A 51,205-nucleotide genomic window follows, 5' to 3' on the forward strand; every position below is an offset into this window, starting at 1 on the left:
CCGGGCGCGCAACCTGCTGGCCGGGCACGACGACCCGGTGCTGGCCGCCTGGATCCCCGTCGTCGCGGCCCGGCTCGTCTTCGGCAACCCGACCCGGGGCCGCTATCCGGCCGCCGAGCGGCTGGCCGCCGGGGCCCTGGCGGCGGCCCGGGCGAGCGGCCGGCCGGAGGTGGCCTGCCAGGCCCTCGAGGTGCTCGGGCGGTGCGCCCGGCTGCGCGACCTCGCCGAGGCCGACGCGCTCTACGAGCAGGGTTTGGCCATCGCCGAGGAGCACCACCTGGTCAGCGAGCGCATCAGCCTGCTCTACCACCTGGGCGCGCACGACGGGATCCGGTGCGCGGACCCGCACCGGCTGCGGGCGGCCCTGGACCAGGCCGTCGAGGCCGGCGCGGTGGTCTCGGCCCTGAACATCGAGCTGGAGCTGGCCGTCGTGCAGGTCTGCCGCGGCGAGTACGAGGCGGCCCGGGCGGCCACCGAGCGGTGCGAGGAGACCGCCCGCCGGCTCAGGCTGACCCACACCCGGCTGATCGCCGTCGGCGAGCGGGTCATCGTGGCCGCGCACCAGGGCCGCCCGGCAGAGGTCGGCGTGCTGCTGGAGCGGTTCCGGGAGCTCGGCGGCGAGGAGGACGACTTCGCGGCCGCGGTGCGTGGCTTCGGCCTGACCATCGGCCACCTGCTGGGCGAGGACCGGGAGCAGGCACTCGCCGAGGTGCGCCTGGCGGCGGCCTACGAGGCCGAGCGGCCCGCCTCGTACCTGTCGTTCGTGGCCGGGCCGGCGCTGTTCCTCAACGTCCTGGCGGGTACGGCCGGCGAGCCGGAGTGCGCCGCGATGGCCGCCTCGGCGCACGCCCAGGCCGGCTGGAACCGCCAGTTCCTGCGGCTCGCCCAGGCGGTGCTGGCCGGCCGGGCCGGCCGGGTGGTCGAGGCGGAGGCGGCGTTCGCCCGCTTCCTGCGGGTTTCCCGGCCCTACCCACTGGTCCGCCACCTGGGCCCGTACCTGGCCGCGCCGGCGGCCGCCGCGGCCGGCTGGGGTGACCCGGACGGCTGGCAGCGGGCCGCCGCGGAGTACTTCCGGCAGTCCGCGCCGGCGGTGGCCGATACCTGCTGCGAGCCGTCCATCTGACCGCACCCGCCATCGGAGGAACGGAAATGTCCCTGCGAACCCGATCACTCGCCACGCTCGCCATGGCCGCGCCAGCCATCTTGCTGGCCGCCCTGCTCCCGGCCCTGCCCGCGGCGGCCCGGATGGGCCCCAGCTGGGTCACCGGCCCGAACTACTCGTCGCCGCCCGGCACGACCGGCGCGGAATGGCGCGACGTGACCGCCACCGGCCCGGCCGACATCTGGGCGGTGGGCGTCCGGCGCACCCCGGCGGAGAGCCCGCTGACCGCGCGCTGGAACGGCAAGGGCTGGACGGCCGCGCCGACCCCCGCCGCGCCGGCCGGCCAGCGGTACGACCTCACCGCGGTGGACGCCGTCGCGCCCGCGGACGTGTGGGCCGTCGGCAGCGCCGCATCCGCCACCCGGAGCGCGGCGGCGCTGCACTACGACGGGGCCTGGACGGCCGTGGCGCTGCCGACGCCGCCGATCGGCCAGTCCAGCGAACTGTCCGACGTGGACATGACGGCCACCGGCGGCTGGGCGGTCGGCTACGCGACATCCGGCGGCAAGCCGCCGCGGGCGCTGGTCCTGCGGCGCCAGGGCACGACCTGGACGCGGGTCACCGTGCCCGACGGCGACGCCACGTCGACCGAGCTCTCCGCCGTCTTCACCCGCGCCGCCGACGACGCCTGGGCGGTCGGCTCCCAGGTGCGCCTGGACGGCCGCCGGGTCGGCATGATCATGCATTGGGACGGTGTGAGCTGGCAGGAGCAGGCGGCCCCGGTGGTCGGCGACGCCGACGAGGAGACCTTCCTCGCGAGCGTGTCCGCGTCCACCCCGGAAGATGTGTGGGCGGTCGGCCGGCGCTGCCGCGCGGGGAACGGCGTGGAGTGGTGCCGCCCGCTGGCGCTGCACCTGACCGGCGGCGCCTGGACCGTCGTGCCGACCAACGGCGAGGAGTCGGAGCTGACCGAGGTGATCGCGTTCTCGCCCGCCGACGCCTGGGTGATCGGCTACGCCGGCGACTCGCCGCTGAACGAGACCGACTACGCCGAACATTGGGACGGCAAGGTGTTCACCCCGGACGCCACGGTGCCGGCGGACCCGGAAGGCCCGATCGTCTTCAACGGTGAGCCGGCCTCAGCCCTCTCCGCCGCCACGGCGATCCCCGGCACCGGCGCGATCTGGGCGGTCGGCTGGACCCGGGACCCGGTCCGCGGCGGAACCCACGTCGTGCACCGCGACTGACCAACGCGCGTCCGGCGCTGACGGAGCGTTTCAGCTCCCCTTCAGCGCCGGATGAGTTCCCGCTCGACGACCGGCGGTGGGTGTCGTGCGCGACGCTTGGCATCGACGGGGGCCTGATCGGATCGCGGTGAGCCGGCCGTGCCGGTCGCACGTATGACGATGCTGGTATGGAACTTTCGGCGGCCCGTTCACCCATACTTCTGATTGTCGTCGATATGGCCTGGTGAACGGAGTGTTACATGTCCGGACTGACGTCGCATCGGCGCGTTGTCGCGCTGACGATGCCCGCGCTGCTCAGCGTGCTCGCCCTGGCCATCACGTTGTTCAGGGTGCCGGCGGGGGCGCCGCCGCAGATGCACCCGGCGGCCGCCGCCACCATGACGGTCGCGCAGGCGATCAGCAGCCAGAGCGGCACCGGTACGGTCGCCGGCTACATCGTCGGCGAGCCCACGGCCACCAACACGGTGCTGTTCAGCGGCTTCACCGGCGACACCGCGCTGGCGATCGCCGACAGCAGCAGCGAGACCGACACCGCCGACATGCTGTACGTGCAGATCACCAGCGCGTACCGGTCGAGCTTCGGGCTGCGCAGCAACCCGGGCCTGATCGGTGACGCGCTCACCGTGACCGGCACGCTGACCGCCTACTTCACGCACGCGGGCCTCAAGTCCCCGTCCGCGATGACGCTCGGCGGGAGCACCCCCACGCCGACGCCGACCGGCACCGCCACCCCGACACCGACCGGGTCCACCAGTGCCTACTACGCCGCCGCGGCCGGCAAATCCGGCGAGAGCCTGAAGGACGCGCTGCACGGCATCATCTCCAGCGGCGTCACCACCCTGTCGTACGACGCGGTGTGGAACGCGCTCAAGGCCACCGACCAGGACCCGTCGAACTCGGCGAACGTCATCCTGCTCTACTCCGGGACCAGCCGGTCGAAGTCGCTCAACGGCGGTGACGCCGGGGACTGGAACCGCGAGCACGTCTGGGCGCAGTCGCACGGCGATTTCGGCACCAGCGCCGGCCCCGGCACCGATCTGCACCACCTGCGCCCCGAGGACGTACAGGTCAACTCCGTGCGGGGCAACAAGGACTTCGACAACGGTGGCACCGCCGTCAGCACCGCTCCCGGCAACCGCACCGACGCCGACTCCTGGGAGCCGCGGGCCGCGGTCAGGGGCGACGTGGCGCGAATGATCTTCTACATGGCGGTGCGCTACGAGGGCGGGTCCTATCCCGACCTCGAAGTCGACGATGTCACCGGCAGCGGCACCGCGCCCCGGATGGGCCGGCTCTCCGCGCTGCGGCAGTGGAACCAGCAGGACCCGCCGGACGCCTTCGAGAAGCGCCGGAACGAACTCATCTACAGCAGCTACCAGCGAAACCGTAACCCGTTCATCGACCACCCCGAGTGGGTAACCGCCATCTTCGGCTGAGCGGCCGGGCAGCGCGGGACGGTCCCGTTCCTGACGGGATCGTCCCGCGCCGCGGCGGGCCCTAACAGTTGGTCGGCGCGCTCGTGTTGTAGTTGCGCCAGTATGCCCAGTCATCGCCTGCGACATCGCCGTGATCGGCGTCGTAGATGTAGATGTGGAACTGGAAGCAGTGCCCCTCGGCCAGGTCGTACTTCGCGGCGGTGGAGCCCCGCACCTGGGTGCAGTCGTCCTCGCCGCCGGCCGCCTGAATGGTGTACTTGACCTTGTCGGCCGTCTGGTCGTAAACGTTGACGATGGCTCGATATCCGTCGGAGTCGATGTCGCAGACGCGGACGACGTCGCCGTCCGGCCAGAAATACACGACCCCGCCGGACTCCGAATCGTCGGTGAACATCTTGTGCATCGGGTTGTCATAGGCCTGTGCGGGGCTGGAAACCGCCAACATCACCGCGGTGGCCGCCACGAATGTGGAAAGTCCGAAGACCAATCTGCGAAGCATGGCGAACAGATCTACCCAGTCGGGTAAGCCCATGTCAAGACTTGTTTGACGCCGGCCGCGGCCCGGCGGGAAAGGGGAGGAAATGGTGGCCGTTTCGACACCTGCCCCGCCGGATTGTCGGTGTGATTGATTGTTACGGCACGGGCTTGACCGAATCGCATCGCGATCCGGCCGGCGCGTTCAATTCAGCCCCGGGGTGGAGTGCTACCGCGGAGGACGACCTCGGCCGGGATCGGCAGGACGCCGGGCGGGGTGCCGTCGAGCGCGGCCCGCAGCGCCCGGCGACCGAGCTCGTGGAGCGGGACGGCCACCGAGGTGAGGGGCGGGGTGACGTCGACGGCCGCGCCGATGTCGTCGAAGCCGGCGACCGCGAGGTCGCGGCCGGGCGTCAGGCCGGCGTCCCGCAGGCCGGTCATGACGCCGATCGCCATCACGTCGTTGACGGCGAAGACCACCTCCAGCGCGCCGGCGCCGCGGCCGGGCAGGGCGCCACGATCGGCGAGAACGCCGGCGGCGGCATACCCGCCCTCGCGGGTGAAGTCGACCTCGACGAGGTGGGCGCCGAGGCCGGACTCGGCCAGGCCGGCCAGGAAGCCGGTGCGGCGGTCGTGGGAGGTGCGGATCGTGTCGGGGGCGTGGACGACGCCGAAGTGGCGGTAGCCGAGGCCCACCAGGGCCCGCGCCAGCCGGCGGGCGCCGCCGGCGTTGTCGATGGCGAGGGTGGGGAAGGGCAGGCCGGGCTGGCTGACGATGGCGACCCGGCCGCCGGCGGTGCGGTAGGCCTCGAGCTCGTCGAGCAGCGAGGCGCCGGTGTCGGTGCCGTCGATGCGGCTGCCGGCGATGACGATGGCGCGGGGCCGCTGTCCGCGCAGCGTGCGGACGATCCGCAGCTCGAGGTCGGGGGAGCGGTCCGCCACGGCCATCGTGACGATCAGCCCCTCGGCCTCGGCGGCCTCGGTGACGCCGGCCGCGATGGAGGAGAAGTAGGGGTCGTCGACGTCGCTGACCACCAGCGCCACGGTGCTGGTGGAGCCGCGGGCGATGGCCTGCGCGGACAGGTGCGGGGCGTACCCGAGCTTCTCGGCGGCGATATGCACCCGGGCGACGTTCTCGGCGCGGACGTTGCGGTCGCTGCCGTTGAGCGCCCGGGAGGCGGTGGCGTAGGAGACGCCGGCCTCGCGCGCCACGTCGTGCAGCGTCGCGGCGCGGCGGGGGGCAGCTTCCACGGGGTGATTGTGTCATCGCCGGATGATCCCTTGAGCTGTCCGCCGCGCGTGTGATGGAATACGTTTTCCCGAGGAGCGTGACACATGTCGAAGACTCCCCACCTGCTTGCCCTGCTCGGCCTGATAGCGGCGGTGGCCGTTCAGGTGCCGGCCCGCCAGGCGCAGGCAGCGCAGGCGGCACCCGGCGCCACCTACTACGTCGACGCCGCCGGCGGCGACGACACCGCGTCGGGCCGGACGGCGGACCAGCCCTGGCGCAGCCTGGCGAAGGTCAGCGCGACCACCTTCCAGCCGGGCGACGCCATCCTGCTCAAGGCGGGGCAGCGCTGGACCGGCCAGCTCTGGCCGAAAGGCTCCGGCACCGCCGGCCTGCCGATCACCGTCGACCGGTACGGCGCCGGCGCCAAGCCGAGGCTGGACGGCGCCGGCGGGGTCGGCGACGTGGTGCGCCTGAACAACCAGGAACACTGGACGGTCCGGAACCTGGAGATCACCAACACCGTCCCGGCCACCGGCACCCCCGGGGAGAACCTGCGCGACCTGCGCGGGGTCCACGTCACCGGCGACAACAGCCAGACCCTCGACGGGTTCGTCATCGACGGCGTCGACGTGCACGACGTGACCGGCGAGGTCAACTGGATCGGCGGCAGCGTGAGCGGCAACGCGCCGGGCGTGCGCTTCCAGACCGGCTGGGACGGTTCGAAGCGGACCGGCGGCATCGTCTTCGACACCACGGTGCCGGACATCCACGCGCCGCCCGCGACCCCGACCGTCCTCAACGACGTGGTCGTGCAGAACTCGACGGTGAGCAACACCTCGTTCGCCGGCATCGTCGTCAAGCAGTACACCGGCGACGGCAGGAACGCGGCAGGCGAGACGATCGCGACGGCGACCGGCTGGGGGACCCGGACCGGCGCGTCGGACCCGAGGTTCGCGCCGCACACCAACATCGTGATCCGGGGCAACTTCATCACCCAGGCCGCGACCGACTACGGCTGCAACGGCATCTACCTGACGAACGTGCGCGGGGCGGTCGTCGAGCGCAACGTCGTCTACCGGACCGGCACCTCCGGGATCGAGACCTACTATGCCGACGACGTGACGATCCAGTTCAACGAGGTGTACGAGACCACGCAGAAGGCCGGCGGGGCGGACTCCAACGGCATCGACCCGGACAAGGGGACCACCGGGCAGGTCGTGCAGTACAACTACGTGCACCACAACGGCGACGGCATCCTGCTCTGCCAGTTCGCCTTCGGCGACGCGATCGTGCGGGAGAACGTCATCGCCGGCAACAGCCGATACCAGATCTACCTGCACTCGGACCGGGCCGCGGCCGCGAAGATCTACCACAACACGATCTACAACGATCGCAGCGACTATCTGATCTACGGGTACGGCAGCTACCTCGCCGCCGCCTACGACCTGACGAACAACGTCCTGTATTCCACCCGGGCCGGCGCGGCGCTGACCACCAGCACCACCATCCGCTACGACAGCAACCTCTACGGCGGCGCGACGCTCGACACCCCGGACGACGACCTCCGCGCGATCATCGCCGACCCGCTCCTCACCAATGCCACGGTCAGCGGCCCCTACGGCACCGCCGCGACCGGCCCGCAGCTGGCCACCGCGCACGCCTTCCGGCTCCGGGCCGCCTCGCCCGCGATCGACGCCGGCGCGGTGATCCCCGGCAACGGCGGCCGCGACTTCGCCGGGACCGCGCTCTACAACGGCGCACCCGACCTGGGCGCGTTCGAGTACACCACCGCGGCGGGGGCGACCACCGAGACCGTCGCCGGCAGCGTCGCGGCCACCGGCGGCGCCCCGATCGCGGGCGCCACGGTGACCGTCGGTTCGGCGACGACCACCTCCGGCCCGGACGGCCGGTTCGCCGTACCGGGCGTGCCGTTCGCCGAGGGCGTCACCGTCACCGCCGCCCGCGACGGCTACCGGACGGCCTCGCAGACGGTCGACGTGCGCACCGGCAACCGCACCACCGTGCACCTCGCGCTCGCCTCGACCAGCGTCGTCGGCGCGATCTCCGGCCGCGTCCTGGACCAGACCGGTGGACCGCTGGCCGCCGCGACCGTGACCGTCCGCGACGGCGACCGGGTCATCGGCACCGGCACCAGCGCGGCCGACGGCACCTTCACCGTCGCCGGCGTCCCGGTCGGCGAGGGCTACACGCTCACCGCGACCTTCCCGGGCCTCAACCCGGCCTCCCAGCCCGGTCTGTCGGTGACGCCCGCGACGACCACCGTGGCGCGGGCGTTGCTGCTGAGCAGCCCGGTTCCCGACTATCGCGACGTGCAGAACTTCGATGCCGTGCCCGCCGGCACGCTGCCGAACGGCACCAACGGGCTGGTCGTCAGCCCCGCCGGCGGCCGCGTCGACGTGGTCGAGGTGCCGTCCGCGGCCGACCACAGCGCCAAGCTGACCCGCACCGCGAACAGCGGCAGCACCAGCCTCCAGCGCCATCTCACGCCGGCGCTGACCGGCCTGGTCACCGTCGAGGCGAAGGTGATGCGCGACGACCCCTACGTCTCCGGCAACAACTGGTACGGCGTGCCGTACATCCGGGGCACGAACGGGGTCAACGCGATCAGCGTGGCCTTCACCAGGAACACCATCGTCGCCTACTCCGGCGCGAGCACCGTCACCGTCGGCGCCTACGAACTGGGCCGCTGGTACCGCCTGCGCACGGTGATCGACGTGGTCAACCAGCGCTTCGACCTCTACCTCGACGGGACGGCCGTGCTCAGCGGTGCGGCGTTCCGCGCGCCGATGGACGGTGTCGCCCAGATCGACTTCTACGCCAACAGCTCCAACTACGGCAGCGTGCACCTCGACGACCTGCGCGTCTCGCAGGGCGCCGGCCTGCTGCCGGACGACGCCGGCCTGCTGCCGGACGACGCCGGCCTGCTGCCGGACGACGCCGGCCTGCTGCCGGACGACGCCGGCCTGCTGCCGGACGACGCCGGCCTGCTGCCGGACGACGCCGGCCTGCTGCCGGACGACGCCGGCCTGCTCACCCCGGCCACCGACCACGGCACGCCCACCGCCGGGCCCGGCGGCGGATACCTCCTGGCGGTGCCGGCCGCCGTCACCGAGGTCGAGGTCTGGCCGACGCGCAGCGAGCCGCTGGCGGTGGTCGTGAGCTGACCCCGCGGCGCCGCGCCCGGCTATCCTGAGCGCGGCGCCGCGGCCGGCGGTCCAGGACCGCGGGGAGGGAAGTCAGGCGTGCCGCATCCCGCGAGGCCGACCGTCACCCTGCACGACGTGGCGGCCGCCGCCGGGGTCTCGCTGGCGACCGCCTCCCGGGTGCTGGGCGGCAGCTCCCGCACCGTCGCGCCCGAATACGCGCGCAAGGTCCTCGCCGCCGCCTCGGAACTGCGCTACACCGCCGACGTGTCCGCCCGGGCGATGCGCCGCCGCAGCGACGCCATCGCACTGGTCGCCGACGACCTCACCACGCCCTCGATCGGCATCGTCGTCGCGGCGATGGAGCGGCAGGCCCGCACGGTCGACGCGTTCGTCAGCGTCTCGTCGACCCGGGGCACACCCGAGCGGCAGCTGGAGACGGTGCGGACGCTCTGCGCCTTCCGGCCGCGCGCGCTGGTGCTCACCTCCAGCCGGATCGAGGCGGCGGCGCTCGGCGGGCGGCTGCTGGCGGAACTGCTCGACTACGAACGACAGGGCGGCCGGGTGGTGATCTTCGGCGACACGGACCTGCCGTTCGACGCGATCAGCATCGACAATCACGCGTCCGCCCGGTTCATGGGCGCCCACGTGGCCGGGACCGGCCATCGCCGGGTGGTGATCCTGGCCGGATCCCGCGACCGGGCGAACGTCTCCGCCCGCGCCACCGGCTTCGCCGAGGGGCTGGCCGCCGGCGGGGTGGCCGAGTCTGCCGTGCGCATCGTCAACTGCGAGGTCAGCCGCCAGGGCGGCTACGACGCGGCCGCCCGGCTGATCGCCGCCGGGCTGGGGGAGACCGACGCGATCGTCTGCGCCAACGACGTGATCGCGATCGGCGCGCTCTCGGCGTGCCGGGCGCTGGGGATCGACGTGCCCGGCCGGGTGTCGGTGACCGGCTTCGACGACATCCAGCTCGCGATCGACGTGACGCCGCGGCTGACCACAGTGGCGCTGCCACTCGCCGAGATCGGCGCGGAGTCGATCCGGCTGGCGCTGGCGGCGGGCGCACCCGGGCAGAGCGACCCTGCGCTGCCGGTGGGCACGGTCTCCGCCGCGCCCACGGGTGGCGGCGCCATTCGCGAGCTGGTGCGGGGCACCCTGGTCGTCCGGGACAGCTGCGCCTCGCACGCGCGCTGAGCGCCGGGACTACCACCGGCGATCCGGGACCGGCGCCCACCACCCGGCCACCCGCGTCCCCTGACCGGGTGCGGCGCTGCGCGAGGATGACGACCGTCGGTGTCGGCTGAGCAGCGTCGCGCGTTCCACCCGGTTCCGGCCGGCGGACTCGGCCCGGTCGGCCCGGTCGGCCGGTCGAGCAGGTGGGTGAGGTCGTCGAGCGGTCCGCGCGCGATCCCGGCGCTGACCGTGATCGGCGCCCGTCGCCGGCCCGACTCCGCCGCGACTGCCGCGCGCACCTGCTCGGCCCGGGCCGCGGTCGCGCCGGCCGTCGCGCCGGCCGTCGCGCCGGCGGGCCGCACCGGGGCCCGCGGTGGAGCTCACCCGCCGACCCGGAGGACGTCGCTCAGCCGCTGCCGGCGGCGCACGGCCGACTCGTGGCCGACCAGCACCGGGACCGTCGCCAGCACCACGGCGCTGACCAGACCGAGCGCCCACCAGGGCAGCACCAGGGCCGGGTCGGTCGCCTGCCCGGTGAGCAGCCGCAGTTCGAGCGGGCCGAGCGTCAGGCGGGCGAGCAGTATCCCGAGCAGCGGGCCACCCACGGCGGCGACCGTGACCGGGGGCAGCAGCTCACCCGCGGCCACCCAGCGGGCGTCGCGCGGCCGCAAGCCGAGGGTGCGCAGCCGGGTCAGGGTCTGCCACCGGTCGGGGGCTTCCGCCGTGGCGGCGAGGGCGAAGCCGAGCAGCCCCAACGCCAGCAACGCGGCGGCGGAGGCCCAGGCCAGCCGCAGCAGCGCCGAGCTCAGCGGCGCACCACGACGTTCGCGGAGGACGTCGGAACGGAGTACGGGGTGCGCGGCGAGGGCGTTCGTGGCGACGGCGCGTTCCGCCCCCGGACCGGTGACCCACATCGTGTTCCGCACCGCGGGCAGGCCGGCCGTGGCGGCGCCGGCGGCGTCGACGAGGACGACGTCGTCCGCGTCGCCGACCACGGGCGCCACACCGACCGCGGTGAGGTGGACTGCCGGGGCGTTCTCCCGGAGCAGCTGCAGGCGCATTCCGGGCCGGAGGCTGCCGTCGCGGGAACGCACCAGCGCGGGGAGGTCGCCGTTCCGGCTCGCCGCGAGCCGGCCGAGTGCCGGCTCGTCCGGCAGCGGGGTGGCGGCCAGCAGCCGCTGCAGGGCGGCGGCGTCCACGACGACCAGCCGCGAGGGGGTGACCGTCGAGTCGGCGACGATGCGCGAGCTGTCGGTGATCTCCGCGGTGACCACCTGCCGGACCCCCGGGGCGGCGGCGACGCGGGCGGCGACCGCGGGCGTGGAGGCGGCGGATTCGGCGGGGATGTCGAGGCGGGCGTCGGCGCCGACGGTGCGCCACGCCCCGTCGGCGAGACCCTCGGCGCCGGTCGTGTGCAGGGTGAGCGCGAACGATGCCAGCGCGGCCGACGTCACCAGGACCAGCAGCGGCAGCATCCGCGCCGATGTCGCGGCCGCCCGGGCGGCGCCGAACACCGCCAGCGGGCGGCGCGAGCGCAGGGCCCGGCGCAGCACCAGGCGGTTGCCGGCGGGCAGCAGCCGCAGCAGGATCAGCGTCCCGGCGAGGACGCCGAGGGTGGGTGCGCTCGCCGGCAGCGCCGACCCGCCATCCTGGCCCGGCCCCACGCCGGGGGCGTCGACGGGGAGGATGCCGCGCTGGTGCAGCGCGACGAGGGCCCCGGCCGCGGCGACCAGGACCGCCGACTCCACGGTGGCGCGCCGGAGCCGCCCGGTGCGGCTGGCCAGGCGGCGGGCGCTCCGGTTGGCGGGGATGCGCCGGGCCCGGGTGGCCCGGGCGGCGGTGAGCGTACCCAAGAACGGCCCCGCCGCGGCCCCGGCCAGGACCACGGGCAGCGCCCACCGCCAGGAGACGCCCGGCGTGATCGCCGCGGCCAGGGCGAACCCGGCCGCGGCGGATGCCAGCGCCACCGCCGTCGATTCGAGCAGCAGCTCGGCGCCGAGGTCGGGCAGGGCCGCTCCCCGTTGCCGGGCGGCGATCAGCGCCGGGGTGCGGCGGCGGACCAGCAGGTCCGCGGCGAGCAGCAGGGTCAGGACCGCGGTGACCAGCACGCCGGCGAGCAGGACCGACGCCTGCCCGGACGCGGCGCCGACCTGCGCCCGGACGTCGCGCAGCACGGTGTCGAGCTGGGTCTCCCACTTCAGGGAGGTGTCCCGGCTGCCGGAGGAGCCGGACGAGGCCTTGCGGGCGACGACGGCGGCGGTGAGGCTCAGGGCCGACTCCCCGGTGAGCACCTCGGGGTCGGGACTGAACCAGACCACGCGCTGGAGCTGGTCCTGCTCGAAGGCGAGCCGGGCGTCGGGCAGGGACTCCGCCGACAGCAGGCCGCCGAGCCGGGTGGTGCCCGCGCCGTCCGCCCCGGAGACCGGCCGCAGCAGCCAGGGCGCGCGCCGCCAGCCGGGATCGGCGCTGTCGGCGGCCCGGAAGACGCCGCTGACCTGGATGTTCTTGACATTTCCCCGATCGTCCGCGACCGGTATGCGGGCGCCGGGGCGCACCCGCAGGGCGCTAGCGTCCGCCTCGGACAGTCCGACCTGCACCGGCCACGGCGACCGGTTGTCGACCACCTCGATGGCGCTGTCCGCCTCGGGCACCGCGGACCGTGGGGGGCCACCCGCGAGCCACGTCACCTGCGGCCCGCCGGGGACGTCGCCGGCGAGGTAGGTGAGCTGAAAGGTGCGGAGCACGCTGCCGTCAGTGATCTTGAGGACGGGGCTGCTGACCTCGGCGACCGCCGGAAGCAGCGACGCCCGCAGCTCCGGGCCGAGATCGTCGCCGGCCCGGTCGCGGAAGTCCCGGACGTCCTCGGCGAGGTAGGGGGCGCGGACGCGGCCGCCCATGGGCCCGTTGTCGTACTCCCAGTCGGCCCGGGCCCGGAGGTCGGCGTCGTCGCCGGCGTGGCGCACCGCGGCCCGTACCGCGTCGGCGGCCGTCGCGCTCAGCAGCGGCGGCACGACACCCGTCAGCAGCGTGACGAACGCGACGACGGCGCCACCCAGCAGCAGGGGCAGGGCGTCGGCGCGGGCCCGGCCGCGGACGCTGGGCCAGTGCAGGGCCGGCAGCCGTGGCCGGGGCACCCTCACGAGTTCACCCGCAGGTGCGCGGCGTCCGCCCGGCGGGCCTGGACGGTGACGACGGCGGCGATCGTGAGCACGCAGCCGGCCAGCAGCACGAACAGCAGGCCGCCCTCGGCGGCCCACGGCCAGCGGGGCAGGGCAGCCGGCACGGGCAGGGCGCCGGTCTCGGAGCGCACGAGCAGCGGCGCGACGAACCAGGTGGCGAGCGCGCCGACGATCGCACCCGCGGTGAGCAGCGGCAGCAGGACGCCGACGTGCTGGCCGAGCAGCACGGCGCGGATCTCGCGCCGGGTCATCCCCAGGCCCCGCAGCCGCGCCACCTCGACGGCCCGCGCCCGCAGATCGCAGGCCACGTGCAGGACGATGCCGGCGATCAGCAACAGCACGGCGGCCGGGACCAGCAGGCGGAGCGCGGCCGGCAGACCGGCCCGCAGCGGCCCTGCGGTCAGCCGGGCGGCCTCGGCCGTACGGGTGGAGACGGTGCCGAGGCGCAGGCCGGTGGCGCGAGCCGCGGCGTCGGCCCGGGCGGGGTGGCCGACCCACCAGGCGTCCACCGGGGACTCCAGGCCGCCGTTGACGACGAGGGCGCGCGAGAGCGTGTCGAGGTCGGCCAGGGCGGCCACCGCGCCCGGGGCCGACGGGACGGCCGGCACCACCTCCGCGACGGTGACCGGTACGGGGGTGTTGCCGACCGTGAGAGTGAGCCGCGACCCCCGGCCGGCGCCGAGCTCGTCGGCGAACCGGGCGGAGACGGCGACGGGAACCGGCCCGGGAGCGGGGAAGGCGGTGGCGATGAGCGTGCGGACGGTGTCCTGAGAGCCGACGAGCTGGACGTCTGTCGTCATGCTCAGCCGCACGCCGGCCGGGCTGTCGGCGACGGCGACCGCCGGTCCGAGCAAGCCGGATCCGAGCAGCGGGGGAGGGGCGGTCCAGGTCGTCGCGGGGGCCGGGCCGCCCGGTGCCCGGGGCACGGTGAGCGTGACAGCGACCCGGCTGGGCGGTCCGGGCTCCGCGTAGCCGGATCCGGCGCCGCCCGGGTCGGCCCCGATCGGGAGCGACACGGCGACAAGTCGCTGCCCCGCCGCCGTCGCGCAGCCGGGGAGGCGGTGCGCCTTGCCGTCGAGCGGGACGGGCACCCCCGTACAGGTCGTCCGCAGTCCGGTGGTGTCCTCCATCAGCAGCCGGGGGGTCACGGTGAGCGGGTCCGCGCCGGTCGCCGTCCCGGTCAGGACCACCGCGGCGCCCGCCGGCACGGCGACGCCGGTGGTACGGGCCGGCGGCGCGAGCGCGGCGCCCACGCCCGCCCAGCTCCGGCCGCCGTCCAGCCGGCCCCGCAGCAACGCCGCGGCGCGGGTGGTGTCCACGGCGACCAGGCGGGGCGCCTCGCCGGCGGCACCGAGCCACTGCCCGACCACGACGGCCCGGTCGGTCGCCGGGCTCACCGTTCCCCCGGTGGCTGCGGCGACCGAGGCGCCCTGCCCGGCGACTGCGGGGACGGTGAGGGTCAGCGCCAGATCGCTGCCGACGGACAGCGTGGACTGGTCGTGCTGCGAGCGCTCCCAGGTGGCGTCGAAGGCCACCCCGAACGTGCCGGCCGCACCCGCCAGCACGACGAGCAACCCGGTGGCGACCGCCTGGGGGCGGCGGGCGGCCTCGAACGCGGCGAGCGGAAGCGCGAGCCCCCGGGCGCGGCGGGCCAGCCGGTCGGCTCCGCGCAGCGCGGGCGGGACCAGGCGCAGCGCCAGCGCCGCGCCCGCGGTGAGCAGCAGCGCGGGGGCGAGCACCCGGACGGCGTCGGCGCGCACGTCGGAGCCGGTGGCCTGGGTCCGCAGCTGCCACCAGCCGACGCCGGCGAACGCCACCAGCAGCAGGTCGGCGCCGGAGCGGGCCAGCAGCTCGCGCCGGTGCCGGCTGCCGCCGGCCGGCGCACCGGACTGCACCGCGAGGACGGCGAGCAGCGTCGCGAGGGCCAGCGCGCTGACCGCCACGGCGCACACCTGGAGCCCGGTCACGACCGGGCCGGTGGTGAGCCCGGCCCCCGCCAGCGGCGGCAGCCCGGTCAGCCCGGAGTGCAGCAAGGACGATGCGGGAACCGCGAGCGCGGCGGCGACGACCGTGATGACGCCGGCCTCCAGCGCCGCGGCGGCGGCGCGCTGGCGGCGCCCGGCGCCCAGCGCGGACAGCAGGGCGGTCTCGACGGCGCGCGTACCGGCGATGAGCCGGCCGCCCAGGGCCAGGGCCGTCGCGGTCAGGATGACGCCGAGCACGGCGACGGCGAGCACGGTGGCGGCGGTGACCTGTTGCTGGTCGCGAGCGGACCGGAAGGTCTGCGGCAGCCGGGAGGCGACGCGTTCGCTGGACACCCGCTCGCCCAGGGTGGCCGCCAGCCGGCGATCGGCGCCGCGCACGGCCGCGGCGACGGTGTCGAGGTCGCGGCGCCCGGGGCGGGACAGGTCGGGACGGGCGGTGACCTCCAGCCGGCTGATCGCGGATCCGCCGCCGAGCAGGTCGGTGAGGTCGACGAGGAACGGCCCGTAGGCGTGGACGGGCCGCGAGGTGCGGTCGTCGCGGTAGCCGAGGTCGTAGCCGGCGCCGCCGAGCGGGTCGCGCTCCCAGCCGGCGCCGGGCAGCGGGCGCACGATGCCCACCACGGTCACGTCGACCGGCGCGGTGGCGCCGGCCGGGTCCGGCTCGGCACCGAGCCGGACCCGGGCGCCGAGCCGCAGGTCGAGCAGCCGGGCGGTCGGCTCCAGCACGACGCCTTCCAACGGCGGTGCTGCCGGTGACGGTGCTGTAGGTGATGGTGCTGCCGGTGACGGGGCGCCGCCGGCCCGCGGCCACCGTCCGGCCGTCAGCTCGGCGCGGGTGGACAACTCCTCCACCCCCGACAGATAGCTCACCGCGGGAACCTCGTCGCCGCCGGCCCGCGGCACCGGCAGCGGCCGCATGGCGGAGGACGCCCGCGCGGCCGTGGTCGCGGCGAACGGGGCGAGCACCGAGCTCAGCAGGCGGCGGGTGTCGTCGGCGACCGGCCGCGCGTCCGGGCCGCGCACGGCGACGGTGTACGCGGTGACCTCGACGTCGCCGGGGGCAGCACGCGTGGCGGCGGCCTCCAGGGACTGCCCGGCGGTGCGGGTGACGAGCAGGGCGCAGGTGCCGAGCAGGGTGGCGCCGAGCATGACGACCGCCAGCAGCGCGGTCAGCAGCGGCCACTGCGCGCGCCCGCGGCGGGCCAGGAACATCAGCACGGGCGGCTCCGGACGGTCACGCGGCTTCCGGCCCGTCCAGCCGTCCGTCATTGATCCGGATCACCCGGTCGGCCAGCGCCATCATCACCGGGTCGTGCGTGGACACCAGCGCCGTCACGCCCTCGGACTCCACCACCGCGCGCAGCAGCGCCATCACCGACAGGCCCGTCTCGGCGTCCAGCTGCCCGGTCGGCTCGTCGGCGATCAGCAGGCGGGGGGAGGCGGCCAGCGCCCGGGCGATCGCCACCCGCTGCTGCTGGCCGCCGGACAGCTCGCCCGGCCGCTGCTCGGCGTGCCCGGCCAGGCCCACCTGGTCGAGCAGCAGCGCGACCCGGCGCTCGCGCTCCCGGGCCGCGACGCGGGCCAGCCGGAGCGGGGCACCGACGTTCTCCGCGGCCGACAGCACCGGGATCAACCCGAACGTCTGGAACACGTAGGCGACCTTCTCGCGCCGCAGCCGGGACAGGCCGTCCTCGTCGAGCGCGCTCACCTCGGTGCCGTCGACCACGACGCCGCCGGCGTCCGGGCGGTCCAGGCCGCCGATGATGTTGAGCAGCGTGGTCTTGCCGGAGCCCGACCGGCCGACCAGGGCGACCATGGTGCCGGCGGCGACGTCGAACGACACGTCCCGCAGCGCGTGCACCGCGGTCGGCCCGGCGCCGAAGCTCCGGTGGACACCCCGCACCGCGAGCAGCGGCCCGGCGCTCACCGGCGTTCCCCGAGGTCGGGGCGGATCGCCACGTGGCCGTCCTCCAGCGCCAGCCGCACCCGCCTGGTCAGCGCGAGGGCCTCGCGGTAGTCGCGGGGTATCTGGACCCGGCCGGCCCGGTCCATCACGGCGTACTCCTCGGCGATCACGTGCGTGCCGCCGTCGGCGCCGGTGGCGGTGCGGCGCAGCACCTCGGTGCTGGTGCGGCCGTCCCGGATCGCCACGGTCCGCGCCACCTGGCCGCTGACGCCGGGATCGTGGGTGACCACGACGATGGTCACCCCCAGCCGCTGGTTGAGATCGCGCAGGGCGGCGAAGACCTCGGCGGAGGTGGTGGTGTCCAGCTCGCCGGTCGGCTCGTCGGCCAGCAGGACGCGGGGCTGGTTGGCCAGGGCCACCGCGATCGCCACCCGCATCTGCTGCCCGCCGGAGAGCTGCGCGGGACGCCGGTCGGCGCAGTCGGCGATGCCGAGGGCGCCCAGCAGCTCGGTGGTGCGGGCCCGGCGGGCGCGGGCCGGCGTGCGGGCCATCGTCATCGGCAGGTCGATCATCTGCCGCGCGGTCAGATACGGTACGAGGTTGCTGGCCGTCTGCTGGCGCAGAAATCCCACCGTGTGCCGGCGGTAGTGCACGTGGTCGGCGCGCGACATCGCCAGCAGGTCCCACCGGTCGACGCGGGCCCGCCCAGCGGTCGGCACGTCGATGCCGGCCAGGATGGACAGCAGCGTCGACTTGCCCGACCCGGAGGCCCCGACGACGGCGACCATCTCGCCGCGGTCGACGATCAGGTCCAGCCCCTGCAGCGCCTGCACCTCGACCGACCCGGTCTGGTAGATCCGCACCAGGCTCTCGCAGGCGATCAGCGCGTCCCTGGTGGGCTCCGGTGCGCCCGTGGCCGGCTGCGGCGGGGCGAGCGGTGTCAGCGGGCCGATCGGAATCGCCTCCTCGCCGCGACGGGCTCGTTCATCGTCGGGCGGAAAAGTATCACTATCATGATCGTCAAAGCTCAATGGTCAAGACATAGATGATGTACGATTCTGGGAGCGCTCCCATGCTGACCTGAGGAGAACCGGATTGAAGCCCATCGGCCTGCTGACCGCCGTGTCCGCGCTGACCCTGTGCCTGCTCGCCGGTGGCGGTGCCGCCGTCGCGGCGGGCGGTGCGAGCGCCCGGGAGTGCGCGAGGCCCGGCGTGCTGTTCTGCGAGAACTTCGACCGGCTGCCCCTCGGCGGCGCCAGCAGCCTCGACTGGGGTATCGACACCCGCAACGGCACGCTCACCGTCGAACGCCCAGCGGCGGGCCGGGGCGGCAAGGTCCTGCACGTACGCACCCTCGACAACGGGCGTGCCTTCCTGCGCGTCGACGATCTCGCCGTACCCCCGGGCGGTTTCTACGGCCGGATGCGGCTGCGCGTCGCCGCCTTCCCGACGGCGCCCGACTGGGCGCACTTCACCCTCGTCGAGGCGACGGGCGCCGGCAGCGCCGAAGTGGTGCGCCCGGTGGGCGGCCAGTACGTCCCGACCGTGCGCCGGGCACTCTGGGGCATCGGCGCCGACGGCGGCCCCACCGGCGACTGGACCGCCTGGACGGAGTCGGCCCCGGCCACCGCGGGCGCCTGGCAGTGTGTCGAATGGCGGCTCGATCCGGTGACGAACTCCGTGACCACCTGGTTCGACGGCGATGTCACCCTGACGGCGAGCGAGCAGGCGCACGGCGGCAACCAGGTCCCGTTCATCCTGCCCGCGGTCGACACCGTCAAGATCGGTTGGCAGCTCTACCAGGGCGGCACCGCGCCCGCGGGCTTCGACCTCTGGATCGACGACATCGCGTTGTCATCCCGGCGGGTCGGCTGCTGATCCTCGGCGCGGCCGGGCGCTCCGCAACCGATCCCGGCCTGGTGGGGCCGCACCGGGCTGTGGCGGGCGGTCAGCGCGGCGTGGTGGATTCCGGTGCGTCCATGGGCGTCCAGGCCGTCCGGCGCATGGCAACGCCCCGTCCGGTGCGGACGGGGCGTTGGCCGAGCTGCGCCGGGGCGGCGCGGTGACGATCAGTAGCGGACCGTGATCACCACCCGGCGGTTGTACTTCTGCTTCCTGCCCTTGATCGGGTTCACCCCGCCGGCGCCCACGACGGTGATTCGTCCGCGCACTCCCTGCAGGCGCAGGTAGGTGCGTACCGCGATCGCCCGCCGCATCGCGAGCAGCTTGTTCGCCCGCACCGCGGCCTTCGACTTCCGCTCCGTCTGCGTGTAGCCCGTGATCTGGATGGACTTCGCGTCGTTGAGCGACTTCGTCAGGCCCCGAAGAACGCGCTTGGACCTCGGCTCCAGCCTCGCCGACTGGTACGGGAAGATGAACGTCCGCAGCGTCAGCGAGTTCTTCACCGGCTTCTTCCCGGCGACGGTCTTCACCGAACACGTGTCGTCCAGCACGATCCAGTTCGAGTCCTGCACCGTCGCGCCGCTCGGCGTGACGCCGGTCAGGATGAGCTGGTGCAGGCCACCCCGCACGCACGCCTTACCCGGCATCGTGATCGTGGCGCTGAAGTTGCCCAGGCTGTTCGTCTTGCCGCTCGCGACGACGACCGGGTCCGACCTCATCGTCAGCACGTAGTCCGAGGCCGGCCGCAGGCCGCCGCCGGACAGCTTCGCCGTCGCACCCACCAGCGGCGCGTCCACCGCGAGCTGGAGGTTCAGGTTCAGCCGCACCGGTGCCGTCGGGACCGTCGGCTTGCTGGGCGACGGGGTCGGGGCCGGGGTCGGGGTGGGCGCCGGGGTGGACGACGGCGCCGGGGTAGGCGACGGCGAGACCGGTACCGACGGCGACGCGGACGGCGACGCGGAGGGCGACGCGGACGGTGACGCGGTCGGCGACGACGACGCGCTCGGCAACGGCAACGGCACCACCGGCGCGGAGGACGACGCGCTCGGCGAGGGCGACGGCGACGGTGACGGCGAGGATGACGACGGCGACGGCGACGGCGACGGAGACGGCGACGGCGGGTTCGGATCCTCGACGTAGCTGTACGACTCGACGGCCTCGACGTTGCCGGCGGTGAGCGCGATCGTCACGATCATCGGCTCGGCGACGGCGGGCGTCCCGAAGGTCAGCCGGGTGCCGGCGTCGTTGACGTCGAAGTCCGGCGTCCGCAGCGTGTTGTCGCCGATGCGCACCGACCGGACCGTGTCCAGCCGCTCGCCGGTGATCGTGATCGGGGTGCCGCCGGTGACGTAGCCGGACGACGGCGAGATGCTGATGATGACCGGCGGTTCCTGCGTGATCACCAGCGTGCCCTCGACGTACCGGAACGCCGACGGGTTCTCGTAGAAGCCGGGATCCTCCGCGGTGAGCGTGCCCTGCTTCGGCACCATGCGGTAGGTCCCGGGGTCGGTCGGCGAGGCGACGGTGACGCCGTCCTGCACGTACTCGAACTGCACCTCGGTCACGGTGTCCTCGCCGAGCAGGCCGGTGACCTGGATCGTCGGTTCGAGGCTGTCGCCGCTGACGATGGTCAGGTCGTCGGCGATCACCGTGATCGTCGGCTCGCTGCCGAGGACGTCGAACCGGACGTGCTCCACCAGGCTCTCCGGGTCGGAGACGGCGCGCGCCGCGTGGTAGTTCACCGACTCCGGCACCTCGCCGCTGATCACGCAGACACCGCCGGAGACCGGGGTGGCCGTCCCGCTGGCGAACGTGCAGACGCCGTCGTTCTCGGAGTCCAGGGTCGGGAGTGGCACGCCGGCCGCCATGCCCGGTGCGTGGCCTGTGCGCGCGTCCAGCACCGTCGCGGTGATCGTGACCGGCATGCTCGGTGACAGCAGGGCCGACTTCCGGCTGGCGGACAGTTCGAGCGTCAGGTCCGCCCTGCTGACCGTGCCGACGATGGCCGGCCGCGGATCGGTGAGCGTGTAGTTCATCGAGTGCGCGCCCCTGAGCTCGACATCGGAGCCGAGGGTGACCTCCTTGTCGACGCCGACCACGGCGGTGGCGAACGTGCCGCCGGCGGACTCCGCGTCCACGAACACGTCATCGCCGTCGAGTACGCCGGTGAAGGTGGGGTCACCGAGCACGGCGGTGGTCGTACCGTCATAGACCCGGTCGGCGCGGAGCGACGAGATCGTGGCTTCCCGCGGCGTGATCTCGACGCGTACGGCCGGGAGGGTGGCCGTGTAGTAGATCGACCGGTCCGTGCCGGTGGTCTTCATCTCGAACGACTTCACCCGCACGTCCCAGCTCGCCGGCTCCGCGGGGTTGCCACCGCATTCGAGCTCGCCCATCGCCACGTCCCCCGGCAGGCCCTCGGTCCATTCCGGATGCGTGAGGCTGTCCTCGCACGTGGAGTTCCGGTACTCCCAGTACACCTTCGTGATCGGGTCCGGGACGGACGGCGTCGGCTCGTACGTGAAATCGGTCGTCTCGGCCAGCGGGCCCTTGTAGGTGAAGCTGGCACCGCCGACGGACGTCGGTGTGACGGTGATCGGAGTGCCGGTGAGTGTCACCCGCACCGGCACGGCGGGCTCGCTCCACCGGTACCGGGTGGTGTCGTAGCCGGCGCGCTCCTGCGAGACCCGGATCCAGTAGTCGCCCGCGGCTTCCGGCAGGCCGGCCGTCGCTTCGTCGAACCCGGAACCCGTGTAGTCCGCGTGCGTCACGTACTCGTAGCCGCCGGGCGTCTCGACGTCGATCACGTCGCCGCTGACGAGCCCGGTCGCGGTGAAGCCCGCCTCGTACGGCGTACCGGCCGTCACCGTCAGGTGGTTGTTGCTGCCGTCGGCCGTGGTCGTGACCGTCGGCTGGACCAGGCAGTCGAAGACGATCTCCTGGGCCGGCAGCGTGCCGCCGGTCGGAGTGATCACGATCGGCGTGCTGCCCCACAGCGACGGCAGGTCGGCGGAGAGATCCGCCAGGTCGAGGACGACCTCGTTGTCCGCGTAACTGACCGGGGTGATCGCGACCCCGCCCACGGTCACCGTGCCCGAGGCGCCGAACGCCTCACCGGAGCCGGAGATCGAGATCTGGGCGGGGGAGTACGTGACGCCGCCGGTCGTCAGGTCCTGCCGCCCGCAGTATCCGATCGAGGGCGTCGTGGTCAGGTTGACGCCCGCGACGAGATACTTGATGCCCCTCGTCGAGAAGGCGCTGCCGAGGTCGGTGACGACCGTGACCTTCTTCCAGTCGCCGGCGGCGAAGGTGCGCGGTGCCTTGAACGTCAGCGACGTCGCGGTCACGTTCGTCGGCACCAGGGTGATCGGGGCGTCCTCCTCGTGCGCGACGAGGACCCGGGTGGCGCCCGCGGTCGTGCCGATCAGGTTCGTGCCGGTGAGCAGGAACGTGTTGTCCAGGTCGGCGTTCGGGTCGAACTCGTTGCGGTTGTCGTGCCCGAGGTCGGTGCTGGAGACGATCTGGGTGATGGTCGGCCGGACGATCGCCGTGCCGATGTAGCGCAGGGCCGACGCCCGGGTCGCGGCCACCGTACCGCCGGGCGAGACGGTCAGGGTGGCGAGACCCGCGGACCCCTCCGGGGTGACGAACGTGATCGCGGTGGGCGAGTAGGACGTGGTCGGCACCACGGTGGAATCGATCTCGACGGTGCCGGACGAGCCGAACCCGGTGCCCTGCACGAGCATCGGCACGCCGCCGGCCGTCGGTGACTCCAGGATCACCCCGCTCGGGTCCTCCTCCGGGTCGAGGTCGATGTAGTCCTCGTTGTACGGGTCCGGGCCGACGTAGGTGAGCGTCGGGCCGGTGACCCGCACGGCGCCCCTGATCGTCTGGCTCGACCCGTTCGGTTTGAGCACGATCGGCAGCAGGCCGGCGACGCCGGTCGGCACGGTCACGTCGCTGATGACGGTGCCGTTCCCGGACGCCGAATACCCGACCGTGGAGCCGGCACCGACCTTGACCGTGCCGGTGCTGCCGAAGCCGGAGCCGTTGATGGTGATCTGGGCGGCGCTGCCGGTCGCGTAGGACGGGACCGACACCGGCTCCACGCTCGTGATGGCGTCGTCGGGCAGCACCGTGAGCCCGGCGGCCTGGGCGGCCCGGCCGCCGACGGCGCCGACGACGACCTCCTTGGCGCCGGGCGGGTCGACGACCGGCACGTCGAACGTCACGGAGCTCGCGGTCGAGCCGGTGACCCGGGCCCAGACCCCGCCCACGCTGACGCCGACCGTACCGGCGGCGCCGAAGTCACTGCCGGAGAGCGTGACCGATTCGCCGGCCCGGGCCGACGCCGGGGCCGCGGTGCCGATGGCCGGCACCGCGTTCGGCGCGATGAGCGTCAGCGCGGCCGGGGCCGAGGTGCCGGCGCCCTGGGACGACGAGACCTGCACGTCGACGGCACCGACCGTGGAAAGCCCCTCGGGAACGACGGCGGTCAGCTCCGTGCCGCTGATCCGCGTCACGAAGGGCGACTTCACGCCGTCGATGATCACCGCGGGCTGGCCGGCCGTGCCGAACCCGGTCCCGGTCACCGTGAGCACCGAACCGCCGCTGTTCGCGACCGAGGACGGGCTCACGGCGGTGATCGTGGGCCGGCTCAGGTAGGTGTACGTGCCCCGGGCGATCGTGGAGCCGTACTCGCTGCTGACCGTGATCTCCACCGGGCCGGGCGCGCTCGCCGGCGGGGCCTCGACCTCGATGACGTCGTTGCCCGTCGTCCAGATCTCACGGTCGTCGTCGTGCTCCATCGCGTCGGAGATCGTCTTCGGCCAGCCGGTCAGCGTCTTGTCGCCGACCTTGATCTTGGTTTTGGGGTAGTTGGAGTACAGGAACCGGCCGCGCAGCCGGATCTTGGTGCCACCGGTGAGCGGGCCCGCGGAGGGCGTGAACGACACGTCCGCCGGCGCCGGCGCGACCCAGTCGACCTGCTGTTGCCAGTAGACCCGGCACTCGCCCTCCTCCCATTCGCGCTCCTTGGGGCAGGCGCCGACGACGAGCGTCCGCTCGTCGGACCCGATGTGCTCGTCGTCGTGCGGCTCGTACGCGACGTAGGTCCGCGCCGTGTCCTCGCCGGCCCAGTACTCGGCGCCCTCCAGCTCGATGATCTTGGAGTGGTCGTCGTTCATGATCCAGTACTGCATGGCGGACACGTTCGTCAGGTCCGGGCCGTGGAAGGTGATGATCGAGCCGGCGGTGAGCTTCTCGGGCGCGTCCACGCTGGTGACCGAGACCTCGTCGACATAGGTGAACGCGCCGGCGGACGTGGCGCGGCCCTTGCCGCTGCCGCCGCAGTCGTTCTCCACCGCGAGATCGAAGACGCCCGCGTCGAAGCTCTTGCGCTCCGGTACCTCGACGACGAGGCTCGTCAGGCCGCTGTTCGGGTCGAGGATCTCGGTGACGTCACCCGCGGACTCCCCGTCGATGAAGACGGTGGCGCCGTAGCAGTACGGCCACTCGGGAAGCGTGCCGTCCCGGACGGTCACCGTGGTCCGGCTGCCGCCGTGCACCGTGCTGTCCGGATTCGTGATGTTCACGATCGTCGGCACCGGGGCCATGCCGAGCCACATCGCCACGTGGTAGGAGAGCGTGGCCGTGAGGTGGGTGACGGTGACCACGACCTCGTTGCGGCCACGGGCGAGCACGAGGTCCGCGGACTCGTCGAGGTTCAGCGTCTGGGTGACACCGTTGAGCGTGATCGTCGGCGTCGCGGCGGGTTTGGTCGTCGTCGGCGCCAGGTTCACCTCAGGGGCGCCGGCGACGAGCTGGTAGTACCGGATCTTCTTGTCGAACGCCGGGCCGAGCGGCGAGACCGAGCCGGTGGCGACCAGGTCGCTGAGGGTCGCGTCGGGGGTTCCCCCGTTCAGCAGCCCCAGGGCGGTCGGGGGTTTCGGGACGGACGCCGCCGCACCGCCGGGTGCTACCAGTGATCCCGCAGCCATCGCCAGCAGAACGACACCGGCCAGGACTCTACTAATCTTGATCATGAACTTCCTCGCCGCGCGAGAGCCGACTAGACGATCAGAATCCTGCCCGGCGATGGATCACTCTGTTGCGGTTTGTGGCGAAATAACGCAAAAAATCCTCAGCCTTAGCCGAGCTCAGGGCCCTGTGCCGCGTCGTGCTCGTAGAGCCAGTCGAGGGCGTTGAACGACCACGCCTCGGAGCCGGCCGCCATCTGGCTGTCGCGCTGCCGCTGGGCCGGACCGTCCGGCAGGTGGAAGCGGGTCTTGTTGCCCGCCGACATCGCCTGCAGGCGCGAGGTGCGGGGCAGGCGCGCCCGCTCGTACCGGCGCAGGGCGGCGGTCACGTCCGAGGCGGGGGCGGCGTCTCCGACCTGCCGCAGGCACGCGCCGAGGGTGGCGCCGTCCTCGATGGCCTGCGCGGCGCCCTGCGCCATGAACGGCAGCATCGCGTGGCCGGCGTCGCCCAGCAGCGTCACCCGCCCGGCCGACCACCGGGGCAGCGGGGGCCGGTCGAACAGCGCCCAGACGAACGTCTCGTCGGCCGCGCCGATGATCTCGCGGACCTGGGGGTGCCAGCCGGCGAACGCGGCCAGCGCGTCGGCGATCTCGCCCCGGTCGGTCCACGACTCGCGGGTCCACCGGTCGTGCTCGACCACCGCGACGAAGTTGACCAGTTTCCGGCCACGGATGAAGTAGTGCACGAAGTGCCGGCCCGGGCCCAGCCAGAGCTGGGCGGTCACCTCGAGGTCCAGGTGCCGCAGCCGTTCCGCCGGCACCACCGCCCGGTAGGCGACGCACCCGGTGAAGCGGGCGTCCTCGGCGCCGAACAGCGACTGCCGCACCGCCGAGTGGATCCCGTCCGCGCCCACCAGCACGTCGAACCGGGCCTGGTGGCCGTCGGCGAACCGGGCCCGTACCCCGTCATCACCGTCGGTGAGGCCCACCAGCCGGTGCCCGAGGTGGATCCGCCCGGCGGGCACCGCCGCGGTCAGCGCGGACAGCAGATCGGCGCGGTGCATCTGGTAGTGCGGGAAGCCGAAGGTCGCCTCCAGCGCCTCGGCCAACGGCGCGCGCAGCAGCGTCCGGCCGTCGTCCCAGCGGCGCTGGTGCCAGGCCAGCGGTTTCACCCCGGTCGCGGCCAGCGGCCCGGCCAGCCCCAGCCGGTGCAGGACCCGCGACGCGTTCGGGCTGACCTGCACGCCGGCGCCGATCTCCGCCAACCGCGTCGCCTGCTCGTAGAGCTGAACGTCGAACCCGGCCCGCAGCAGGCACAGCGCGGCGGTCAGGCCCCCGATGCCGGCACCGACCACCCCGACCGACAACTGGCTCGCCACCATCGCACCGCCTCTCGCCGTCGATGGTCCATCGGCGCGCGCCGGGCCGCTGCCGGGTCGCGGACACCCGGACCGCGCCGGTCACTCCACCTGGGTCCGGCGGGGTAGGAGCCATAGTGGATCACTCTTGGAGTCCACTGTGGCGCATCCGTGTCCGCACGATCACGCGGAAGTGTCTTGTCGAATCGCGTCAGTCCTCGACCAGGTAGGTGTCGTCGCTGACCTGCCGCGCCGCCCGATACTCGACCATGACGGCCTGCGCCCGCTTGCGCTGCACGGCGTAGGTGCCCGGGCCGATCCCGTTGGCGCCGTGCTCGTCGGTGTGGATGAGCAGGGCGCTCTGCCCGTCCGGTACGAGCACGTAGCCGACGCGCAGCCCGCCGCCCGAGGGCGCCCACCGCACCCCCGGCGAGTCGAAGCCCTCATGCAGCCAGTGGGTGTTGCCGGTGGCCTCCCCCTTGACCACCTGGAGCCCGTCCGCGGGCAGCCGGGTCCAGGCCGCGCCGGGCAGGCTCGGCACCGGCAGGAGCAGCAGGTCGCCCTGCGCCTGCGGGCCGCTCAGGACGGGGACCGTCGCGTCGGCGACGAGATGGGCCGGGACGGTGATCCCGGACAGCGCCAGGGCGGAGGCGTAGGTGTGCATGCGAGCTCCTTCGGTCGGCGGGTCAGGTGCGGCGTCGCAGGCGCCGGTAGACGTGGACAGGGCAGTTGTACTGCCAGGCCGCCGCCTCGATCGGGTCGTCGATCCCGGCGGGCACGGTCTCGGCGTACCGGCTGAGCGCGCCGGACCGGTGCGGGCTGCCGTTGGTCATCACCAGGACCCGGGCGTCACCCAGGCGCCCGTCCGGGTCCTCGTACAGGAGCAGCTCGTGCGGGGCGTTGCCCGGATCCGGCGCGGACGCGACCAGCCGCAGACCAGCCCGCCCGATGTAGGTGAGCCACCCCATGCGTTCGATCGCCGCCCGCCGGACCTCGCTGTTGTGGTGCCGGTGGATGGCTTCGACGTCCCCGCCCAGCCGGATCAGGTCGGTCGGCACCTGGATGCCGTGCCAGAAGTGCAGGTCGAACCCGTCACGCCAGGAGATCGCCGGCAGGCTGGCGTGGTGCGGTCGGTCCGGGCCGTCGGCGGTCCGCTCGACCCGGAGCCGGATCGGCGGCTCGCTCACCACGACGAAGTCGGGGTGCGGCCACCAGCGGACCCGGCCGGCGTCGGCGAAGCCCTGGATCGCGTCCCAGTCGTCGTCGCGCGGAACACCGGCATGCCGGCGCAGCCACAGCAGCCGAGCGGTGCTGCCGGTGCCGTGCAGCGGGGCCGTGCCACGCGGCGGATCCTGCTGGGCGATCACCGCGTCCAGCAGGTCGGCCGACCCGGCCGCGGCCAGGACGGCGAGGCGGGCGTCCCGGCGAATCGTCGGATGGTCCGCGACGGCCTCATCCCAGAGACCTCTCGTGACCCCGGTCCAGATCGGCGTCTCCGCCTCGTCGATCGGCACCCGCACCCCGTCGCGGACGGCTTGGTCGACCCCGGGGGCGAGCGCGGTGTCGAGCTTGGCCTCGACGACGCCGATGGTCGCCGCGACGATGTGTCGGGAGGTCCGGCCCAGCTCCGAGACGGCCTCTTCGAGCGGGAGCGGACGCACGACGGTGGCCCGCCGGCTCCAGTTCGCTACGCCGTCGCGCACGCCGACGAAGACCCCGAACGCCGCGAAGAGCAGAACGTAGTCGATGGCGAAGGACGACGAGTGATCGAACACGAGGATCAGCGCGCCCGGCCAGCTGAAGAAGAGCACGGCGAAGAGCACCGTCGCCAGCATCCCGAGGGCCGCCCGGACCGGACCCTCCACACGGGACCAGACCGCGTCCAGCGCCCGCCGGGGGATCGACCGGTGGATCCGGCTCCGCTGGACGGTCAGCGCGGCCGTCAGCGCGACCAGCTCGCCGGCGAGCGGGGACGACACCCACACGACGGTGCCCGGCCAGGGCAGGCCGGCCGCCACGTAGCACCGGCGGAGCCCGTCGACGACGTCGTCGCGCTCCTGCTGGGTGAGGGGCGCGCGGTCCGGGCCATGGTGCACGCACCGCTCCACAAAGGGCGCGAAGGTGGCGCGCTGCGCATCGGTCAGGGCATCGATCACCGTCGTGTCCTCAACAGCGTCGCGGATCTCTCGGCCGGGTCGCGGATCTCTCGGCCGGGGTGGCGGGCACCCTGATCCCCACCATATCCGGCACCCACCGCCGGGTCGTCGCTTCCGGGTCCGCCGGTATCACAGCGCGAAGCGCCCCGGCCAGATGTGGCCGGGGCGCCTCGGATCCGCAGTTCGTGCCGCGTCGTGATGTCGGCTCAGCCGGTCACGACGACTCCTGAAACGCCCTAATCGGCGGTACTACCGGATTTCCCTGCCTTTGCCGAATCGGTCGATCCCGATGTTTCGGACGCCCGCTCGCGGTCCGACTCATCCTGGGTCGCGGCCGAGTGCCGCGCCCCGCCCCGCCGCTGCGTCGGCACAGCAGCACCGGCCGCGGCCGCCCGCCGGCCGCGCGCCACCAGCATGGCACCCACGAGCAGCAGGATCAGGCCGACAACCGCGAGGCCGATCGGCGCCCACACGGTCACGAGCGTCAGCTTCTGGCGGTTTTCCTTGGAGGTCTCGGCCGCGTTGTGGATGGTGTCGTCGGTGTAGACGAACGGCGCGTCGAGGAGCACGACCGGCGAGCCGACATCCGGCACCAGCGTCTTCTTCTGCAGCTCCTGCACCTTGATGAACTGGCCGGTCACCGGCTCGACCCACACCGTACGGGTGTTGTCGTAGCGGACCTCTCCGGATTTCGCACCGGGCGCCAACTGACTCAACGCCACCGAAAGCCGGTCGGCCGGCACTTCCAGCTTCTCGTTACGGATCTCCTGGGTGAACTGGTAGGTCTCCAGCCCCTCGATCTCCTCGGTCTTCACGAAGTTCGCCGGCCGGGTATCGAGGAGGTCACGATCGAAGATCGGGTAAGACTTCTTTTCCGTACCGAACGGGAACTTGTAGATCTGGCCGGAATACTTGACGCTCTCCCGGTTACCGGTGTCCAGCCACTGCCCGCCCCATTGCTGGGCCGCGCCCGACTTCCGGTCGACCGCCAGGGCCGTGCTGTACGCGCTGACCAGCTCGGTGCTGCCGGTGTTGACGACCTCCTGGCCGACCAGCCACACCATGGCCTTGCCGGCGAGCGGCGCTTCCAGGTCGGCGGTCGTCTTCGCGTCGGGAGTGACGTTCACCGTCGAGCGCAGCGTGCCGGAGTTGACCTTCGCGACGCCGCTGGTGATCTGGAGGAATTTCGCGTTGGGTGCCTCGGCCACCGATTGGGTGGCCTTCATGTCGTATGGCAGCTGTTTCACAGTGGGTGCCACGACGAATGCCAGGCCACCGGCGAAAATCAACGCCACGACGCCGAGGGCCAACAGCGTGGCGCCGAGGACGCGGGACCTCATAGTGCCTCCACGAATATAAGAATCGAGATGAGTTAAGAACATGCTTCGGCCGGCGGTAAGCCTGCCAATTGCCGGAAGGTTACTACCGAGTCACATCGGAAAGCGAGCCCTGTACGGGATCTTCCTGGGTGGTCGCCGGTGCGGGCTGCCCCGAGCGCCGGAGCACGACGGTGAAGTTCCACGTCAGCATCTCCCTCAGCCCCGGTACGCGGGCCACCCAGCACGCCCACCGGGGGTGGTAACGCGGCAGCACATCGACCACCGTGACCTCCCCGGCGCGGCGGCCGGCCCGCGCCCAGCGCATCGCCCGCGCCGCGCTGACCGGGAAGAGCGTCTCCTGGAAGCGGTTCTTCGGCTCGCGGCCGTTCCGCCGCAGGTAGCGCTGCCGCGCCCGGTCGCCGCCGAGCAGGTGCCAGGGCGAGGTCTCGTGCCCGCCCCACGGCGACAGCCACGGCGTGAACGAGACGAAGACCGTGCCGCCCGGGCGGGTCACCCGCACCATCTCGTCGAGCATCGCCTCGGGCGTGGAGACGTGTTCGAGCACGTTCGACGAGTAGCAGACGTCGACGGCGCCGGACCGGATCGGCAGCGCGGTGCCGCTGCCGCGCACCATGCCGCTCACGGCGGCGCCCGCGGCGGCGAAGTCGCCGACCGCCGGGTCGAGGCCGAGGTATGTCGCACCGGCACGCCGGAACTCGGTCGAGAAGTAGCCCGGGCCGCCGCCCACGTCGAGCAGCCGGGCGCCGGCGAGATCCACATAGGAACCCAGCTGGCGCACCGAGTCGACGGCGAGCAGCGAGTAGAACCGGTCGGGGTCGGTCTGCTCGACGAGGAACGTCCGGAACAGCTCGACGGACCGGCCCAGCGTCGCCCGGTGCGGCCCCTCGCGCGGCTCTTCCGGCTCGCCCGCCTGATCGGGCTCGACGGTCCCGTCCTGCTCGGCCGTCTCGTCTGGCTCGCCCATCTAGCCCGCCCTACCCATCTCGGCCGGCTTGGCCGTTTCGTCTGGCTCGCCGTTCTCGGCCGCCCTATCCATTTCGGCCGGCTCGGTCGCTTTGTCCGGCTGGCCGTTCTCGGTCGTCCTGCCGGTCTCGGCTGGCTCGGTCGCTTTGTCCGGCTCGCCGTTCTCGGCCGCTCTGCCGGTCTCGGCCGGCTCGGCCGTTTCGTCCGGCTTGCCGATCCCGGCCGCTCTGCCGGTCTGGGCTGGCTCGGTCGCTTTGTCCGGCTCGCCGGTCTCGGTCGCCCGGCCCGTCTCGGCCGGCTCGGCCGTTTCGTCCGGCTTGCCGATCCCGGCCGCCCTGCCGGTCTCGGCCGGCTCGGTCGCTATGTCCGGCTTGCCGATCTCGGCCGCCTTACCCGTCTCGGCCGGCTCGCCGATCCCGGTTGCCTTATCCATTTCAGCGGGCTTGGCCGTTTCGTCCAGCTCGTCAGGTGGTGCCGTTTCAGGCGCGCCCGAGGGGTGTTTCCCATCGGGAAGCAGAGCGGAGGGGTGGCCGGGCCCGGGCGCGATGGTCGCGGCGACCACGCAGATCGCCGCCAGCATGGCCACCTGCACCCCCGCGCCGTACGCCCACTCCTGGCCGTGGCCGAGCAGGCGTCCGGCCGCGGCGACCGCCAGGCCGGTCCCGGCACACCAGAACGCGACGGCGGGCAGCGTGCCCGGCCGCAGTTGCCGCACGATGAGCGCCGCCATCAGCAGCGCGGCCCCCGCCGCACCGCCGAGCGCCACCGCCAGCGCCAGCAGCGGCAGCAGCATCCACCACTCGCCACCGGGGACGGCCCGGAAGCCGCGGGCCAGGGGCCGGGTGACCGGCTGCCATCGCCGCCGCGCCGGCACGAGCGCTGCCAGCGCCACCAGGAGCACGAACACCGCCCCGGTCGCCAGCCCCGCCCGGTACGGCCCGTCGGGCGTGAACCGCAGCGTCACCGTCCCGCCCGCCCCGGCCGGGAGCACGAAGGCCTGCTGCCAGCCGTCCACCCGCACGGCGCGCAGCCGCTGACCGTTCAGCGTCGCTGTCCAGCCCGCGTTGAGGTTTTCCGGCACCACCAGCAGGGCAGCCGCGCCCGTGTCGACGGCGACCCGGCGCTCGGTCGGGTCCCACCGCTCGGCCCGCACGCCCCGCGGGTGCACGGCCGGGGGAGTGGCCGGGGCACCGTCGCGGACCAGCGCCGCCGAATCCGCGACGAACGCCTTCGACGGCACCGTCCGCAGCCGGTGCTCGCCCGCCGCGAGCTGCACGACGTCGCTCACGAAGTCATCGCACACGGTGACCGGGAGCGCTAGGCCGGCCCGGACGTCCGCGAGCGTGCCGGACACCGACGTCGGATAGGCCACGCCGTCGATCTCGACGGCGGGTCCGCTGCCACAGGGCGCGGCGATCGGCGTGCTGGCGGCGGCCGGCTTCAGCAGGCCGGCGAGCGCGGGAATCTCGATCTCCGCGACCCCGGCCGGGGCCGGCCAGCCGTTGCCCCGCGGATCGGCGATCACCGCTTCGGTGGCGATGATCGTGACGTCGAGCCGGTTCGTTCGCAGGGCCGGGAATCGCACCCAACCGTCGGCGCCGACGTCGGCGGCCAGTTCCCCGGCGGCCGTGCGCAGGAACACCTTCGTGGGCCGGGCGGCCAGCGGCGCGGTGGGCACCACCAGCCGGATCCGGTCGAGCTTGCGCGCCGAGCGCCAGGACAGCCGCAGCGTCGGGTCTGCGTCGGTCGGCTCCGCCAGCCAGGCGGTGGCCGGGTCGCCGTCGACCGCCGCGTGCGCGCCGACCGTGACGTCGCCGGTCAGCACCGTGGACGCGGACGCGGTCACCGGCCGGTCCAGCGGCAGCGCGCCGCCGGGCCGCGGCCGGGCGGTCAACCGCAGGTCGTACGCGGCGTCCACGGGTGTCGCGAAGAACCGGTCCACGCCCAGCGGTTCCTCCCCGGCGCGGGCGAGGAACTGGTCGCAGCGGGTGCCCTCCGGCCCCGGGAAGCACGAGCCGCGCTGCTGCGGCGCGCGGTCGAACGCGTACGCCGGTGCCGGCCCCGCCGTGACGTCGGCCGGCACCCGCAGCCCGCGCTGCGCGGTGAGGCCGGGGATGCCCAGCTCGCGCAGCTCGACGGCGCCGTCGTAGCCCTCGCGGGGGGCGAGCACCGTCACCCGTACGGTCGACGTGAGACCCGGCAGCGTCGCGAGCCGGTGCGGGCCGGCGGTGGCCGGCACCGGCCGGACCACCATGCCCTGGTCGGTGGTCAGCCGCACCAGCGAGACCGGCGCACCGACCCGCAGGTCGTCGGCGAAGTCGACGGTCACCTCGGTCAGCCGCAGCGGTGTTTCCAGCACGACCTCGAGCCACTGACCGGTGGCCTGCTGGAACGGGTCGGAGCGCCAGCCGGTCGCCGGGTCGCCGTCCAGTGCCGCGAACGGCATCGCGGACGGGTCGTTCGCGCCGACCGAGTCGGCGAAGCTCGCGCCGCTGGACGCCTCGACCGACCGGATGCCCTGGTAGGCGGCGACCGTCTGGTGGCCGTCCGCGGGGAACGGCAGCAGGTCGCTGCGCACCCGGCCCTGGCGGGTCGGCTCGTCGGCGGTGAGCGTCTGGCTGACGTTGTCGCGCATCCGGCCGACGTTCAGCTCCCGGCGGCGCAGCCCGTCGGTGACGATCCGCGGCCCCGCCGCCTCGGGCAGGCCGAGCGCGCCACCGGCGTCGCCGGCCAGCACCGTCGGCTGCCGGCTGTCCAGCAGCCCCTGCTCGAGCGCGCCGAGCAGCGATTCCGGGCCGCCGCTGACCACCGGCACGTCGGCGAGCGCGCTCGCCGACACCGTGGGCACCGGGCGGTCGACCTCGAAGATCTCGATCGACGGTACGGACATCGCCGCGTCGACCGGGCTGGGCCCCGTGTCGCCGACCCGCGGGCCGAACGAGGCGACCGGCGCCAGGCCGGGCGAGCCGGCCACCGCCCGGTGCACCACGGCGATCGGCGGCGCGCCGGACGCGGCCAGGTCCAGGTCGTTGCGGACCAGCAGATAGCGGTAGCCGGACCGGGCGAGGAAGCCGGCCAGCGCCGGTGACCCGCGACCCTGCCCGAGCAGCGCCTCAACGGTGTCCATCACCCGGATGTTGCCCTCGGAGCCGAGCGGGATCTGCTGCCGGGTCGCCCACGGCGCCCCGGCGAGCGGCTGGATCGGTTCGTCGATCGTGCGGCCCCAGGTGTGCTGGGCGAAACCGGAGCCCGGCACGATGAGCGTGCGGGCCTGCGGATCCTGCTTCGCGAGCCAGTCGGCCGCCTGGCTCCAGTGCGCGGGCACCGCCGACCAGCCGGGCCCGGGTCGCAGCATGAACAGCCAGGCGGGCGCCGCCGCGGCGATCAGCAGCGCGGCGATCACCGGCGCGGCCGGCAGCCGCAGGCGGCGGATGCCGAACCGGTGGCTCGCGGCGTAGGCGAGGCCGAGCACGATCGGCAGGCGCAGCACCGGCTCGAACTTGTGCACGTTGCGCAGCGGGGCGAGCGGGCCGTCGAGCAGCGCGCGGAGGTGCGGTGCGAACGGGCTGTCCAGCGTGCCGACGTAGCCGATGGTCAGCAGGGTCAGCCCGACCAGCGCGCCGAGCACCAGGAACCGCCGCTCGGGCAGCCCGCGCAGCGCGAGGCCGGTCAGCCCGGCGGCGGCGATCAGCGCGGTCGCGGCCATCAGCGCCGGATTGTCGACGAGCATCCAGCCCGCCGACCACCAGGGCTCGCCCTGCACGATGTAGCCGACCCACTGGTTGGTGCCGCGGGTCGCCTGGAAGAGCGAGGTGACCGCGGTGGTCGTCGCGGAGGACTCGATGTAGTCGAGGAACGGCAGGCTGTACTGGCCGAAGAGCAGCAGCGGCACGATCCACCACAGGGTGGCCCCGGCGACGCAGGCGCACCACCAGCCGGCGAGCACGGCGAGGTTCCTGTCCCAGCGCCGGGTCGCCAGCCACAACCCGGGCAGCACCAGCGCCATCACCACGGCCGCCGCGTTGATCCCGCCCATGCACAGCACCGCGAGGCCGGACAGCGCGGCCGCCCGGCGGGGTGAGCCGATCCGGTGCGCGGCGACCAGCGGCAGCAGCACCCAGGGCAGCGCGACCACCGGCAGCATCTCGGAGGAGAGCGGGCCGATCTCGGTGAGCATCCGCGGCGCGAGCGCGTACCCGAGCGCGGCCAGGACCCGCCCCGGCTCGGCGCCGATCCGCAGCGCCCGGGCCAGCAGGAGCACCCCGAAGTACGCGGCACACAGCAGCACCGCGCACCAGAGCCGCTGGGTGATCCACGGCGGCACGCCGAGCCAGTCGCCGGCGGTGAAGAACGGCCCCATCGGGAACAGGTAGCCGTACGCCTGCTGCTGGAGCTCGCCCGACGTGGCCTGCGGGTTCCACAGGTGCAGGGCGCGGGCCAGGAAGCCGGCGGGATTCTCGGCGAGGTCGAGCTTGGTGTCGAAGGTGGTGCGGCCCGGCCGCTGGAGGAAGGCGAGCACGATCAGCACCAGCGCGCCGCCGGCGGCGAGGCCCCGGCGGCCGGTGCCGGCCGGCGCGGCGGGCGAGGTAGACAGGGCGGGCGTCCTCTTCCGGGTGGCGATGGTCATCGGCGGCACTTCGGCGGCAGACAGCTGAACTCGGCCAGCGCGGTGTAGAAGATCTGCCGGATCCCGGACGGCTGCTTGGTGCGCGCCACCCGCCCGCCGGTGACCTGCGCGATCTGCTTGAGCTCGGTGGGGTCGACGTCCGGGCCGACGCCGATGAACAGGATCGGCACCGGCCGCTTCCGGTCGGCCATGCCGCGCAGCTCGCGCAGCAGCGCGCCGCGGCTGATCCCGCTGGCGTTGTCGTCGGTGCCGTCGGTCAGGATCAGCACCATGTTGATCCGGCCGGGGGTCCAGTTGCGCGTCGCGTCGCGGTAGGCGGCCAGCGTGGTGTCGTAGAGGCCGGTGCCGCCGTTCGGATTGACCCGGATCCGGTCCACCTCCGCCACGATCTCCGGGCGTCGCGGCCCGATCGGGCCGACCGGCACCACCTCCCGGTAGTCGCGCTCGCCGTCGAGGTCGGTGGAGAACTCCCAGACGCCGAGCTCGGTCGTGCCCAGCAGCAGCTTCGCCCCGTCCTGGGCGGCCTTGATCGTGGCGGACAGGCGGGTGTCCGAGGTGCCGGGCACCTGCGCGGCCATCGACCCGGAGATGTCGAACACGGCCAGCAACCGGGCGCTGAGGTGCACCCCGCCCCACGCGTTGAGCAGCGCGACGGTGTCCGGCTCGGCCGGCAACCGGGCGGGCGGATAGGCGCGGTTGAGGATCCCGGAGTCGGCCGGGATGCCGGTCGGCGGCCCGCCGCGGGGGGTGCGCAGCCCCTGGTGGGTGAGCTCCGCGGCGCCCTCCGCGGCGAGCAGCGCACGCAGGAACGCGGTGGCACCCTCCCGCTCGGGACCGGTCGCCAGTACCGCGTACGGGTAGTCGGGGCTGGGCACCGCCGCGGGCGGATACACCGCGACCTGGCGGCGGCCGGCGGCGGCGGCGAACAGCACCGCCTGCTCGGTGCTGACCACGGCGACCTCGCCGGCGCCGGGCCCGGTGGGGGCGGGCGGTGCCTCGCCGGCCAGCGAGACGGTGCGCGGCGCGAGCCGGCGCATGATCGCCGCCGCGCCGGCCTCGGCGGTGTCCGGCTGAGCGGCCCGGGCGAGCGCCCGGATGCCGGCCAGCGCGCCGAAGCCGATCGGGCTGGTCGCCGGGTCGGGCAGCACGACCGGCAGTGGCGGCTTCGCGTCGGCCACCAGCTGGGGCCAGCCGAGGGTGTCGCCGAGCCGGGTCGCCGACCGGCCGTCGAGGGTGAGCACGACCGGGGTGGTCGCCACGGACACGCCCTCGACGGGCGCCTGGTACGCGCCGGCCGCGCGGGCCCGCCGCAGCCACAGCGTCGACTCGGGCAGCCAGACGTCCGGCAGCGCGGCCGGGGCCGCGGCGCTGCCGCTGGGCAGCGGCTGGGAGGACGCGGGCTGGGCGCGGGAGGACGCGGGCTGGGCGCGGGAGGAGGCAGGCCGCGGCGCTGCGGAAGCGGTCGTCCCGCCGGGCGACGGGGTGGTCGCGGCGGCCGGGTCGGCGACGGCGGTGCGTGCCAGGTCCCGCAGCACGTCCGCCGACTCGCGGGCCTCGACGACGACGGTGAGGCAGCGCTCCCGGGTGGCGAGCTCGCGGGCGATCTCCCGGGCCGGCGGGGCGATGCTCGGCGCCGCCGCCACCCGCAGCGTGGCCCGCTGGAGGCAGGCCGCCTCGGTCCGGGTGCGGTCGCGGTAGGTGGCGACGCCCCAGCCACCCAGGACCACGACCAGCGCGATGCTCAGCAGCGTGACCGGCCAGAACTCCGGTCGCCCGCGGAGGCCCTCATCGGTCACGCGCTTCTCCTCCATATGACGTCACCGTTGCGGATTTTCGCAGGCGTGCCCTAGTGTGACGCGACCGTGAATCGTACTCGCTAGTAGGGGTGGCCGAGTAGACCATGATGGATGCCCGTGGCGGTCACGTCCTGTTCCTGAACTGGCGTGATACCACGCATCCGGAGGGCGGCGGTTCGGAGGTCTTCCTGGAACGGGTGGCCGCCGAACTGGTCGGCCGCGGCTATCGAACCACGTTGCTGTGCCAGGCCCACGGCACCGCTCCGGCGGAGGAGACTACCGCGTCGGGGTTGCGGATCGTGCGGGCCGGTGGGCGGCACACCGTCTACCTCTTCGCCGCGCTGATCTATCTGGCCGGCGCCGTCGGCCTCGGGCCGCTGGCCCGCCGCCGGCTCGGCCGGCCGACGGTGATCATCGATGTCGGCAACGGCATGCCGTTCCTGAGCCGCCTGTACGCGCGCCGGCCGGTGATCGCGCTGGTCCACCACGTGCACCGGGAGCAGTGGCCGGTGGTGTTCGGCCCGCGGGTCGCCCGGATCGGCTGGTGGATCGAGTCCCGGCTGGCCGTGCGCGTCTACCGGCGCTGCCGCTACGTGGCGGTCTCCGAGTCGACCCGGGACGAGCTCGCCGGGCTGGGCGTCGACCCGCGCCGGATCACCGTGGTGCACAACGGGACGTCGGAGGTCGTGCTGCCGCCGGCGCCCCGTACGCCGCACCCGAGCCTGGTCGTGCTCGGCCGGCTCGTCCCGCACAAGCGGGTCGAGTTCGCGCTGCGGGCGACCGCGCTGCTGGCCACCGAGCTGCCCACGGTGGAGCTGGTGGTGGCCGGGCACGGCTGGTGGGACGAGCCGTTGCGCCAGCTCGCCGACGACCTCGGGGTCGCCGACCGGGTCCGCTTCGCCGGGTTCATCCCGGAGGAGCGCAAGCACGAGCTGCTCTGCGGCGCGTGGCTGTTGCTGCAGCCCTCACTGAAGGAGGGCTGGGGGCTGACCATCGTCGAGGCCGGCACGCGGGGCACGCCCTCGGTCGCCTTCCGGTCCGCCGGCGGCGTCGCCGATGCGATGGCCGACGGGCGCAGCGGAGTGCTGGTCGACGACGAGTACGAATTCTTCCTGGCGATCAGGGCGCTGTTGCTGGACACCCGGCGACGCAACGAGATGGGCGTGGCGGCCGTGGCCTACGCACGCCGATTCACCTGGGCGACGACCGGCGCTGCCTTCGCCCAGGTGATTACCGACGAGTTGCCCGCGACGCAGCCGACGCGGACGGATCAGCGGGTGCCGTAAACCGAGCTCGCCGGGTTGACCGTGGTTTGCTCGGCGACGTGCTCGGCGGACGGGTTGACCGCGCTGAACGTCGCTACTACGCCGACGATGCCGAGGATTCCCCCGGCGATGGTGGAGACGATGAATGTGGCCAACGAGGCCATGGCTGTTCCTCCCCGATGCTATGGGTCCGCGGACGGTACCACGACGATCGCCGGGTACGCAGCAGTGCGAGCGCAGCGAAGATCATGATTGCTGCGGCGAGCAGGTGAGCGGCCAGCGCGGGCATCCGCCGGCCCGCGGCCGGCGGCCCGGCGGGCACGGCCGGGTTCTCCCACAGCCGCAGATACGGCCCGTCGTAGGCCAGGCGGAGGCCGGTGAGCACGCCGGCCGGCGGCTCGGCGCCCGGCCCGCGGCGGACCAGCACCCAGCGGACGCCGAGCTCCGCGGCCGGGCGGCCGGCGGCGAGGATCTCCTGGGCCAGGGCGGCACGCGGGCTCTCCCCGTCGACCGTCACCGCGCCGACCCGCAGGGCATCGTTGATCAGCACCGGGGCGTCCAGGAAGCGCGGTGCCGGGTCGCGCACCACCACGCCGCGGGTCCAGGCGTAGCGCTGATAGCCCTCGAACGGTAGGGACAGGACCTCGCCCGGCGCGGCCGCGACCCGGGTGGCCACCGCGTCCCAGTCCGCCGGGTAGCGCACCGGCCGCAGCGCGCCGGCACCGCCGAACGCCAGGTCCGGCAGCAGCACGACCGGCAGCAGCACGGCGGCGCCCAGCAGCACCCGGCCGGCCGCCGGCTCGAAGCGGCGGGCGAGCCGGTCGGCGAGCCGCTCGGCGCCGAGCGCGAATCCCAGCGCGACCACGAGCGCGTACGGGATCAGGAACTTCTGGCCGTCGCGCAGCAACCCGGCGCCCGGGACGTGGCCGACCAGCCATTCCAGCACGGGCGCGGCGGGCGCGGTGCCGGCGGCGGCCAGCAGGAACGCCCCGGCGGCGAGGACGAACAGCCGGTCGGCACCGCCGGGCCAGCGGCGGCGCAGCTCACGCAGGCCGACCGCGGCCACCGCGAGCAGGAGGAGCGTGACCACCGGCACGAGCGGCGAGGAGCGGCTGGCCGGTGCGGTCTGCGCGTTCCAGATCCCGCCGGTGCCGGCCAGCGCCACCCAGGAACCGGCCCAGTTCTCCGCCCGGGCGGCGAACGCGGCGACGCCGTCGGCGTCGGAGCGGCCGCCGGCGGTGCTGGTCGCGGCGGCCACCAGCCAGGGCGCGTTGAGGGCCGCGACGGCGGCGAGGGCCGCGACGGTGCCGCGGGACCGCAGGGGGAGCAGCACCCCGACCGTGACCAGCGCGATCAGCCCGCCCGTCGGGGTGACCGCGGCCGGGGCGGCGGCGAGCACCAGCCGGGGCAGCGCGCCGGGCCGGCCCGCGCGCAGGTCCCGCACCGCCGCGACCAGCCACGGCAGGGCGGCGTACGCGAACAACAGCGCCCACTGGCCCAGCAGCAGCCGCTCGGCGAGGAACGGCGTCCACGCGAACGCGAGCGCGGCGACCACGCGGGTGGCCGTGCGCCCGGTCGGCACCAGCCGGGCGGCGCCGAGCGCGGCCAGGTAGACGACGGCGACCAGCGCGATCCGCTGGAGCAGCCAGCCGGGCACGGCCAGGTTGGCCAGCGAGACCAGCGCGTCCAGCGGCACCGCGCGCGGCAGGGCGTCGGCGGGCGCGACCAGCTCCCAGGTCAGCGGCTGTCGCGGCACGAACACCATGTCGTACCGCAGCACATAGCCCGGCAGCGCCAGTGGGGCGAGCACCACCGCGGTGACCGCGGCCGCGACCGCGGGTGGGACGAGACGCTGGTGCACCGGCTACCCGGCCGGCTGCGGCACCAGCGTGCCGATCTGGATCTCGTTGGTGCAGAGCTCGGCGGCCGGGTCGCCGAGCTCCAGCGTGGCCTTGTCGCCCTCGGCCTGCATCAGCAGGAACATCGCGTGGAGGCCGCGGTGCACGTCGAACTGGACCGGCACGTGCTTGCCGACCCGGATCGTCGCACTGGCATCGCGGTCGCTGAGGTAGGCGATCCGGACCACCTGCCAGTAGTCGGCCACGCCGGCCGTCAGCGGGATCGTGGTGGGGCGGCCGCCGGTGACCCGGTAGCCGCAACTCTGCAGGGGCCCGGGCCGGGCCGTCACACCGTTGACCCAGGCCGGCCGGATGTGGCCGGCCTCGTCGAACATCGACAGCTTGCTGGCGGCGGTCACGAACACCGGCCCGTCCTTGAGCGGGCCGAAGAACCGCGACTGCATGTTCCACGGGTGGGACAGCGGCGACAGCACGTCCTCCGGCACGGGCCGGTCCATGAACACCGTTCCCGGCTCGGCATCGGCGAGATCGGCCTGCGCGGTACGCAGGTAGTCCCGGCCTACCTTGGCCTGCCAGTCGGTGCCGAAGTCGACGCCGCTGTAGACACTGCTGGCGACCAACAGCACCGCGCCGGCCGTCAGCGCGGCCGGCAGCGGCCTGAACCCGCTCCGGACCAGCGGGGGCGGGGTGGCGGCCGCCGGCTCACCGGGCTCGTCCAGGCGGCGCAGGCCGCACACCGCGACCCCCACGCACAGCGCCGCGACCAGCAGGACATCGCCGAGGTAGCGCGGCACGAGCCCGGCGACGCCACCCATCGTCGAGCCCAGCCGGGTGGCCGCGATCAGCCCGGCCGCCAGGGCCGAGAACAGCGCCAGCAGGATCCAGGCGCGGACCGCGACCCACCGGCGGAACCGGATCGTCACCGCCACCAGCGCCGCGACCAGCGCCCACGAGATCCACTGAGCCGTCCGCGTCGGCGCGGCGACGGGCGTGCCGTCACCGGCGTGCAGCCAGGTCCACGGCCCGCCGAGCAGCCCGGGCGTGAGCGATTCGCCGAAGAACTGCCGCAGAAAGGTGCCCACCTCGGCCGCGTTCGTCGGCCGCAGCGACGAACCCGTCGACATGGCCAGGTAGGCGGCGAGGAAGAAGACCGAGATTCCGGTCAGCATCGCCCACGCCGGCCACCAGCGGCGGACGGTGACGAGCACCGCGCGCACCGGCCCGCCCGGCGCGTACAGGCAGAGCGTGACCAGGAAGACGAGCGGCGCGATGAACACCGCCTTCTCGAAGAACAGCAGCGCGGCGGCGACCGCCAGGGCGAGCGTCGCCAGGTGCCGGCGCTCGCCGGAACGCAGGTAGCGGACCTGGGCACCGACCGCGATGATCATCGCGAACTGCAGGGGCAGCATGTTGACCCCGACCGCCCACCACGCGCTGATCTCCAGCGTCATGGGGTTGAACAGGAACAGGCACAGCGGCACCAGCAGTGCCCAGCCGGCCGGCAGCAGGAACCGCAGCAGTCGATAGAACGCCACGCTGACCGCGGCCTGCCCGAGCAGCATCAGCGTCGCGTACGGCCAGTACTCGTAGCCGGTCAGCCGCTCGATGACGTAGGTGATCAGCCGCCCGGCCGGCATGAAGTGGTTGTTGTACAGCCCGAACAGGTGCCCGACGCGCAGCCCGAACTCGTCGGCCTGGGCGATGATCGGGAAGTCGTCGTAGGTGAGGAAGCCGCGGCGGGTGATCGACGCCCGCCAGAGCACGCTCAGCGTGATGAGCACGGCGGCGGCCGCATCGACCGGGTCTATCCGGGCGGCGCGGGCCGGTAGTGCCGCGGCGAACCGCGAACTGAGACGGGTGGACGAAACGCCTGCCATGGTGCCGAACTTTAGACCCTGAGCTACTCCCGGGTAGACCCGAGGTTTCCCCGCGAGTAACCTGCACGAACCGGAGCCCCGGCAGGGATCGTGCGGCGGAGATGCGAGGGTGAATGACCGAGGCAGTTGATGTCTGTGTGGTGGGTGGTTGCGGCCGGGTCGGCCTGCCGCTGGGCATCGCCCTGGCCTCGCGCGGCCTGTCGATCGTGCTCTATGACATCGACGCCGCCGCGGTCGACCGGGTCAACTCCGGCGCCATGCCGTTCGCCGAGGAGGGCGCGGCGGCACCGCTCGCCGAGGCGCTGGCGGCGGGCCGGCTCCGCGCCACCACCGACGCGTCGGCGGTCGGGCTCGCCGATGCGCTGATCGTGGTCGTCGGCACGCCCGTCGACAAGCACCTCAATCCCGATCTCGGCGCGGTGCCGCAGGCCATCGAGCGGTGCGCGGAGCACCTGCGCGACGGCCAGCTGATCGTGCTGCGCAGCACGGTCTACCCCGGCGTGACCGCGCTGACCGAGCGGCTGCTGGCCAGCAAGGGCCTGGCGGTCGACGTGGCGTTCTGCCCGGAGCGGATCGCCGAGGGCCGGGCGATGACCGAGCTGTTCACGCTGCCGCAGATCGTCGCCGCCCGGACGCCCCGGGCGCTGGAGCGCTCCGAGGCGCTCTTCCGCCACCTCACCGACTCGGTCGTGCGGCTGGAGCCGGAGGAGGCGGAGCTCGCCAAGCTGTTCACCAACACGTGGCGCTACATCAAGTTCGCGACGGCCAACCAGTTCTGGATGATGGCCAACGACTTCGGGCTCGACTTCGCGCGGATCAGGCACGCGGTCGCCTTCGACTATCCGCGCGCCGCCGACCTGCCGATGCCCGGCTTCGCGGCGGGCCCCTGCCTGCTCAAGGACACGATGCAGCTGGCGGCGTTCAACCGCAACAACTTCGTGCTCGGCCACTCCGCGATGCTGATCAACGAGGGGCTGCCGCTCTATCTGGTCTCCCGGCTGGAGGATCGCTTCGACCTCGCCGAGCTGCGGGTCGGCATCCTCGGCATGGCGTTCAAGGGTGGCAGCGACGACTCGCGCGACAGCCTGGCGTACAAGCTGCGGAAGATCCTGACGCTCAAGGCGCGCGAGACGCTGTGCACCGATCCGTACATCGCCGACGACCGGTTCCTGCCGCTGGAGGACGTGCTCAAGCGGGCCGACCTGCTGGTCATCGCGGCGCCGCACCCCGACTACGCCGAGCTCGAGACCGACAAGCCGGTGGTCGACATGTGGGGACTGACCGGACGGAGCGTGCTGGTATGACGCCCCGGGTGTCGGTGGTCATTCCCGTCTACAACGAGGGCGAACGCGTGGTCCGGCACCTCGAGCGCATCCTGCGCGAGGTGCTGCTGACCGCAGAGATCCTGATCGTCCACGACATGCCCGAGGACACCACGGTGCCGTACGCGCAGGAGATCGCGCGACACGACCCGCGGGTGCGCACGGTGCTCAACACGTACGGTCCCGGCCCGGCCAACGCGATCCGGTTCGGGATCGACGCGGCGCGGGCGCCGGTGGCGGTCGTGACGATGGCCGACGGCTGCGACGACCCGCGGCAGATCGACGACCTGGCCCGGCTGGTCGACCGGGGAGTGGTGGTCGCGGCGGCGTCCCGCTACATGCCCGGCGGGCAGCAGGTGGGCGGGCCGCGGTTCAAGCGGATGGCGTCCCGCTGGGCCGGCCGCAGCCTGTGGCTGCTGGCCCGGGTCGGCACCCGCGACGCCACCAACAGCTTCAAGGCCTACGACACCACCTTCGTCCGCGAAGTGGGCATCGAGTCGCGGACAGGCTTCGAGATCGGCATCGAGCTGACCGCGAAGGCGACCCGGCTGCGCCGCCCGGTGGCGGAACTTCCGACGATCTGGCTCGACCGCCAGCTCGGTGAGTCACGCTTCGACGTGGGCCGGTTCCTGCCCAGCTACCTGCGCTGGTACGGCTTCGCGTTCGGCCGGCGGCTCAACCCGGAACAGCTCACCGCCCGGTGGGCCGCCCGCAAGCCGGACCTGGTGCCGGCCGACCGCGACGCAGCCGACCGCGACAAAGCCGACCGCGACAGCGACAAGGCCGACCGCGACGCAGCCGACCGCGATCAAGCCGGCCGCGACGCAGCCGACAGCGACAAAGCCGACCGCAACAAAGCCGACCGCAACAAGGAGGACACCCCGGCATGACGAAGGTTCTGGTCACGGGATCGGCCGGCTTCATCGGCGGATACCTCGTCGAGGAGCTGCTCGGCCGCGGGCACGAGGTGGTCGGGCTCGACGACTACTCGAAGTACGGCCCGGTGGCACACGGCTACGACGACCACGAGCGGTACAGGTTCGTCGAGGGCGACGCCCGGGACCCGGGCCTGCTCACCGAGCTGCTCGCCGACTGCGACCACTTCATCGCGGGCGCGGCCATGATCGGCGGCATCTCCTACTTCCACACGTACGCCTACGACCTGCTCGCCACCAACGAGCGGATCATGGCGGCCTCCTGCGACGCGGCGATCGCGGCGCACCGGACCGGCAAGCTGAGCAAGGTCACCTACCTGTCGTCGTCGATGGTGTTCGAGTCGACCGACCGGTGGCCGAGCAAGGAAGGTGACCAGCAGGAGGTCCCGCCGCCGCGCTCGTCCTACGGCTTCCAGAAGCTCGCCGTGGAATATTACGCGCGGGCCGCCTGGGATCAGTACAAGCTGCCGTACACCATCGTGCGGCCGTTCAACTGCGTGGGCGTGGGCGAGGGCCGGGCGCTGGGCGAGGCGGAGGTGCTCTCCGGCAACGTCAAGCTGGCGATGTCGCACGTGGTGCCCGACCTGGTGCAGAAGGTGCTCAAGGGCCAGGACCCGCTGCACATCCTCGGTGCCGGCGAGCAGGTCCGGCACTACACGTACGGCGGCGACCTGGCGCGCGGCATCGTGCGGGCGATGGAGCACGAGGCGGCCCGGAACGAGGACTTCAACCTGTCGACCGCCGAGGCCACCACGGTGCTCGAACTGGCCGAACTGATCTGGCGGAAGATCAAGGGCCCGGAGGCGCCGTTCCGGTGGGTCAGCGACGAGCCGTTCGCCCACGACGTGGCGATGCGCGTGCCGGACGTGACCAAGGCCCGCGAGGTGCTCGGCTTCACCGCGGAGACCACGCTGGACGCGATGCTCGACGAGGTGATTCCGTGGATCACCCGGGCGGTCGCGGAGGGCCGCCTCTAGCGACCCGGTCCCGGCGGGCCATCGGCGTCGCCGGTGCCGCGGTCGCGGTGGCCGGCGCGGTCACCAGCGCGCTCGGCTACCTCGTACCGGTGCTCGGCGCCCGCCGGCTCAGCGCCGGCGACCTCGGCGCGCTCGCGACCGTGCTCGCGATCGCCGCCATCACGAGCGTGCCCGGCACGGGTCTGCAGATCGCGGTGGCGGTGCACCGGGCCCGCCGCCCGGGCGCGACCGCCGGGCGCGCCGGCTGGCTGACCGCCGCCGTGTGCGCGGGTGCGGTCGCCCTGTTGGCGCCGGTGGCGGGGCCGCTGCTCGACCTGCCCACGACGGTCACCCTGCTGCTGGCGGTGTACACCGGCGTGATCGTGCTGGCCGGGCGCTGGCTGGGGGAGTTGCAGGGCGACGAGCGGTTCCTGCGGCTCGCGCTGGGCATGGCCATCCTGGCCGCCGGGCGGTACGGCGGGCTGATCGCCGGGCTGCTGCTCGGCGCCGGGCTGACCGGGTCGGTGCTGGTCGGCACCGCGCTGGCGATCCTGATCCTGCCCGCGCTGGCCGTGCTGGCCCGGCGGCCCACCGCCCGGCCCGGCGACGCCGGCATCACCGCGCGGCAGGTGTTCACCGCCTGCTCGGCGATGCTCGCGATGCTGGCCGTCTCGTACGCCGACCTGATCCTCGCCCGTGACCTGCTGCCGGCCGCCACCTCCGGCGCGTACGCGGTCGGCACCGTGCTGACCAAGGGCGCGCTGTGGGCGCCGCAGGTGGTCACCGTGCTGGCGCTGCCCCGGCTCGCGCAGGGCAGCCGGCGTGCGCTCGTGATCGCGCTCGGGCTGGTCGCCGGCAGCGGCGCGGTGCTGATCCTCGCGTCCGCGGTCGCGGGCGGCGTGGCGTTCCGGCTGGCCGGCGGCCCCGACTACGTCGGGCTGGGCCGCTACGCGCCCGTCTTCGCCACGGTCGGCGCCCTCTACGCCCTGGTGTTCGTGCTGGTCAACGCGCGGGTGGCGAGCGGCGCCCGGTGGCCCTCGGCGCCGCTGTGGGCGGCGGTCGTCGCGCTGGTGGTGGCCGCCGAGTGGCTGGTGCCGCACACGTTCCCGGCGATCATGTGGTGCGCGGCGGGCACCGCGGCCCTGGCGCTGGCGGCGACGGCGCTCGTGACCCTGCGCGGTGGCGCCGGCTCCTCTTGGCCGACGGGCCCGGCGGCTCCATGATGGAGTGGTGAACCTCGATGTGCGTGCCAGGGTCGCCGCGACATTGATCGTCGTGGGACTCGCCCTCGCCGGCTGCACCGGCTGGTCCACCGCACCGACCGACATCACCTCCACCAGCGCGAAGCTGCACGCGCAGGCGCTGTGCGCGGCCGAGACCAGCGACAACCCGTGCACCTACTGGTTCCAGTACTGGGCGGAGGGATCGACCACGATCCTCAGCACGCCGAAGTCCGAGGCCAACGTCAACACCAACGGCGGCTACGTCGACGTCAGCCAGGACATCACCGGGCTGGCCCCGAACACGATCTACCACTCGCAGCTGTGCGGCTACGGCGACCGCGACATCGCCCAGCCCGGCGTGTGCATCGGCCTGCACAGCAGCACGCTGTCGGCGCCCGGTCAACGGCCGGACGCCGGCGACTTCAGCGCCACCCAGCGGTTCCGCACGGCCGGCCCGGGCACCCGCGCCACCGTGGACGTCGGCCGGCCGCTGTCCTCGGCCGACACCCGGGACACGCCGATCTCCCGCGACGCCGGCTTCAGCGCGGCGTACTCGGCGACGGACAGCCTGTGGATCTTCGGCGACACCACGCAGGGCCCCGGCGACTGGTTCCAGCTGGGCACCACCGCCGCGGTCGGGCCGTACGCCCGCGGCCAGGCGCCGACGGGCCTGCGGGAGCTGCCGACGCCACCCGCCGCGCCCACCCCGAACCCCGAGCGGCCGGCGCTGTTCCTGCCGGCGCCGCAGGGCCTGCTCACCACGGTGACCAACGCGCAGGGCGCCACCGAGGTGGTGGCGTGCGAGTCGACCGGCCACGGCTATCCGGCCTCCTGGACGTCGGGGATGACCCGCGTTCCCGACACGTCGACGCTGCTCATCGTCGTCCACGAGGTCTGCGTGCAGGACGACAAACCCACCTGGCCGACGGCCCGGGTCAAGCTGATGGTGTACGACCCGGCCACCAACCGGTTCACCTCGACGGTCACGCCGTTCGCCGCGTCGCCGCTGTGGGTCGGCGTGCCGGCCGAACAACTGCTCGGCTCACCCGTCTTCGGCGGCGACGGGTTCCTCTACCTGTACGGGTCCGACGTCCACACCAGCCGGGCGTTCGTGGCCCGGGTGCCGGCGGACCGGGGCGCGTGGGGCCGGGCAGCGGACTACGAGTGGTGGGGCAGCCCGGATCTGGGCCCGCCGCGGTGGACCCCGGTGCAGTCGTCGGCGGTCTCGGTCGGCGCCATCGCCACTCCGTGGACGGTGCACGTCGCCGACTACACCGGCGCCGGCGACCACAAGCTGGCGATGATCGTGCAGGACGTCTTCCGGGACGGCGGATACACCGTCTACGAGGCGACCTCGCCCACCGGGCCGTGGGCGGCCGTGGCTTCCGGGCGGGTGCCGGACCCCTGCGGCCCGGACTTCGGCTGCTACGCCTTCACCGGCCACCCGGAGCTGAGCACCGCGACCGACTTCATGCTCTCGTGGTATTCGCCGCGGGATCGCGGCGGCCGCGGCCACATCCGGCTGGGCACGGTTTCCTGGTAGCTACCTGGTAACTACCTTGTAACCACTTTGAAGTATTGAAAGATCTCAATAATCGATCTATGGTCGCCCCCCGACCCTCTTTCGGCCGAGGAGCTTCCCTGATGAAACACCGCTACCGTGCTGCCCTGGCCGCCCTCGGGTTGGCCTGCCTCATCGGCGCCGGAATCGCGACAGCCGCACCGGCATCCGCGGCCACCGCCAACGGCAGCCTGCGCGGCGCCGCCTCCAACCGGTGCCTGGACGTGCCCGGCTTCACCGCGACCAACGGCACCCAGCTGACCCTCTGGGACTGCACCGGCGGCGACAACCAGGTCTGGACCTACACCACGACCAAGCAACTTCTGGTGTACGGCGGCAAGTGCCTCGACGCGATCCTGCCGAACAACGCACCCGGCACGACGGTCGCGATCTGGGACTGCAACGGCGGGGCCAACCAGCAGTGGAACATCAACTCCAGCGGCACGGTGACCAACGTCCAGTCCGGCCTGTGCCTGGACCCGAGCAACAACGGTACGGCGAACGGCACGCCGATCCAGCTGTGGACCTGCACCGGGCAGGCGAACCAGCGCTGGACCGCACCGGCCGGCACCCCGGGCACCCCGTGCCAGGCGACGAGGGCGATCACCTACACCCTGGAACGCGTCGCCGCCCCGACCGCCGACCAGACCGACGCGTACAACCGGATCAGCTCGGCGATGGACAAGGCCGTGGCGGTGTACAACTGCTACACGACTCTCAGTAAGACCTTGCGGGTGCAGTACAACCCGGGGGTGGCCACCGCGGACGGCAACTACAACGGCACCATCCGGTTCGGCTCCCGGGCGAGCATGGTGCAGGCCACCGCGACGCACGAAACCGCGCACACGCTCGGCGTGGGCACCTACTCCGGCTGGGCGTCGCGGGTCTCCGGCGGCCGGTGGACCGGCACCAACGCCATCAACGAACTGCGGGCCATCACCGGCGACGGTGCCGCGGTGCTGTACGCGGACGGCTCGCACTTCTGGCCGAACGGGCTGAACCAGCCGAGCGAGGTCGGCTCGCCGGACGACTACGTCAACCACACCCGGATGGTGCTGGCGCTGCGCCGCGACATGGGCATCTGACGACCCCGCCGAGAAGGGGTGTGCCAGTCGGCACACCCCTTCCCGGTCTCCCGGATCAGCGCAGCTTCACCGACACGAGCTTGTCGTCGAAGCCGACGGTGGCCAGATCCCGGACGTCGCCGTCGATGAGCTTCGACTCACCGGTGCAGTCCTTACCGGTCCACAGCTTCAGACTGCCCTGGACGGCGACCGAGGAGGTCACACCGGGGCGGGCCAGATTCTGGCAGCCGGCGCCGGCGACGCCCTGCGAGGCACCGTTGTCGCTGAAGTTCGCGTCATCGAAGAGCACGGCGCTGGTAGCAGTGACGTCGTCGCCCTTGCCGCTGTCTTTGCCGCTGCTGTTCTCGCCGTTGCTGTCTTTGCCGCTGCTGTTCTCGGCGTTGCTGTCTTTGCCGCCGCTGTTCTCGGCGCTGCTGTTCTCGCCGTTCTGGGCGCCCGCCTTGCCGCCGTCCGGGCGCAGGCCGAACCACACGCCGCCGACGCCCTGCCCCTTGGTGTCGCCCGGCTGGGTGTCCTTCGCGAACCGGTACGCCGGCCAGCCCTTGATCGTGACCTGCAGCGTGCCGTCGTCCCGCTTGACGACGCCGACGTCCTTCTTCCGGATGCCGTCGATGAAGATCTTGCCGCCCTGCTGCACGGTGAGCGGCGGCCAGGTCACGGCGCAGGCGCCCGCGCAGTTCGACTTCGACGGGCTCGCGGTGTCCGTGTCGAACCGGTAGAGGGTGAGACCGGCGCCGTTCACCACGACCGGGTCCAGGTCGCCGGCCGAACCGGCGGTCAGCTGGACCCACTTCTTCGCGATCGGTGCCGTCCGCGCGTCCGGCGCGCCACCGTTCCGCAGCGCCCAGTCGCCGGTGCTGGGCTGGGCGCCGTTCGCCTTCGCGGTGCCGGAGAGGAGCGAGAGCGCGCTCCCGGCGGCCGGGGCCTCGGCCGCTTGCGCCGCGGGGCCCTGACCCGAGCAGGCGGTCAGCGCGAGAGTGCCGGCGACGGCTACGACGGCGAGGGGAAGAAGGCGCTTGGTGAGCATCGTTTTCTCCTGATTCGTTAGGCTCCGGGCGGTTCCGGCGGCCGGTCAGGATGCACACGAGCCACATTCTGGATTGGTTCAAGTCTGTCTCGAAAGCCGACCGCGTCGCGCGCCTCGGCACCCCGGCTGACGAGCGGATTCATCGCCGAATGTGGTCTGGATCACATCGATGTCCGCAGCTCGTTGCCGGATGAGTTGATGCCTGCTGTGGCACACGCGGTTGCTTGAGTCACGCTTCCGCACCGTGGCAAGCTGAGTGCGCCACTGAAGTCCCCGACCTTGATCGCGGGGGCTGCGGACAGCCGGCCGGGTGCGACCATCCGAGCTGCGATCACGTCGCACTGGCCTCCATTCTCAAGGGGGAAGTGGAGATCATGCGTGTCCTACGAGTTGTCAGCACATTCGCGGTCGCGGTGCTTCTCGCGGCCATGGCCGCGTCACCCGCCGCCGCGTCCGCGTCCGCCTTCGCCGAGCCGGGAGCGGTGCTGAACCTCTCCTGGAGTGCGCCGGCGGCGTCCAATCAGGTGTTCACCACCACCTTGACCTGCCATCCCACCGGCGGCGGCGAAGAGTGGTACATGGACGCGGAGGCCGCCTGCGGTGACCTCACGACGGCGGGCGGGAACTTCGAGTCACTGCCGGGCCGGCTGCTCAATTGCGAGGGCGTGCAGGGCTGGGCGATCCGCACCACTGCCAGCGGCCACTGGTTCGGGCAAGCGGTGAGCTACGACGAATCGCACGCCAACTGGTGCGAGGCCAGAAAGAAGCTCGGCTGGGTCTTCATCTTCTGACCGCGGCGGATTCCAGCCGGCGACGATCGGCGGAAGCCCGGCGAGGTCTGGCGAGGCCCGGCGAGGCCCGGCGAGGTCTGGCGAGGCCCGGGGAGGCCTGGCGAGGCCCGGGGAGGTCTGGCGGGGCCCGGGGAGGCCGTGGCGAGGTGTGGCGAGGCCTGGCGAGGTGTGGCGAGGCCCGGGAGGTCGTGGCGGGGCCCGGGAGGCCTGGCGAGGTGTGGCGAGGCCTGGCGAGGTGTGGCGAGGCCCGGGGAGGTCTGGCGGGGCCCGGGGAGGCCTGGCGAGGT

At 73.6% G+C, this 51,205-nt stretch carries 31 protein-coding genes (1 of these 31 running past the window's edge); 14 read left to right on the plus strand and 17 right to left on the minus strand.

Going from position 1 to position 51,205, the window contains the following annotated elements; translation table 11 throughout:
• The 3 genes from DMB66_RS61395 to DMB66_RS26685 all read left to right on the plus strand — a co-directional run.
• Positions 1 to 1,123 carry the 3' end of an AfsR/SARP family transcriptional regulator gene (locus tag DMB66_RS61395; RefSeq protein WP_158647369.1) on the plus strand. Its footprint begins 2,258 nt before the window's first position, so the window shows 1,123 of its 3,381 coding nt (coding positions 2,259–3,381); its start codon lies off the left edge, out of view; its stop codon occupies positions 1,121 to 1,123.
• A gap of 26 nt (positions 1,124 to 1,149) precedes the next feature.
• The gene (locus DMB66_RS26680) at positions 1,150 to 2,349 is read left to right on the plus strand and encodes a hypothetical protein (RefSeq protein WP_125806854.1); all 1,200 of its coding nucleotides are present in this window, start codon (positions 1,150 to 1,152) and stop codon (positions 2,347 to 2,349) included.
• A gap of 239 nt (positions 2,350 to 2,588) precedes the next feature.
• On the plus strand, positions 2,589 to 3,785 hold the full coding sequence (locus tag DMB66_RS26685) for an endonuclease (protein WP_233624851.1): 1,197 nt from the start codon (positions 2,589 to 2,591) through the stop codon (positions 3,783 to 3,785).
• Positions 3,786 to 3,846: 61 nt separating this feature from the next.
• Here DMB66_RS26685 and DMB66_RS26690 read toward each other — a convergent pair whose 3' ends face one another.
• Together DMB66_RS26690 and DMB66_RS26695 are read right to left on the minus strand one after the other, a co-directional pair.
• The gene (locus DMB66_RS26690; protein WP_125806855.1) at positions 3,847 to 4,284 is read right to left on the minus strand and encodes a hypothetical protein; all 438 of its coding nucleotides are present in this window, start codon (positions 4,282 to 4,284) and stop codon (positions 3,847 to 3,849) included.
• A gap of 185 nt (positions 4,285 to 4,469) precedes the next feature.
• Positions 4,470 to 5,510 carry a LacI family DNA-binding transcriptional regulator gene (locus DMB66_RS26695; protein ID WP_125806856.1) on the minus strand — a complete coding sequence of 347 codons (1,041 nt, stop codon included), beginning with the start codon at positions 5,508 to 5,510 and terminating at the stop codon, positions 4,470 to 4,472.
• A gap of 84 nt (positions 5,511 to 5,594) precedes the next feature.
• On the opposite strand from DMB66_RS26695, the gene DMB66_RS61400 reads away from it, so the two are divergent.
• Positions 5,595 to 8,675 (plus strand): carboxypeptidase regulatory-like domain-containing protein, encoded by a 3,081-nt coding sequence (locus DMB66_RS61400; RefSeq protein WP_158647370.1) that lies wholly within the window; start codon positions 5,595 to 5,597, stop codon positions 8,673 to 8,675.
• Positions 8,676 to 8,753: 78 nt separating this feature from the next.
• A complete protein-coding gene (locus tag DMB66_RS26715; RefSeq protein ID WP_125806857.1) occupies positions 8,754 to 9,848 on the plus strand; it encodes a LacI family DNA-binding transcriptional regulator in 1,095 nt (364 codons plus the stop codon).
• Positions 9,849 to 10,207: 359 nt separating this feature from the next.
• On the opposite strand, the gene DMB66_RS26720 is transcribed toward DMB66_RS26715, so the two are convergent.
• Genes DMB66_RS26720 through DMB66_RS26735 form a run of 4 tightly spaced genes read right to left on the minus strand, consistent with a single transcriptional unit; the run spans position 10,208 to position 17,781 of the window.
• Complete coding sequence (locus DMB66_RS26720) at positions 10,208 to 12,967, minus strand: FtsX-like permease family protein (RefSeq protein WP_125806858.1); 2,760 nt, start codon at positions 12,965 to 12,967, stop codon at positions 10,208 to 10,210.
• On the minus strand, positions 12,964 to 16,203 hold the full coding sequence (locus DMB66_RS26725) for an ABC transporter permease (RefSeq protein WP_233624858.1): 3,240 nt from the start codon (positions 16,201 to 16,203) through the stop codon (positions 12,964 to 12,966). The genes DMB66_RS26720 and DMB66_RS26725 overlap by 4 nt, the downstream gene beginning before the upstream one ends.
• A gap of 22 nt (positions 16,204 to 16,225) precedes the next feature.
• Positions 16,226 to 16,918, minus strand: coding sequence for an ABC transporter ATP-binding protein (locus DMB66_RS26730; RefSeq protein WP_125806860.1), 693 nt, complete (start codon positions 16,916 to 16,918; stop codon positions 16,226 to 16,228).
• Positions 16,915 to 17,781 (minus strand): ABC transporter ATP-binding protein, encoded by an 867-nt coding sequence (locus DMB66_RS26735; RefSeq protein WP_233624859.1) that lies wholly within the window; start codon positions 17,779 to 17,781, stop codon positions 16,915 to 16,917. Before DMB66_RS26735 ends, DMB66_RS26730 begins: the two co-directional genes overlap by 4 nt.
• A gap of 211 nt (positions 17,782 to 17,992) precedes the next feature.
• Between DMB66_RS26735 and DMB66_RS26740 the strand changes: the two genes are divergently transcribed.
• Positions 17,993 to 18,775 carry a hypothetical protein gene (locus tag DMB66_RS26740; RefSeq protein ID WP_233624852.1) on the plus strand — a complete coding sequence of 261 codons (783 nt, stop codon included), beginning with the start codon at positions 17,993 to 17,995 and terminating at the stop codon, positions 18,773 to 18,775.
• Between the two features lie 191 nt (positions 18,776 to 18,966).
• Here DMB66_RS26740 and DMB66_RS26745 read toward each other — a convergent pair whose 3' ends face one another.
• From DMB66_RS26745 to DMB66_RS26780, 8 genes are all read right to left on the minus strand, one after another.
• On the minus strand, positions 18,967 to 24,843 hold the full coding sequence (locus DMB66_RS26745) for an IPT/TIG domain-containing protein (protein ID WP_125806861.1): 5,877 nt from the start codon (positions 24,841 to 24,843) through the stop codon (positions 18,967 to 18,969).
• A gap of 104 nt (positions 24,844 to 24,947) precedes the next feature.
• Entirely contained in the window at positions 24,948 to 26,159 is a 1,212-nt protein-coding gene (locus DMB66_RS26750; protein WP_125806862.1) for an FAD-dependent monooxygenase, read from the minus strand.
• Between the two features lie 187 nt (positions 26,160 to 26,346).
• Positions 26,347 to 26,799 (minus strand): hypothetical protein, encoded by a 453-nt coding sequence (locus DMB66_RS61405; RefSeq protein ID WP_158647371.1) that lies wholly within the window; start codon positions 26,797 to 26,799, stop codon positions 26,347 to 26,349.
• A gap of 22 nt (positions 26,800 to 26,821) precedes the next feature.
• On the minus strand, positions 26,822 to 28,291 hold the full coding sequence (locus DMB66_RS26760) for a DUF6745 domain-containing protein (protein ID WP_125806863.1): 1,470 nt from the start codon (positions 28,289 to 28,291) through the stop codon (positions 26,822 to 26,824).
• A 236-nt stretch (positions 28,292 to 28,527) separates the two neighbouring features.
• Positions 28,528 to 29,673 carry a DUF3068 domain-containing protein gene (locus DMB66_RS26765; protein WP_125806864.1) on the minus strand — a complete coding sequence of 382 codons (1,146 nt, stop codon included), beginning with the start codon at positions 29,671 to 29,673 and terminating at the stop codon, positions 28,528 to 28,530.
• Positions 29,674 to 29,713: 40 nt separating this feature from the next.
• Positions 29,714 to 30,595, minus strand: a complete 882-nt coding sequence (locus tag DMB66_RS26770) for a bifunctional 2-polyprenyl-6-hydroxyphenol methylase/3-demethylubiquinol 3-O-methyltransferase UbiG (RefSeq protein ID WP_125806865.1) — start codon at positions 30,593 to 30,595, stop codon at positions 29,714 to 29,716.
• A complete protein-coding gene (locus DMB66_RS26775) occupies positions 30,596 to 35,221 on the minus strand; it encodes an alpha-(1->3)-arabinofuranosyltransferase (RefSeq protein ID WP_125806866.1) in 4,626 nt (1,541 codons plus the stop codon).
• Positions 35,218 to 37,017: a substrate-binding domain-containing protein gene (locus DMB66_RS26780; protein ID WP_158647373.1), complete on the minus strand. Its 1,800-nt coding sequence runs from the start codon at positions 37,015 to 37,017 to the stop codon at positions 35,218 to 35,220. The genes DMB66_RS26775 and DMB66_RS26780 overlap by 4 nt, the downstream gene beginning before the upstream one ends.
• Positions 37,018 to 37,121: 104 nt before the next feature.
• Here DMB66_RS26780 and DMB66_RS26785 point away from each other — a divergent pair, with 104 nt between their 5' ends.
• The gene (locus DMB66_RS26785) at positions 37,122 to 38,303 is read left to right on the plus strand and encodes a glycosyltransferase family 4 protein (RefSeq protein ID WP_233624853.1); all 1,182 of its coding nucleotides are present in this window, start codon (positions 37,122 to 37,124) and stop codon (positions 38,301 to 38,303) included.
• Between the two features lie 76 nt (positions 38,304 to 38,379).
• Here DMB66_RS26785 and DMB66_RS26790 read toward each other — a convergent pair whose 3' ends face one another.
• Together DMB66_RS26790 and DMB66_RS26795 are read right to left on the minus strand one after the other, a co-directional pair.
• Positions 38,380 to 40,143 carry a hypothetical protein gene (locus tag DMB66_RS26790; RefSeq protein WP_233624854.1) on the minus strand — a complete coding sequence of 588 codons (1,764 nt, stop codon included), beginning with the start codon at positions 40,141 to 40,143 and terminating at the stop codon, positions 38,380 to 38,382.
• A gap of 3 nt (positions 40,144 to 40,146) precedes the next feature.
• Positions 40,147 to 42,018, minus strand: a complete 1,872-nt coding sequence (locus tag DMB66_RS26795; protein WP_125806868.1) for a hypothetical protein — start codon at positions 42,016 to 42,018, stop codon at positions 40,147 to 40,149.
• A 113-nt stretch (positions 42,019 to 42,131) separates the two neighbouring features.
• On the opposite strand from DMB66_RS26795, the gene DMB66_RS26800 reads away from it, so the two are divergent.
• The 6 genes from DMB66_RS26800 to DMB66_RS26825 all read left to right on the plus strand — a co-directional run bounded on the left by DMB66_RS26800 (position 42,132) and on the right by DMB66_RS26825 (position 49,100).
• Complete coding sequence (locus DMB66_RS26800; protein ID WP_125806869.1) at positions 42,132 to 43,322, plus strand: nucleotide sugar dehydrogenase; 1,191 nt, start codon at positions 42,132 to 42,134, stop codon at positions 43,320 to 43,322.
• Positions 43,319 to 44,230, plus strand: coding sequence for a glycosyltransferase family 2 protein (locus tag DMB66_RS26805; protein WP_233624855.1), 912 nt, complete (start codon positions 43,319 to 43,321; stop codon positions 44,228 to 44,230). The genes DMB66_RS26800 and DMB66_RS26805 overlap by 4 nt, the downstream gene beginning before the upstream one ends.
• A complete protein-coding gene (locus DMB66_RS26810; protein ID WP_125806870.1) occupies positions 44,227 to 45,252 on the plus strand; it encodes an NAD(P)-dependent oxidoreductase in 1,026 nt (341 codons plus the stop codon). Before DMB66_RS26805 ends, DMB66_RS26810 begins: the two co-directional genes overlap by 4 nt.
• Positions 45,216 to 46,454 (plus strand): polysaccharide biosynthesis protein, encoded by a 1,239-nt coding sequence (locus tag DMB66_RS26815; protein ID WP_125806871.1) that lies wholly within the window; start codon positions 45,216 to 45,218, stop codon positions 46,452 to 46,454. Before DMB66_RS26810 ends, DMB66_RS26815 begins: the two co-directional genes overlap by 37 nt.
• 7 nt (positions 46,455 to 46,461) lie before the next feature.
• Positions 46,462 to 47,997 (plus strand): hypothetical protein, encoded by a 1,536-nt coding sequence (locus DMB66_RS26820; protein WP_125806872.1) that lies wholly within the window; start codon positions 46,462 to 46,464, stop codon positions 47,995 to 47,997.
• 101 nt (positions 47,998 to 48,098) lie between these two features.
• Positions 48,099 to 49,100 (plus strand): RICIN domain-containing protein, encoded by a 1,002-nt coding sequence (locus DMB66_RS26825; RefSeq protein WP_125806873.1) that lies wholly within the window; start codon positions 48,099 to 48,101, stop codon positions 49,098 to 49,100.
• Between the two features lie 55 nt (positions 49,101 to 49,155).
• Here DMB66_RS26825 and DMB66_RS26830 read toward each other — a convergent pair whose 3' ends face one another.
• The gene (locus DMB66_RS26830) at positions 49,156 to 50,127 is read right to left on the minus strand and encodes a hypothetical protein (protein ID WP_125806874.1); all 972 of its coding nucleotides are present in this window, start codon (positions 50,125 to 50,127) and stop codon (positions 49,156 to 49,158) included.
• A gap of 374 nt (positions 50,128 to 50,501) precedes the next feature.
• Between DMB66_RS26830 and DMB66_RS26835 the strand changes: the two genes are divergently transcribed.
• Complete coding sequence (locus tag DMB66_RS26835) at positions 50,502 to 50,918, plus strand: SSI family serine proteinase inhibitor (protein ID WP_233624856.1); 417 nt, start codon at positions 50,502 to 50,504, stop codon at positions 50,916 to 50,918.
• The last annotated feature ends 287 nt before the right edge of the window (positions 50,919 to 51,205 follow it).

This window comes from Actinoplanes sp. ATCC 53533 (assembly GCF_003947245.1).

Bases quoted from the DNA above. Each gene is read 5' to 3' on its own strand.
- DMB66_RS26680 (WP_125806854.1), top strand. From the start codon at position 1,150: ATGTCCCTGCGAACCCGATCACTCGCCACGCTCGCCATGGCCGCGCCA.
- DMB66_RS26685 (WP_233624851.1), top strand. From the start codon at position 2,589: ATGTCCGGACTGACGTCGCATCGGCGCGTTGTCGCGCTGACGATGCCC.
- DMB66_RS26690 (WP_125806855.1), bottom strand. From the start codon at position 4,284: ATGCTTCGCAGATTGGTCTTCGGACTTTCCACATTCGTGGCGGCCACC.
- DMB66_RS61400 (WP_158647370.1), top strand. From the start codon at position 5,595: ATGTCGAAGACTCCCCACCTGCTTGCCCTGCTCGGCCTGATAGCGGCG.
- DMB66_RS26725 (WP_233624858.1), bottom strand. From the start codon at position 16,203: ATGTTCCTGGCCCGCCGCGGGCGCGCGCAGTGGCCGCTGCTGACCGCG.
- DMB66_RS26745 (WP_125806861.1), bottom strand. From the start codon at position 24,843: ATGATCAAGATTAGTAGAGTCCTGGCCGGTGTCGTTCTGCTGGCGATG.
- DMB66_RS26750 (WP_125806862.1), bottom strand. From the start codon at position 26,159: ATGGTGGCGAGCCAGTTGTCGGTCGGGGTGGTCGGTGCCGGCATCGGG.
- DMB66_RS61405 (WP_158647371.1), bottom strand. From the start codon at position 26,799: ATGCACACCTACGCCTCCGCCCTGGCGCTGTCCGGGATCACCGTCCCG.
- DMB66_RS26765 (WP_125806864.1), bottom strand. From the start codon at position 29,673: ATGTTCTTAACTCATCTCGATTCTTATATTCGTGGAGGCACTATGAGG.
- DMB66_RS26770 (WP_125806865.1), bottom strand. From the start codon at position 30,595: ATGGGCGAGCCAGACGAGACGGCCGAGCAGGACGGGACCGTCGAGCCC.
- DMB66_RS26775 (WP_125806866.1), bottom strand. From the start codon at position 35,221: ATGACCATCGCCACCCGGAAGAGGACGCCCGCCCTGTCTACCTCGCCC.
- DMB66_RS26785 (WP_233624853.1), top strand. From the start codon at position 37,122: ATGATGGATGCCCGTGGCGGTCACGTCCTGTTCCTGAACTGGCGTGAT.
- DMB66_RS26795 (WP_125806868.1), bottom strand. From the start codon at position 42,018: ATGGCAGGCGTTTCGTCCACCCGTCTCAGTTCGCGGTTCGCCGCGGCA.
- DMB66_RS26800 (WP_125806869.1), top strand. From the start codon at position 42,132: ATGACCGAGGCAGTTGATGTCTGTGTGGTGGGTGGTTGCGGCCGGGTC.
- DMB66_RS26805 (WP_233624855.1), top strand. From the start codon at position 43,319: ATGACGCCCCGGGTGTCGGTGGTCATTCCCGTCTACAACGAGGGCGAA.
- DMB66_RS26810 (WP_125806870.1), top strand. From the start codon at position 44,227: ATGACGAAGGTTCTGGTCACGGGATCGGCCGGCTTCATCGGCGGATAC.
- DMB66_RS26825 (WP_125806873.1), top strand. From the start codon at position 48,099: ATGAAACACCGCTACCGTGCTGCCCTGGCCGCCCTCGGGTTGGCCTGC.
- DMB66_RS26830 (WP_125806874.1), bottom strand. From the start codon at position 50,127: ATGCTCACCAAGCGCCTTCTTCCCCTCGCCGTCGTAGCCGTCGCCGGC.
- DMB66_RS26835 (WP_233624856.1), top strand. From the start codon at position 50,502: ATGCGTGTCCTACGAGTTGTCAGCACATTCGCGGTCGCGGTGCTTCTC.